Source organism: Treponema sp. OMZ 790, from assembly GCF_024181285.1.
Lineage (GTDB): Bacteria > Spirochaetota > Spirochaetia > Treponematales > Treponemataceae > Treponema_B.
Genome location: NZ_CP051201.1, coordinates 1,440,418 through 1,498,088 on the forward strand (window position 1 = coordinate 1,440,418; position 57,671 = coordinate 1,498,088).

Here is a 57,671-nt window from a genome sequence, read left to right on the forward strand (position 1 = left end):
GAGAGGATATGATAAACAGTTCGGCAGAAATTCACCCTCACTATTTATCTATATTTATAGGATATTAATATGGAAAAATTACAAAAAGAACCGGTCCCGGTAAATCAAAAAATAATTAAAGAAAAAATTTACACTATACGAGGACAAAAGGTGATGCTTGATCTCCACCTTGCTGAAATATATGGCTATGAAACAAAGAGGTTTAATGAACAAGTAAAAAGAAATATAGAGAAATTCGAAGATGACTTTATGTTCCAATTAACCGATGAAGAAGTGCAAATACTTTCAAGGTCGCATTTTGCGACCTTGAACAAAATAACGGGAAGAGGAAGCAATATCAAATACAAACCTTATGCCTTTACGGAACAAGGCATCTATATGCTTATGACAGTATTGAAGGGAGACCTTGCAATAAAACAAAGTAAGGCTTTAATAAGAATGTTTAAGCAAATGAAAGACTATCTAATCGAAAACCAAGATTTTATAAGCTCTAAAGAGCTGGCACAGATAGCAATACAAACAAACCAAAACACTAAAAATATATCGGAAATAAAATTACAAATGGCTACAAAAGAAGAATTAAAAAAGGTCATGGATAATTTTATTGATCCCGATACATATAAACACTTTTTGATTATGGACGGAAAGAAAATAGAAGCTGACATAGCCTATCAAAAGATATATAAATCTGCTAAGCATACTATTTATGTAGTAGATAACTACATAGGATTAAAAACGTTAGAATTATTAAGAGAAGCAAAGGAAAATATCACTATCAAAATTTTTACTGATAATATTAAACATCGTACTATGTTGACCGCTTCAATTTTAAAAGATTTTAAGATTGAGTATTCCAATATTTCTCTTTCCTTTCAAAAGACAAAAGGTAAATACCATGATAGATATATTGCAATAGATTATAACACAAAAAATGAAGCAATATATCATTGCGGAGGTTCTTCAAAAGATGCAGGTAATAAAATTACAAGTATTTTGAAGATTGATGATACGGTTCTTTATCATCCGATGTTTGATGAGTTATTATTAAATCCGGCATTAAAAATATAGGCAATATTTAAGCTTGGTTATAATTTTCTAAAAGAGGATATTATGTTAAAAACAGGTATTAAGGGAAAAGAAGAAATTATCGTAAATGAAAATCATTCAGCTGAAAGTTTGGAAAGCGGAACACTGAAAGTATTCGGCAGTCCTGCGATGATTGCATTAATGGAAAAAACTGCATGGAAAAGCGTGCAGGATTATTTGGAAGAAGGACAAGGATCTGTCGGCACCTCATTGGAAATAAAACATGTTTCCGCAACGCCGCTCGGCATGAAAGTTTATTGCGAAAGCGAACTTACCGGCATAGACGGAAAAAAGCTTATCTTTTCGGTAAAGGCCTATGACGAAACAGGTTTGATCGGAGAAGGAACACACGAACGCTTTATCGTCAACAATAAAAAATTTCAAAAAAAGACAAATGAAAAGATGAAGTAAATATTGAGGAGATATGATAAATACTTCGGCAGAAATTCAGCCTCACTATTTATCGATATTTTATGTAGTTTTGCAAAATGCAAAACTACTTGAAAAAACTTTTTTCGGAAGCTGAAACTTCCTGCAAAAAGTTTTTATAGGAGAAACATTTGGATATAAGAAAATTTTGGAATGCTATTGCAAAACAAGATGCCGAAATGATACGCACTTTTTTTAATAAAAAGGCAATCATAAGATGGCATAATACAAATGAGCAATTTACCTTAGAAGAATTTATCAGAGCGAACTGTGAATATCCGGGTAAATGGGAAGCGGAAATTGAAAGGATAGAAAAAACGGATAATCTATTCATTACGGCAGTAAAAGTATTCAATAAAGATGCATCTTTTCATGCTGTATCTTTTATAAAAATTGAAGATGATAAAATTGTTTTAATAGATGAATATTGGGGAGATGATGGTGCACCTCCGCAATGGAGAATTGATATGAAAATAGGAACTAAGATTATATAAATGATGATAATTTATGAAGGAGAAAATAAATGAAAAAAACGGCTTTATTAATTTATGAAACCTATTGTAACTTTGAGATTAGTGTTGCTCTTGAAGGTTTAGCTTTAAAAAATAAAGAGGTAGTAGTATTTGCCAAATATAAAGATTTAATTAAAAGTGAAGAAGGTTTAACTGTATTACCAGATAGATCAATTGATGAAATAATTATTGATGAATATGATAGCCTTCTATTGCCTGGTGCAGCCGATATTAGATCTGCAATAGAAGATAAAGATATTTTAAATTTTATAAAAAAATTTAAAGATAAAATAATTGGCGCAATATCAATTGCTCCTATCTTACTAGTAAAAACCGAAATGCTTAATGGAAAACCGTTTATGGCAGGAGTAAATAAAGAAGATTTATTTGAAGAAGGATTTACAAACGAAGATCTTGATAAAATGAAAGGATGGGACGATTGTATAAAAAATCCTATAGAAGATGGATATATTGTAACAGATAAGATAGTTACATCTATTGCATTTAATTTTGCAAAGTTTGGACTTCAATTTTGTAAAATGCTTGGCCTTGACATACCACCCAAAATCTTTGGGCTGTAGTAAATCTTTTATATATCAATTGATCTTAACTCAATCATCTAATGCCCTAAGATATAGTATAAAACAACACAGCAACATTCTTTATTCCTTTACCTGAATAGCTGTATAAAATTTTTAGGCGAACATACGCGTAATTGAGCCGCTTTATATTCGGTAGTATTTCTCGTTATAATGTATGCTCGTATCTATAAAAATTTTTTTTTCATACATACTTATCCGATAAGGCTTCAGTTAAAAGCTCATTATAGGGCTTTCCATTATCGGTGAACATACCGGATAATGACTCAGTCAAGGGAGCATTTAAGCTATTACCTGTAAGAAAAGTTTTTTTTGCACCGGAAATATGTTCTAGATACTCACTTACAAGTTTGGAAATACTGCGGTTTTCTTTTTTTGCGTATCGTTTTGCACTTTCCACTATATCCTTATCTATCGTCAGTGTCAATTTTGTAAGCATTAAAAACCTCCACATATGTAGTATATACCAAAAAACACATATCCGTCAAGATTTCCGATTAATTACTTTTTTTTGAGTAAAATATTTTCTCCTACTCCATCGAAATTTTCCATTCTTTCGATTTATTTTGCAGCTGCCAGAGCCGTGCATACAAGCCTTGTTTTTCCAGCAATTCGGAGTGAGAGCCTTCTTCAACAATCCGCCCCTTATCCAAAACAATGATGTTGTCGGCGTTCTTTATTGTCTTTAACCGATGAGCAATCATAATAACGGTTTTGTCTTTAACCAAATGGGATATGGCTTTTTGAACCGCCACTTCATTTTTTGCGTCCAAGCTCGATGTCGGCTCGTCAAGTAATAAAATCGGTGCGTCTTTTAAAATAGCTCTGGCAATCGAAATGCGCTGTTTTTCACCGCCCGACAAAGTGGAGCCTCCTTCTCCGACAAGGGTGTTGTATCCTTCGGGGAGTTTTTCGATAAATTCGTGACAGCCCGCCAGCTTTGAAGCGCGGATCATATCTTCTTCCCTTGCATTTTTGTTTCCGAACATAATGTTTTCTCTTACGGTGTCATGGAAGAGGTACACATCCTGCAACACCATCGAAATATGTTTAAGCCAGTTGTCGGGATTTATTTCATTGAGCGAAACACCGCCGATTTTTATACTTCCCGCATCTACGTCCCAAAAGCGCGCGATAAGTTTTAATATGGTGGACTTTCCTCCTCCGCTCGGCCCCACAATGGCAGTAAGCGTATTTTTCTTAAAGGTGCAGGATATATCATCAATAACCTTTTTCCCCTTTACATACGAAAAGCCTGCATGTTCAAACGCAATGCCGCCTACATCTTTTACCTCTATTGTTTTTTCTCCGCCTAATTCTTTTTCGCTCATAACGGTATCGATTCTTGTTGCACTGACATAGTACATTCTAAGAGCGGCGATGTATCGAATCCATGTAAGAAGCGGACTTATTATTTTAGTGCCGATGATAAGGATACTTAAAAATTCGGTTAAGCCTATTTCTCCGCCGAAAATAAGATAGGTTCCCGTAAAGCACATAAGCGGAAGTCCTGCACGCGCAAAGGTTAAGGCAAAGCCTAAAAGTGCACCGCCGACAGTTTCACTTTTTATACTGATTGCTTTAAGATGCTTGTATGCGTTTTCAAGTTTGGAAAAACCTTCTCCGATCTGGTTATAACTTCTCAATATTTTCATACCGGAAAGGTATTCGTTTAACGCCTCCGCAGTGTCGTCTTTAGCCGCTCTTGAGCTTACAACAATCTTTCCCGTTATTTTCAACGAAACAAAAATGATACTTGCCGAAATCGGGAGTGTAATATAAAAGGCCAGCGCCATTTTCCAATTAAACCAAAACATAAAAAACGACGTTGCAACACAGGAAAAAACAACACCGAAAAGACCGGTAAGAGCGCCGACCATACTCCGCTCAATCGCCAAAAAGTCTCCGGTAAACGTATTTATAAGTTCCCCCGAACGGGTTTTGGAAAAAAAGCCGAGCGGCAATTTTTTTATTTTTTGAATAAAGTCTTTTTTATTCCGTGCCGAATTGCACGCACCGGGAAGAAAGGTCCTTAAAAAAGCAGCCGTACTGACCGTCAGCTGTAAAAGAAAAAAGCTTGCCAGACACAGTGCAATAGTCCAATATCCTTTATCAAAGATAACGGCGGGAGTATTAAAATATTCGATAAATAAATTGATTGCAAAATACACCGCCACCGCAGGAAAGGTTATCGCAAAGCCTTCCAAAAAATACCATATCACCGGTTCCGTCATTTGTTCGGGATGCCCCATTGTAAATTTTCTTATCAGTTCTTTCATTTTTCTTCACCTCTCCTTGCCTGCTATTTCCCATGTTTCCGCTTCAAACTGTAAGTCCCACAGCGTTTTATATGCTCCGTCTTTTTCAATTAAACTTCCGTGTGTGCCTTCTTCGATAATTTTCCCCTCTTTCAATACAATAATCTTATCCGCATCCATAATGCTTTTAAGCCGGTGCGCAATAACAATGACCGTCTTATCTTTAATGAGGTTTCTAATCGCTTCCTGTATTAAGTTTTCATTTTCCGCATCGGTATAAGCCAAAGCCTCGTCCAAAATAACAATGTGAGAATCTTTTAAAAAAGCCCGTGCAATGGAAAGTCTTTGTGCTTCTCCGCCCGATAATTTTATATTTCCCGAACCGATGTGGGTATCGTACCCTTTCGGAAGATTCATAATAAAATCGTGGCAGCGCGCCTTTTTTGCCGCTTCGATAATTTCCGCATCGGAGCGATTTTTATTCATCGCGATATTGGCCCGCACCGTATCCGAAAAAATATGGGTGTCTTGAAATACAAAGGCGATTTTTTCCATTAAGTCCTTTGTATCAATGTTCTTTATATCCTTACCGCCTATTTTTATGCTGCCGGTCTGTACATCCCAAAACCGTACAAGGAGCTGCCCGATGGTGGATTTTCCGCTTCCCGATTCTCCGACCAGGGCGGTCATTTCATTTTCGTTACAGGTAAACGAAACGCCGCTCAGTGCCTCCCTCTTAAGTGGATCCGCCTCGCTTTGATACGAAAATGAAACCGAATCAAAGACAACCGTATTACCGCTTTCTTTTTCCGCAGTGTTTTTTGTCTTAAAAACGCTCTCATTTAAAATGGTATCAATCTGAGTCAATCCTGCCTTTGTGAAATTAAGCTGCGTTGCATAATCGATACAGGTTAAAAGCGGGTCGTACAATGCGGGAACGATAATCAATGCCGTGACAACCGCCAAGACCGTATCGCCTGAAGGATTTTGTAAAATCAAAAAACCGCCGGCCGGAATAACAAAGGCAAGGAGGGAGAGGCTTATCGTTTTATACATACTCATAAAAAAAGCGGAATTTCTGTAATTGGTTATCTCCCAATCAAGGCATTTATCAAGACTGTGTTCCAGGTTTTTTGATATGCCGCCTGCCCGTCCGAACAGTTTTACCTCCGCCATTCCTTTTACATACTCGGAAAAATTGCCGGTAATATCGGCTGAGCGCTTCATATAATCCGAATACCTTTCTTTCGCTTTTTCTCCGCCGAAAATCAAAGCCTGAAAGCTAAAGGCAATAACGACCGCAAGGAAAACGGTACATGCCATAATCCAATTAAGATAGACAATTCCCGAAAAGAATAAGATCAGCACAATCAATGAGCCGATTAAATCGGGCAGCATGTGGGCGATGACACCTTCCATGTTTTCGATATTTTCGTCCATGATTTTTTGAATGGAGCCGCTTGTGTTTTTTGAAAAAAAGCCGAGCGGTAATGAGCCCAAATGCTCCATCAGTTTTATTCTATAGGTATACAAAATCTTAAATGCCGCAGTATGACAGCCGACGCTACCTAAAAACGAAAAAATCAAATTGCATAACACAGCGCATCCTGCGGTAATTATCCAAAAGAAAACACCGGTTTTTTCTCCCGCCGTTAAAAATATCCTCGCTATAAAATATACCGATACATACGGAATAACATTGCACACCATTCCCAGTGTGGACAAAAAAATACTTGCGGTAAGAAAAACTTTTCCCTTATTTGAATAATGGAAAATATAGTCCATTATCCCCTTTGATTTTTTATTCACAAAATGCTCCTATAAGTATTTGGATTAGTCTTAGCTAACTTGTCTTATTGTATCCGTACCGGATATTTTTGTCAACACATCAATTCTTCAAATCAGAAAGAAAATATATAAATACTTGCAATTTTAAGTCTAATATGTTATTCTAATCTTCAAATAGAACAGAAAAAACTTTAAAAAGGACAGATATATGAGAACGCTTGAAGACTATTGGAAGGATTTTGAAGATTTCGGTTTTGTCAAACATTTAAAAGACGGAAGAATAGATTATATATTGGGAAAAACAAAGGGCTCAGGCGGTTTTTCCGTTTTGGGAGATACCGGAACGGCTATGGCGGTTATTTCCGATTGCACACTGTATCAGCCTTTTATTATTAAAGAGTATATAGATGAGTGGATTATTGAAGCGGGGCAATACTACACAGGAGCCGCATCTTATTATCAACAGCAGGATGACAGTACCGAATTTGAATATGGATTGAATGCCTATGTCAATTATGATTACTTTTACGGATATAAAAGAATTGAGCCGAATGTACGGCTGGTAAATATAGGCTTTGCTTTTCGTAAAACTTTTTTTTCTTCTTTGCCTATAACATTGGAGGATGATTTTTTTGAAAGAGCGGCAAGTGTACTTAATCCCGAGCCGATTGTCATTCCGAAAATAACCGCAATTTGCGACAGCCTTAAAGAATGTACATTGGAAGGAGCTGCATTAAAGCTTTATATTCAAGGTAAATGCTTGGAGGTTTTTTCACTTCTTTACGATTATGTTTATAAGGCACAACCGAAAACAAATGTGCACCTTTCCCAAAAAGACAAGGCTGTTCTTAAAAATGTAAAAACTTTTATAGAAGAACACTTTGCAGATCATTTTACCATTGCGGAACTCACTAAAAAATTTTCTATCAATCAGCAAAAATTGGTAACGGGTTTTAAAGATTGTTTTAACACGACAATAAATGAATACACTCAAAAGGTTAGAATGGCAAGGGCGCTTGAATTGCTTTATAATGATGAATTATCCATTGTAGAAATAGCACAGGCGGTCGGCTACTACGGGGACGGCTATTTTCAAAAAGCGTTTAAAGAAACCTACGGAATCAGCCCGGCCCGGATGCGGAAAGATTTGTAAGACACCTTTTAAAAATCTATACCTAATTTTTTAGAAGGGACTTTATATATTTAGCCCCCATAAGCGGAATATTTTTTTAAGCCTTTTTTCCATACTATTGCACAAAAAACACTTAATACCGCTATCCAAGAAACGGCTTTAAGTAAATGAAGGAAAGCTCCATAAAGCGATTCGTTGTCAAGCAAAAAACTTACGGGGATATGGGAAATAAAGGCAAAGGGTAAGTTTTTTAAAACCTTAAATACCGATTCGGGCAAAAAGACAAGAGGAAAAATAATACCGGCAGAAATATTTTTAAGTACCCTTATCGAAGTGTAAAGTGAAGAAACACGCGAAAAGTAAAAGCTGTATAGAGCTATCAAAAAATCGATTAAAAAATTGATAAGATAACCTGCAAATAAAAAGAGCGTAAAAAACACAATCTTCCATGTAAAAAAATTAAACACAAAATAAGGCGACAGTAAAAAATATAAAATCAAAATAGGAAGAGCATTCATCGTAATAAAAACAAAACGATGCGGTAAATCGGAAGCAAGTTGGTAAATTGCATAATTGTATGGTTTTATAAGATAGGTATTTAAGGTACCGAGCCTTATGTCATCCGAAACTTTAAATATAGAAACGGTTGAGGTGATATTGTATGTTATTAAGGTTAAAAAATAATAAGAAACAATTCCGCCTGCTTCAAGAGGCATATCCGTACTTTGATAACTGACGGCAAGCCATAAAAGCACATTAACGGTAAAAGGAAAAAGCGAAAATAAAAATCCCGAAATAAAATTAACCCTGTACTCCAATTGATTAGCTAAACTTGTCTTAAAAATTTTATAATAGATATTCATAATCTTTCCCTTAAAATAATTAAATAAAAAATCAGCCGGCCGCCGTATATAATTTTCTGATAACATCTTCCATCGATATATTTTCAATGGTAATATCGCTTAACTCTTCGATAAAATCATTGGAAATACTTTTTAATATACCCAAGCTATCTGAAGCATCGGCAGAAATTTTAACGGTATCTTCTCCTCTTTTTTCTGCAAAAAGCCCTTCCCTTTCGTGCAAGATTTTTATAATTTTTTCAGCGTTTGGGAATTTTAGTTTTAGTATAAAGTATTTTTTATTTAAAAACTCGTTTTTAAAATGAACAAAGGAATCGGAATATATTTTTTCACCGTTGTTTATTAAAATCAATTCGTTGCAAAGAGAAACAATGTCGTTAAAATTATGACTTGTCAATATAAGCGTGGAATGATATGTACTGCAATACTGTTTTAAAAAATCCCGTATAGCATATTGTGTAATAATGTCGAGTCCTATTGTCGGCTCATCAAGAAAAATAAGTTTCGGTTTATGAATGAGGGCTGCTATCAATTCCATCTTCATCCGTTCTCCCAAAGAAAGCCGCCTCACTTGAACATTCAGCTGTTTTTCGACACCGAGTATTTCGATCATCGTGTTAAGCGTTTTTTTATAATCGCCATCTTCAAGTTCGTAAATAGTTTTATTCAATTCAAAAGAATCCACAGCCGGCAAGTCCCACCAAAGCTGACTCTTATTTCCCATCACCATTGAAATTTGACGCAAATATTCTTTTTTCTTTTCAAAAGGATTGAAATTCAATGCGGAAATCTTTCCTTCCGTCGGAAATATTAAACCCGACAGCATTTTAAGCGTCGTAGTTTTTCCTGCACCGTTTAAACCGATTAAACCCGTTATCGAACCTTGATGAATTTGAAAAGAAAGATTTTTAACGGCAGACTTATAAAGTTTTTCCCGCTTAAATATATTTTTAATGCTTCCTTTAAGACCTGCTTCCTTTTTATAATAAGCATAAGTCTTGCAAATATTTTCTGCAACAATACTGTTTGTGTTATTAACTGCCTGATCCGACATAGTGCTTTACTCCCTTTTTAAAAATGAAATTTGATAATATAAAAAAGAAAAAACTCGAAACAAAAGAAACCCCGATGTAGTACCTCGGTAATTTTTCTACGACAAATAAAATCGGAAAATTAAAACAAATAAAAAGCGGAACAACAAATATGAGTATTTTTTGAATCAAGCCGGGATATATCTGCATGGGTTTATTTCCGATTGTAATGAGTTCCGAGCCTATTCCCATAACAATATCCATTCTCATAAACCAAAAAGCTAAGCTCATCAATATAAACATAATCGAATAAATTAAAAAAAAGCCGTTAAGCGAAAGCAAAATATAAAGCGATAATTTTAATGGCGTCATTTCTATGTCGAGTTTGATAAAACAATAAATTAAACCTGCAATATTTATGAAGATATTTTTTATTTGAGGAATATCGAATTCGTTAAACGAAATAGTAAAACGCGGCGGCAATGGCTTTAGTAAGATAAAATCCAAGGTGCCGGTATTTATCATTTCGGGTAATCTTTTTAATCCCGGCACAATCAAAAAAGTAAAAACGGAATCCATAAGTCCGCCTTGAAAGGTAAGCATCAGCATTCGGTACTTATCCCAACCGTTCACCGTTTTTGTGTGAATAAAAATAGTGTTTATAAAAATAAGATACATCAGCATCCATACAAGTTCAAAGGTTCCGCCGCTTATAAAATTGAATTTATATTCCATTAAATTCATAAGGGAACCTTTAAAATATGCTTTCGATATTAAAAAATATTTTTTCATCGCACTCTACTCGTCTAAAATTTATAACGAATACTATCACAAGAGAGCGACAGCTATATGTCGTAATTGGATAAAAAATAAAGAAAAAAGCCGGCTTTTTATAAAATTTTATTATCTTATGAAAGGTTTTACCATATTTTTATACAACTTATACGTCATAAGGTAATACAGAAAAAAAACTGCAAGGTATAAAACTACTTGCGGAACAAGCGTTTGAGCGATAAATACATAATAATTGCCGTAATAGTAAGTATTGTTTATTATAAGCATATTTATTCCTATCCCTGCCGGTAATGCAAGGCTTACGGGAAACACAAAGAAAAAATATATTTGCTTTTTTATTAAAGTGCCTATATCTTTTTGCTCCATTCCCAGTTTGCTTAGCACCCCGCAGCGGTATGTATTAATCCCGGCTTCCGCCATCGCCGAACTTGCCAAAACGGAACCGGTCGCAGTTAAAAGAATAATGCCTATATAAAACGAAACCATTATAAAAGCGGCCGCCGTTACTTTATACTGCCGTATACTTTGATACCTTGTTGTAAATTCTTTGTCGGGAACTTCGATAATCCGTCCGTTTTTTTCGATTCTGTGTACCGGCCGTCCCAGTTCGCGGCATATTTCGACCAAGGTATTTTGCAGCGCATCTTCGCTGTCGGAAGGTTTTAAATTCCAGAAGTGTTTTCTTTGCTTAGGGATTACATTCGGTATTTCGCTGTCGGCAACGACAATACAAAGGCGTGAATCCATTGCCCGTATGGGAAGCACGATCACTTCCTTAGGTCTGTACAATTTATCAAAAATGGGATAGGACTTATCTTCAAGATGAGGCTTTTCATCGTATGTAAGCATATCGACATTTAAAATAAATTGCTCCGGCTCAAGACTCACCGCATCCATACCGTGCATACGGCGTACTTGATTATATACGGATAAGGAGGTAACTCTCTGCGGTATAGGAGATTCTTCACCCGTAAAGGCATACCATATTTCGGTGTGTGTATCGTAATATTCGGAAATAACGGCTTCACTTACAATGCCTATTTTTGCATCCAAAAGAGCGCTTACTCCTTTATCAAAATCGACTACATCTTTTGAATCGGGGGAATCCTGAGCATGTAAAAGCGTCAAATCGTATAGTACCTTGCCTTCTCTGTCGAGATTATAAAAACCTACCGACATAAAGCCCATATTAAACGCAACCAAACCGACAAGGGCAAGAAGCGTAATTAAGCCGAGTTTTGCCGCAAAAGAAGTCAGTTTGGTATTTGAAAAAATTGCCGCCAAATTCTTTTGCTCATACGAATTGCTTCCCCGTGTTTTTAATTTAAATATAAAGGCGGGAAAAAAATATGCAATACCGAACAAACCGATAAGCATACCGAAAAACGAAAGGGTATATAAATTACCCGGGTTTTCTTTTGTTACCCCATGGAGAATATAAGCGTACGAAGCAAGCAACAAAAATAAAAAAACAAACAGGGGCATAGTAAATCTTTTTACTTTTATTTTTTCGTTTTCGGCCGCTTGCTTAAGTAAATCTATTATCTTTATATGTTTAAATTTTAGCGACCCCTTAAAAATATAAAACGCATATATACAAAATACAACCAAAACCGTTTTTACAACCTCGGACGCGGGCAAAAAAAGTGTTGTCTTATACTCCAAATCCAAAAAAGACATAACAATTTTGGGAAGTACCGTATACAAAAGTGAACCGAACACAAGTCCCAATACGCAGGAAAAAAGCCCCAAGATAGCTTGTTCAATCCCGTATAGTAAATTGATGTTTTTATTTTCAACTCCCAAAAGCATATACGAAGCGAATTCTTTCAGGCGCAAGTTAAAAATATATTTTCCCATATAGCGTATAAACCAAAACAAAACAAAAATTATCGCAACCTTGGCACAGGAAAACAAGGCTTTAAATGTTTCCATATTACGCAGACGGGGGTTATTTATTTGCTCATCTTGACTGACCGTAAAAATCGTGCACAAAAAAGCAATACATAACGCAACCGTTATTATGTATATTGAATAGTCTTTAAAAGATTTTTTTGCGTTTATTACACTTAACTTAAACATATCACTCCCCCAAGGCGATTGCCGCTTTAAAAATCTCTTCATAAAATGCACGGTGCGAATTATGTACGTTTTTTAATTCCGAAAACAATTTTCCGTCTTTTAAAAAAAGCACCCTGCCGGAATACGAAGCGCAAAAAGCGTCGTGCGTTACCATTATAATGGTTGTACCCAGTTTTTTATTTATTTCGCTAAAGGTTTCCATTAAAACTTTTGTCGAATGCGAATCCAATGCCCCGCTCGGTTCATCCGCCATAAGAATCTTAGGTTTATGGATTACCGCCCGTGCGCACGCTGTCCTTTGCTTTTCACCGCCCGATATTTCGTACGGATATTTATCGAGTAAGGAGTCTATCCCTAAAAGAGAAGCGATATTATTAACTTCTTCTGCAATTTTTTCTTTACGTTCACGGTTAAGCATTAAGCTCAACGCAATATTTTCTTTTACCCGAAGCGCATCTATTAAATTATATTCCTGAAAAATAAAGCCCAAATTTTCTCTTCGGAACCGGGCGGTTTCTTTAGGCTTAAGAGACTGTAATTCCTTGCCGTTGATTAAAATACTTCCGCTTGTAGGAGAATCGATAGTAGAAATACAATTGAGCAACGTGGATTTACCGCTTCCCGAAGGCCCCATTACCGAAAGAAATTCTCCTTCTGCAAGATCAAAAGAAAAACCGTCGACAACATTTACGGCATTTTCACCCTTTCCGTAGGTTTTAACCAGATTCCGTGTTTGTAAAATCATATTTATCTCCTCTATCTATTTTAAACACTCCATCGGCTATGTTGTCATAGGAAGAGCGGTGTGTTATCATTAAAATAAGTTTTTGCGTTTTAAGGCGGGATAAAAGAGAGTGTAATGCGAGGTTTGTTTCAGAATCGAGGGCATTTTCAACCTCATCGAATAAGATAACCTCGCCGTTTTGCAAAAGACAGCGGCTTAAGGCAAGACGCTGAATTTGCCCTTGCGAAAGTATATGTTCTTTTCCGCCCAATTGTGTATCAAGCCCCTTATCCAAAGAATCGATAACCTTATTTAATTTTGTTTTTGCCAACACATCGTTTATTGTAAGCGTATCGGCTTTTTTACCGAATAATAGATTTTCTTTTATAGTACCGGAAAAAATAAAAGGATTTTGACTTATATACGAAAGCCTTGAAGCAAGATTACAAAAAATAATCTTACCTTCTAATACCGATTCATTTTTAAGACTAATATTTCCCGAAATAATATTAAAAAGGCTTGTTTTACCTGAACCGTTCTCTCCCTTAATAAGATAAAGACCGGGGAATTTAAACTCGGTATTTAGATTTTTAAAAAGAAAATTATTTTTTTTATAAGCAAACTTTAAATTTTCTATTTTGATTTTTTTTATATTTGAAGTATCTTTTTCTTCTTTTATGAGCGAAAAAAAATTTTGTCTTTCATCAAAAATACTTTTTAAGCGCTCTACCGAAACAAAGGAAACTATAATTCCCTTATAAGTTTCGGCACATGAAGAAACAAGGCTTCTAAATTTTTGAGAATACATGAGGGCTGCGGTAATAGTGCCGACGGTGTTTTTTCCTTCAAGAACGGTTAAACCGATAATGGCAAATAAAGAAATATTTATGGTAAAATTAGTAAAAAAAGAAGCAGAGGAAGACTGCATTCCGATAATTGTAGATTCTTTTACGTGAATAAAAATATATTTTAAAATATGCGTAAACTTATAAATAAAAAACTTTTGCGAAGAATGATTTTTTATCTCCTGTAAACCCCGTATCGTTTCGCTAATATAGGCAGTATACTCATCCTGCCTTTTACGCTGAGCTTCATTTACCGCAGCCTGCTTTGTTCCAAAATATTTTGCCAAAAAAACGGGAATAACCGAAACTATGAGCGTAAGACAAAAAATAAAAATATCTATTTTAAAGAGCCTAAAACCTATTATACCCATCATAATAATGGAGGTAATTATCGAAGGAATTTGAGAAGTATAGATACCCGTCATTATGCCTAAATCTGATAAAAAAAGATTTAAAAGTTTACCCGAATCCTGCTCGGAACTTCCCTTAGGCGGTAAATGTAAGAGGTTTAAATAAAGGCGGCTTTCGGTATAAACGGTCATTTTACGCTGAAGCAAAAACCGGAACCAAGAACTTAAAAGCGAAAAAGCAAGCCCTGCAATTTGGAAAAGAATAATGATTTTTAAAAAGGAAAAAAAAGCAGTCCTATCCTTTAAGGTTAAAGCATCGATTATCTTCCCCGTAAATAGAGGTTCAAAGGTGGATGCATAATTACCGATAAGAGAAAAACAAAGGAGAAAAAACAAGGCCGAAAAAAACGGCTTTATAAATGAGGCAGCCCAGCGGTTTAGCTTTGCATTCATCGCACGCCGGCAATCCTATATCTTTTCCTCAATGCGGTTAAAGATTTCGTAAAGCTCTTCAAAATATTTTTGTATAAGTTTATAATCCGAAGAATTTATTTGCGATTTTATTTCGGAAAGCCACGCAGCCGTTTGCTTGTCGTTTTCTTTTTGCTGTTTTGTACGCTCTTCGTTTGCAATTTCATTAAGAGTTTCTTCTATTGTACAAGCAACAATTCCGTATTGCAATACAAGAATTTGATACATACCCTTATTGCCGTCAAAGCCGTATTTTTCAAAAATGCGTTTTATTTTTTTTGAAGGCTTTACTTTTAAAACTCTGTCAAAAGTTTCCCGTACACTTTCTTCTTTTTCGTTATAAATAAGTTTGCCTGCATTTTCTGATTTTAAATCGGCAAAAAGATATTTATAACCTTTAATAAACTCTTGTACCGACTGTTCGCTTAATACGCTTTCTCTTTCAAAATTATTTTGTGAAAAAACAAAAGCACTGCAAAATAAAACCGATAAAACAATACAAATAATCTTTTTCATATCATTACTCCTCTCATAAAATATTTTAAGTTATTCTTCTTTTTTCAAAATAATAACGGGGACATTTTATATCCGCCGTAAGAGTATCGCCTGTGTGCTCATAAATAAAACGCAAACAACGGCTGTACACCTTATGACATTCATTATAGTATTCTTCCGGGCAGGTTTTGCACGGTGAGTTTTCGGCAAAAATATTCCGCTCGGGCGGATTAAGCCATTTTTGCATAAGTTCCCCGTTCCAACATTCTGCAAGGCTTTGCGTTTTTAAATCTCCCAGTACATACCGCTTATCGTAAGGAAGCTGTTCGCAAATAAAAACTTCACCGTTCGGCATTAGGGTTAAAGAAAAACGCCCTGCATTGCAAATAGCTCTTTTTTCAAAGATATTTTCTTTTGTAACCTCCTCGACTATTACAGGCTCATCATAAGCTTTTTCAAATCCGCCTGCCGTAAGCTCCACATCCGTATGTGCTTCTTTAAATTCTTTAACAACACCGCTTGCTCTTTTCATTTGCTCATCACTCGGATAAAGATCATCGGTATGACGCGTACCGCTTCTTCCGTATTGAACAACCTGCATCCGTTTAATTCCCAAATCGTTAAGAAGGTTTAAGTAATCGGCTAAGCCGTCTGCATTATACGAAGTTAAAACAGCCTTTACACGCACTTCAATACCGTGTTTTTGTAAGTTTTTTATCATTTGAATTGCTTTTGAAAAATACTCATCATCGGTGATACCTAAAACATTTTTAACTATTTTACCGTCGGCGGCATCAAGGCTTATCTGCATTCCCCTTAAGCCCGCCCTTTCATGTAATTTTTTTATTCTGTCTTCACTTATAATCGATTTAGTTGAAAGAGAATATAAAAGCCCGTGCTCGTATAAACTTTGCATAAGCTCATCAATGTCGGGGCGGAGCATGGGGTCTCCGCCTGTAAGCATAAAACTTTCGCATCCGGTTTCTTTTAGTTCTTTAAAAATAATATTTAAACGTTCAAGGGGAATTAATTCTTTTACGGGTACAAGAGGATGGTAGCAGTACTTGCACTTAAAACCGCAAGAAGTCATTACATTATAATTTACCGAAAGAGGAGCTGAAAGCCGTAAATCACGCGAATCAAAAATAATTTTTTCTTTAGGAATTATAAAGGCGGACGGATCGGGATAACGGTTTTGAGTTTGTTTTAAAATAGCAGGTTTTACTTCGGAAATATCCATAACCAAGGGCTGAATATTGGTGCGTTTTTCGAGAGCTTCAAGCGAATTAAAAAGCACTTTTTTATAATCAACATCATCATTTGATTCCATTCCAAAAACATAAGCCATGTTATTTGCAACTTCGCCGAAGGTATGTTCACCGTCAAAGAGTAAGAGCATAATAACTTCTTGCGGAAGTAAAATACTTACCTTATCGGGAGAATAAAAAAAGTCATCTATTGTATATGCAACACAGCGGTGTTCTTCTTTTCTAAACCGAAGTTCGGGATTGTAGATTAGTTTTTGATTTGGAGTGAATTGTTGCATAAAAAGTCTCCTTAATTTAAGTAGTCATAATATTAAATAATCACTACTTACATAGATATTAAGTAACTTGATTAGAGTGAAATATTTACATATAACACCCTAATCAAGTTTTAAATAAGTAATAGACTACTTATTAGTGTCATTGTTAACACAGCTTTTCGAGCATCCGTTGTAACAACTTGCATAGCAACCGCTACCGCAGCTGAACCATCCGCATAAAGGAACGACCACATCATGATTAGGATCATTAGCCTTTAGTCCAGCATCCCCAATCTGTTTTTTTAATTCTTTTAGTTCCATAAATACCCTCCTTAAGATATATGCGAACTAAACCATGGCTTCACATAGGTGAAGTCCCAAAAAACTGATGACAAACTCATCAGTCATATCTAATATTAGATATAAAATTTTTCACACTGAAAAAATATATCTAAATTATTTTTATTTCGGTGCGCCCCCATTTGAACAACCGGCATAGCAGCTATATCGGCATGAAAATCTCGAAAAACCATCATACAAAATTGAAGATAGAGATAAGGTATAATTTTCAAAAAACAGATCCGAAAAACAATTAAAAAGATTTGTTTTATATTCGGAAACATTTAATTCACCTTTTTCAATCATTTTTTTCAGATCCTCTAAATTTTGCATATTTTACCTCCATTACATTATTTCTAAAATTATGTTTAAAGTTTATTTTATCGGTAACTTTTTTATTCCTATTCTTTAGTCTTGTCAACACAATTATTTACACAGGATACCGAGCAAATAAAGTCGCAAGTTTTTCCGTAATCATTGTTTGGTATAAACCAATCAAAAAATGAAAATTGTTTGGATAAGGCAAAACAAAAACATAATTTAAATTGCTCCATAAGACATTTATTTGTTTCTTCGATATTTAGACTTGCCCTTTCTATATCATTTTTTAATGCATCAAGGTTCATATTTTCATCCTCTAAAAACCTCAAAGTAAAACGTTATAACTTCAATGGAGTAGCACCGGTTCCTGACAGTGTACAGGCATTTACGCAAGATACTGAACACGTTCCGAATGTACAACCCGCTAAACATTCCTTTGAGCAAGAAGTTCCGCAATTACTTATCGTTCCTTCCATCATGCAACCCGTTTGACACCGCAACACACAGGACGAATCAGAACCGCATGACATAACAGACTCATCATTTTCCGGTGAAAATACTAACTTATTTTCATTTATGCTATTTTTAAGTTTTTCAATATCCATAAATTCCTCCAAATAAATTTAAATAAAATTCAGGTATTTGATCCTTGAATCGAGCAGCCTTTAGGACAAGATTCGGCACACGCTTTAGAACATCCTTCATTACAAGTGTCATTACATATCCAGAAAAAACACGTTGGAGCAATGACCTGATTCTTTGAATCCCATTCATAACCGAAAGGTAGTCCATTAATCTTTATTTTATCTTTTAATTTATCTAAATTCATATTTTCCTCCTATTAAATGCTTAACCTACTATAATTGTCTCATACATTTTTAATTTTGTCAACATAAAAATTGCAAAAAACGAGCTTTTTTTATTTATTTTCGTCTAATAGAACCTCCTTAAAATAAACCTATGGTTTTTCCGTTAGAGCAGCCGTAAAAACATTTCAATGCACAAGATGAAGCAGCACAGCCTTCCGCACATGAGGATGCTATACCGCAGGGTTTGTTGTCTTTTACTGTACTGCTGACAGAACATCCCGGCTGACATTTTAGGGAACAATAACTAAAAACAAAGAATTTCAAAATTGAATCCATAGCCGTATCTTCAGGTTTATAATCAAGTTCACCGTTTTTTATTTTTTGTTTCAGATCCGATAAATTCATAATCACCTCCGGTGTTTTATAGATTATTTTCTAGCTGATTAAAAATTTCATATAATTCAGCAGAATATTTTTTTATTAATTCATAATCATCGGAATTTATTTGAGATTTTATTTCGTTAAGCCAGCCTACGGTTTGCTTATCGTTTTCTTTTTGCTCTTGGGTACGTTCTTCATTTGAAATTTCTGCAAGAGTTTTTTCGATTGTATCGGCAACTATTCCATATTGTAAAGCGGCAAGCTGTAAATGCCCCAGTTTAGGATTGAGACCGTTTTGCTTAAAAATCTTTTGTATTTTTTTGGGAGGCGTTTTTTTACATATAGACTTAAAAAGATCAGACATACTTATTTCGTTGTCAATGCTATCCAAGCCTTTATATCGGCTGCCGTTATTTCGGCAAAAAGCCTTTCATGATTTTCAATAAAACTTTTTACATTGTCTTCGCTTAAAACGGCTTTATCATAATTAGTTACCGTACACGACAAAATAAGGATATGCAGAATAAAAAAGAAGAAGCTGCAATCAATAATTTTTTTCAATTTATTTTCCTCCAAAGTATTTATTTTAAATAAATTTTATTTAACCTAAAGCCATACTTATGGGGCAGGATAAAGTACATGTCGCACAAGAAACAACCGCACAAGACGGGGCACAGGAAACACCGCAATTTTTAAAGTCAGACAACCTAATCGTTCCGTTTATTGTATTTGATGAACAGCCGTTGCTGCAAGATTTTCTGTTTTAGTTTAGATAACTGCATTTACACCTCCATTACTTAGCACACAAAAATTATATTTATAAAACCGTTTGTTTACTACTCGCACAGCAATCCATACAACCATGAGAACAGCCTTCCATACAGCTGGGTATACACTTGTCCCCAAGTCTTAAAGTTTCAAATATCGATAAAAAACAATACCTAGCATTGTAGAATCCAAGTTTTCCATATAAAATATCAATATTTTTAATATCGGATAAATCAAGCGAGCCCGATTTGATATCTTTTCTTAGTTTATCCAAATTCATAGCTTCCTCCACTTACATAGTAGACCACATTTTTACCTTTGTCAAGGGTAAATTTATGAAAAAAAGCATTTTTTTCAAATTTTTAAACTTTTTCTCATCTTTACGCATTTACTAATATCAATTGTCAGGATTATGAGGGCTATAATAAAAACTATAAAATAAATAACTATTAAAAAATAAAAATATACATACCGAAATAAAAATATAAAAAAATTATTAATTGAATGAATAAGAATAGGAACATAGATATTATTGGTTTTTTCATAACAATAAGCCAATAAAATGCCGTCAAGCACAAGAGAAAACATTTTTATATTAAATCCATAACCCGGTATATGTAAAAAAGCAAAAAACATTGAAGAAATAAATACAGCAATGAAGTCATTGCTTATTTCTTTTAATTTATTATACATAAGTCCTCTATAAAATATTTCTTCAAAAACAGGGCCAATGATTACGGTACTTATAAGCATAAAAGGTTCAAAACGAGGTCTTTGTAATTTTTCTAAAATCAAAATATCATATACAGTAATATTTTTTTTACCCGTTAAAATATCATTAAAATATTTAAAAAAATTAAAAAGAAAAGAATTATCAAAGATAAAGGATATTATATAATATATCATCGTGATTGATGACAGATAAATCAAACCTTTTACAATAACAGATAAATTTAATTTTTTATAAGTAAATATTATCTTTAAATCTTTTGAATAAAATAAATAGAAAATAATTATAAATAGTAAAAATAATAAACTACCGAAAATTCCATTATATTTAACGAATAAGATATAATAGTAATTATAAAAATTTTTGAAAAGAAATTTACCGGTGTAAGAAATTATCAAAAAAGCAAGAATATACAATATAAAAAGAATGCACAGATCTTTTATTACTTTTTTATTCATATAATTATTCCATAAGTTTATATTTTCTTTCGTTGTCTACTTTAAATCTATCGTAATTAGATAAAAAACTTTTTGCTGTTTTTATAAGTTCTTCTCGGTAAGCTTTTGGAGAGACACGTCTGAAGTTTTTCACTATGAAACTAAAGGTCATAAGAAAAAGCCAATTAGAGTTTTATAAGGAGCTCTATATTTTATTCTTTAGCTGCATCTAAGATTTGTTCAATCTTATAATAATTTTTTTCTACTAATCTAAAATCCTGTATACTTATTGCTTTTCTTATTTCGGAGATTATTGAAGGTTGATCGGTTTCTTTTATTTTATCTCCAAACATTTTCTCACATTTTAGTACAAAAAAACAATATTGTAATACAGCCAATTGTAAAGCTGTCTTTTTTACATCAAGGTTTAATTCCGAAAAAACAGATGTAACCTCAGCCGGAAGCGAATCATTTTCCAATGTCCACAAAATATCTTCAATTTTCTTATTTTTAAAAAATAAAGACCAGTCGGTTTTATTCAATTTTGAAGTTAATTCATGGTAATTTTTTAGAATATTATTAATACTACCCAAAGATAATTTCATATTTTTTTGAGCTTCTGCCTCGCTAACGGCTTTTGCAAATTCTTGTTCTGCACGTTTTTTTTCTGCCTCTGCTTTTTTAAATTCTTGCTCGGCGCGTTGTTTCTCCGACTTTGCTTTACTCAATTCACGCTCTGCACGTTTCTTTTCTGCCTCCGCTTTCTCAAATTCCGTTTTTGCTTTCATATACGGTTCTAACCAGTTTTCAGTAATATCTTTATACAAATTCTCATATAAATTAAATAAATTGACATCACTAGAATCATGATACAGTACAAGAGATTGTTCTTCAGCATTCAAATTTACACAAAAAGATGTAAAGAATAAAATTATTACAAATATTAGTGTTATATTTTTTTTCATATTTTCCTCCCATAAAAAATAAAAAATGTAGTTTTTACGGTAAGTCTCTACCATAAAATAAAAGAATTAAGTATTTTCACTTATTATAATTATCTCATGGTTTCCGACGCATGTCAAGATAAATTTGTAAAAAAATACTTTTTTTTTATTTTCATTAAATCAAATGCTTCCAAGAAGGTTTTTGTCGTAATTAGATAAAAAAGTTTTTGCTGTTTTTATAAGTTCTTCTTGGTAATTTTTTGGAGAGATAACCTTTACCTTATCCCCGAAGCTGAGAAGAAGAGCCTTCCATAAGCGTTCCCTTGCAGGAACACGAATATGGGTTTTGTATTTTTGAAAAGATTTTTTCTCGATTACGGAATCGGGGAAGTATTCTTCGATAAGAGGAATTTCTTTTTTGTCAAAGGCGATTTCTATATCGATGCAGGTTTTATAATAGGCAAGCTCGGCTTCTTTCATTTTTTGTTGTATGTCGCCGTGTTTTATAAAAGACCTTTCTTTTGAGAGGATAATGTTTTGCATCCGCGCAACCTTAAAGGTTCTATATTCTTTTTTTTCTTTGATGTATGAAAATAAATACCATGCATACCATTTATAATGAATGGCAAGAGGCTCAGCGCAAACATGGGAGCTTTTCCCCTCGGAATTACGGTAATCGAAAACTATATAGTTTTTTCCGCTGATAGCCTCTTCTAAAAGCATATTGGAACCCTGCACTTTTTTATTTTCTTTTGTAACGCTAAAATCCCAAAATACTTTTTGCCCACCTTCTTTTTCGATAATTGCATTGTATTTTTGAATTAAAGAATTTAGCTTATCGTTTGTGTATGAGGTCGCAAGACTTTCCAAAGCGTTTATAATAATCTGCTGTTCGCTGTTTTTGATGTTGATGTTTTTTATTTTATAATTTTCCAAGACGGCATAGCCGCCGTATCTTCCGCCCAGCGTATACACAGGGATTCCGGCTTCTGCTATGCTTGCCATATCCCTCTGAATAGTACGCACCGACACATTAAAATATTCAGCTAAATATTTTGCAGAAACCTTTTCGTGGTTTAGTAAGTATATAATTATTTCGAGAATGCGTTCAAGTTTCATTTTTTTAATATTCGGCAGTTTAAGCCATCTAGTTTAATTATCGTAATAACCGGACCTCTTCCCCTAATCGTTTAGTTATGATAAAATAAGCAGACGATAAATATTTATTTATTGGAGGGAAGAATGCCGTATATTTTGGGAACAGCGGGACATGTGGATCATGGAAAGACAGCCTTGGTAAAAAGGCTTACAGGAATCGAAACGAGTCACTTACCTGAAGAAAAAAAGCGGGGGATGACGATAGAACTCGGCTTTGCTTCGCTTGAAGATCCCGTTCACGGCACTGTAGGCATAGTCGATGTTCCCGGCCATGAACGCTTTATCCGCAACATGGTTGCAGGTACTTGGGGTCTGGATGCGGCTCTTTTAATAATGGCCGCAGATGACGGCTGGATGCAGATGTCCTCCGATCATTTGCGTGTACTAAAAGCCATGAAGATAGACTCCATCCTTCTTGTAATCACAAAATCTGACCTTGCCGAAAAGGACATGCTTGAGCTTCTTATCGAAGATGCCAATACCCAATGCGAAAAAATAATCGGAAAGAAACTGCCTGCCGTTGTAGTATCTTCCCTTACAGGAAGCGGAATCGAGGAACTCAAGACCGAAATTACAAAACTTCTTTCTTCATCAAAAAAACAAAGTCCCCCTACTCCCTTTTTATATGTTGACAGGGTCTTCGTCCTCAAAGGCATAGGAACCACAGTCACTGGAACATTGAGGGGAAAGGGATTGCATACCGGAGACAGTTTACAAATCTATCCTTCAAACGAAGAGTGCAGAATTAAATCGATTCAAAACCATCATAAGGATGTCGAAAAAATAGAGCCCGGCACAAGGACGGCCCTCAACTTAAAGCTGGGCGAAAAAACAAACCTTGAAAGAGGAATGCTCTTAGCCGAAAAAGATTCAAACTTTATTTTAAGCGGAAAGGAACTTTTGGTGCGCATCGATGAGGTCTTTACAAATAAGGAGGGAGGCTTAAAAAATCACGCCGAAATCGAGATAGCCCTCGGAAGTGCCCATGCAATAGGCAGCATTCACTTAAACCAATTCGACAGAAGCTTGGGACGCCTTTCGCTGGATGAACCTATTGCCTCTGCTTGGAATCAAAGAGCGGTTTTAATCAGGCACGGCGGAAGCGAAATTATTGCTTCGGCCAGGGTGCTCGCAAGTTTTCCGTCATATAAAAGAATGCAGTTTAAGGAAGCCTTTGAAGTTTACAGAGATAAAGAGCTTCCTTCGATACACAGCTATCAGTTTAATATCGAGGGCTTTGTCGAAGATTCTAAAATCAAAACCGAGGAACTCACCTCGGATAAAAGCGAGGTCGCAGAATACGGCTCTTGGCGCTTTTTAAAAAAACGGCTTGAGTTTTGGGAAAAGAAAATTTTAAAAACTGCCCAAGAAAGTCAGGCTGGCTTTACACTCGAAGAAGTAGATTTACCCATTCCTCAAAAGGTAAAAACAATAGTCTTTAAAAAACTCTGCGATGAAAAGAAAATCGAAAAAGAAGCCCATATTTATAAATTAAGCGGAAGAACGGGCGATGATATTTCTAAAAATGCAAAGGCCCTTTTGGATGCAGCCTTTAAAGCCGGCTTTGAGGGCATCGAAATAGACAAGATAAAAATTCCTCAAGCCCGAAAAGAAGCCCGCGATCTTATAAAGCTGGGTAAACTCATCTGCCTCGAAAACTTTTTACACTACCATACCGATTTTTACAAAAAGGCAGTAAACTCTCTACTCGCAAAATACAAGCCGGGCGATAAATTTTCGATAGCCGATGCACGGGAAGTAACCGGGCTTTCACGCAAATACATTCTTCCGATTCTTAACCTTCTCGAAAAAGAAGGCAAGTTAAAAAGACAGGAAAACGACAGAATCGTATTGTAAGGCGCTTCAAAAAAAGCTCGGCCCGGTTTAAAAGCCTATTCGGTCTCGGCAAGGGCGCGCGAAATACTAAAGGCAAAGTCTCCGATTTTTTCAAGATTACGGACCATATCGATATACAAAAGCTCGGCCTTTACGTTTGCTCCCTTTTCCAATCGGGTACGGGCAAGATGCTTTAGGTTTTGCCTCATGGCATCTATCGATTCTTCCATCTCGTGAGCCATGGCCAGCTGTTCTGCAGCAAGGGGTTTATTTAAATGCTCGTGAACGAAGTGAATAAACTGATTTACAATTCCCATATAGGGCAAAAGCTTATCCATATCGTCTTGATTTATAGGCATCTTTAATTCTATACTTCGGTTGATAAAAAGACCTAACTCAAAAATCTGATCGGTCATGTTTTCTATATCGTCTACAATGCCGAGCATGAGGCGGACATTTTTCTTGTTCTTTTCGGAAAGAGAAAGCTGAGAGGTTTTTATAAGATATAGAGAAAGTTCTTCCTGCATCTGATCGGTATAATCTTCTTTTTCGGTCAACTGTCTTATGACAAACTCTCTTGAAACATCTTCTTCCTTACTCAAAATAGAACGCAGGAGGCTGAACATTTCCCGAACTATATTGGACATCTTTAGAATCTCAACCTCGGCACGCAAAACATAAGCTTCGGTGTTTTCTTTCATACCGGGTGCTTGAAAATTAAGCACATATCGTGAAGGCTCTTCATCTTCTCTCGGTTTAATAAGCCGGCACACAAACCTTGCGATTTGGTTTACAAAGGGCAAGGCAATAAGGGTGTTGATTACGTTAAAAAGAGTGTGGAATACGGCAATTTTAGTCATAAGAGAGCTTGAAGGACATATCAAATCTACTAAAGATAAAAATGGCGTAAAAAGAATCAAGGTAAAAATACTACCCGCAACATTGAAAAGAACGTGAACCGCAGCAGCCCGCCTTGCATTGAGCTTTGTTCCGATTGAGGCCAATACTGCATCTACTGTAGAACCTACATTACTTCCCAAAACTACAGCCGCAGAAAATTCCCAGCCGACAACCCCTGTATGAGCCATAGTTAAAAGAACGGCAGTCGTAGCACTCGATGAATGGAGAAATACCGTAAGCACCAAACCAAGGAGGATACCTACTATTATACTTTGAATACCGGTCTGCTTAAAAATCGAAAGAAGGGCAATCTGCTCTCCCGAAATACTCGGAACCGCGGAAGCCAAAAAATCCAAACCCGTAAAAAGAAGGCCGAAGCCCATTATAGCTTCGCCCAGATTGTCTTTTTTAAGCTTTTTAAAAAATGTTAAAAAATAGCCTATTCCGAAGGCGGGAATAGCAATACTCGCTATCGAAAATTTAAAACCGATGAGCGAAACTATCCATGCCGTAACGGTAGTACCTATGTTTGCACCGAAGATTACGCCGATAGCCTGTTGAAGACTCAACATTCCTGCATTGACAAAAGAAACGGTCATAACGGTGGTCGCACCGGAGGATTGAACAATTCCGGTAACTACAATACCGGTTAAAACGGCCAAAAATCTGTTGCCCGTCATAAAATTGAGCGTACGGTGTAAGCTTTCGCCGGCACTTTTTTGGATACCGTCGCTCATCATTTTCATTCCGTATAAGATTAAACCTAAACTTCCAAGCATCTGGAATACGAGAGAAACTACAGACATAGAATGATTATATCAAAAAAGCCAAGAATTTTCAATCCATGCTTGACAAATAGGGGAATTTAAAAATAAGAAATCAAAACTGCAATTAGATCAAGGCGGATTGAAGTCAAGATGCTACACCTGTTCTTTCATTGGAGGTTCAAAAGTCCTATCCGAAAATGCTTTTCCCAACAAAATAGGCACAATCATGGAGGAAACGATAATCAGCAAAATGACCGGTGCAAAGTATTCGGCTTTAACCATCCCTACCGCAAGTCCCTTTTGAGCTACGATGAGGGCTACTTCACCGCGCACCATCATTCCCAGCCCTATCTGGAGCGATTCCTTCCGCTTAAAGCCCAACGTCAATGCTGAACCGCCGCAGCCGATTATTTTGCTGATACAACCGACAAGCACAAAGGCTATCGAAAACCATAGTAAGCTCATATTCAGTCCGCTAAAGTCCGTTTTAAGTCCGATAGAGGTAAAAAAGATAGGACTAAAAAACATATACGAATTAATGTCTATTTTCTTTTCCATATAGGAAGCATCATGCAAGTTGCATAATACAACCCCTGCAACATAGGCACCGGTAATATCGGCAATACCGAAAAATCGTTCGGTACAATAGGCAAAAATCAACGCAACCCCTAGCCCGTAAATCGAAATACGGTGAGTATGAGGATGCCTTTTATCATACCATTTGAAGATTCGGTAAATCACATAGCCTACTACCAACGAAGCGGCAAAGAACGCTGCCGTTTTTATAATAAGTGCGAGGTAGTCGCCCTTACCGGAACTTGCACCGAGTACAACCGTTAATGCAATAATGCCTAAGACATCATCGATGATTGCAGCACTGATAATTGTTTGCCCGACTTCCGAATTTATCTTTCCCAGCTCTTTCAATGCGGCAACGGTAATGCTCACCGAAGTCGCCGTTAAAATAGTCCCGATAAATAGGGCTTGATAAAATACGGGCGTTCCAAAACCGTCGAAACCCCAAAAGCCTAAGGCCATAGCCGTACCTAAAACCAATGGAACGATAACGCCGCAAGCAGCGATCACTGTGGATTTGATACCGGATGCAACAAGTGATTTTAAATTAGTACCCAATCCGGCAGAGAACATAATCAGGATAACGCCGATTTCCGACATATATCCGATAAACTGATTGGTTTCGGCATAGATAATGTTCGGTTCGACTCCGCCGAAATTACGAAAAAAAGGCAGGTAGCGTAATAAAAGCCCTGCAACAATTTCACCGGCAACTTGCGGAATATTCAGTTTTTTTGCAAGAAGGCCGAGGTACTTTGCAACAATAACGATAATTCCAACGGAAAGGACAATTTGCAAAGCAATTTCGCCAATAGGTATTTTACCAGCAGACATAAACAGCTCCCATTTTTAGTCCATTATATCACAGTATCATTTATTCGTATAGTGCCGGATTTGCCTCACCTTAAATCTAATATAAAATAGACACTGTGAGATTTTACGTCCACGCTTGACAAATAGGGGGTATTTTTAATAGACTATAATTATAGGAGAATTTTAGGCATTATGAAACTTTATAGTAGAAGACAGACCCTCGTATTTTCGCTCATTGCAGCGGTTATTTTTGCAAGTGCAGGTTTTTTTGCCGGTATAAAATATAGTACAGGAAACGCCGGCTTAAGTGAAATTCAAAGCGGAACCTCAAGCAACCCTGCCGATTTTGAAGAAAGTGCAGAAAACGGATTTGTTCAGACGGAAAATTCGCACAATTTAAATATGCAGCAACATGGAAATACGGCAGCTTTAAATACAGCAAATGAAAAAGGATACATGGGCTATAGTCCTGCCGAAACACAAAACATTCACGTATATGAAACAACCAATGAAGGTGTTGTAAACATCACAACCGAAACCATGGGCGTCAACTGGTTTTTTGAACCCGTTCCAGTCGAAGGCGGTTCAGGTTCAGGCTCCATAATCGATGAAAGCGGCTTAGTGCTGACCAACACACACGTAATTGCAGAAGCTTCAAAGATTTTTATTTCGCTCCATGACGGAAGTCAATATGAAGCCAGAGTTGTAGGAATGGATCCCGAAAACGATTTGGCCGTTTTAAAATTCGATCCGCCAAAAAACGTAAAACTTACGGTTATAAAATTCGGAGATTCTGCCGGCTTAAAAGTCGGCCAAAGAGTTTTAGCCATAGGCAATCCCTTCGGCTTGGAAAGAACTCTTACCGACGGAATAGTCTCGGCCCTGAAACGCCCTATTCAAAACGATAAAAACATCATAATCAAAAATATGATTCAAACCGATACGGCCATAAACCCCGGAAATTCGGGCGGCCCTCTTTTGGATACAATGGGAAAAATGATAGGCATCAATACCATGATTTATTCCACATCCGGAAGCTCGGCAGGTGTCGGCTTTGCAGTTCCCGTAAATACGGCTAAAAGAGTTGTTGCAGACATTTTAAAATACGGGAAGGTCATCCGCGGTTCTATAGATGCCGAATTGGTTCAAGTTTCAGGACGCCTTGCCTCTTACGCAAAGCTGCCTGTTTCTTACGGGCTTCTTGTTTCCGAAGTCAAAAGAGGAAGCAATGCTGCAAAGGCCGATCTTCGAGGAGGAAATGAAGCTGTCCGCTCAGGCATAGGAAGATACAGCTCGGTATTTTACATAGGCGGAGATATAATCGTCGAAATAGCAGGGCAAAAGATAAACAATATAACCGATTATTATTCGGTGCTGGAGGATAAAAAGCCGGGAGAAACGGTAACGGTAAAAGTTATTAGAGGAAAAAAACTTATTGATTTACGCGTAACTTTATCGGAACGAAATTAAGAGCCGATGATCGATTTAAAAAAAATTTTTAAAAAAATTTCATGGAAGATTAAAGGTATCTCGGTTTATGCCCTCGTCGGTGAAAGCGGAACGGGAAAGAGCTTTAGGGCAAAGCTGCTTGCCGAAAAATACGGCATAAAGCTCATCATCGATGACGGGCTTTTAATCTGTAACGATAAGATAATTGCAGGCCAGTCTGCAAAAAGAGAAAAAACTTTTTTGGCTGCCGTCAAGGTAGCTTTGTTTGACGACAAAAAACATAGGGATGGGGCTGCCAAGGCTTTACAATCCCATAGCTTTAAAAAGATTTTAATATTGGGCACTTCGGAAAAAATGGTAAATAAGATTGCAGCCCGCCTTCAAATTCCTCAACCTCAAAAAATAATTAAGATAGAAGATATTGCAAGCAGAGAAGAAATCGAAACGGCAATGAGATCGAGGCGGGTTGAAGGTAAACATGTTATACCTGTTCCCTCAATCGAAGTACAGCGCACCTACCCCCAAATCTTTTACGACAAGATTCGCCTCTTTTTTAAAAACAAAAAAACACCCTTTGTAGGAACGGAACAATCAAAGCTCTTTGAAAAGTCCGTAGTCCGTCCGGAATTCTCAAAGGTTGGTACGGTTGAAATATCCGAATCTGCTTTAAGCCAGATGGTATTTCATTGCCTTGAAGAGTATGACAAGGAAATCGTCATAAAAAAACTAAGCATAAAAAAAGAAGAAGACGGATACCGTTTGGACTTAACCGTAGATATCCCCTTCGGCACCCAGCTGACGGGAAAGATCCACCAGCTGCAAAAATATATAATCGAACATATAGAGCGGTACACAGGTATATTAATCTTGCAGATAAATATTATTATCGACAAGATAAGGGAGCCTAGCCCTTAAAATCCAAACCTATCAAGTAAGTTTCAAAACTTGAACTGCGGCAGGCCTCGGGCTTAAAGGCCCTAGCTGTCTTAAAACATTTCCGCAAGTTGTTTAAGTGGATTTGCTGATCCCCTCCTTGTAATATCTTTACCACAAAGGCTCCACCTTGTTTAAGCTGTTCTTGGGCATAATAAATTGCGAGCTCTACCAGGCCCGAAGATCGGGCAGTATCGACGGTCTTGTTGCCTGTAGTTGCGGGGGCTGCATCGCAGATGACAGCATTATAGGGCCCAAGCTCTTTTACCGATTTTATAATCCCCTTATCGAACATATCGCCTTGAAAAAAACTAAGACGCTCATCATAGACCGAAGAATCCAAGGGCTTTAAATCGACGGCAGTTACCCTTCCCTCTCTATTTAAAAAGCGCAAAACATAGACAGTCCAGCTTCCGGGAGCAGCACCCAAATCCAAGACCTTATCGCCGGGCGAAAAAAGATTGAATTTTTTATTCATCTCTTCAAGCTTGTACACGGAGCGTGCAGGATAGTTTTCTGAAAAAGCCTTTTTTGACCAATAGTCCGGTTCGCTGTATTTATTTTTTGCCATTCGATTTTTCCTTTTTGGATTGAGCTTCTTTTTCTTCCAACATCTGGGCCGTATCTTCTGCAATTTCGGCTGCATATTCATCGAGCTTTCGATGGAGGGTTCTGCGTCCTATCCCCAAGATATCGGCAGTCTTGGACTTATTGTTGTTTTGGTTTGCAAGTGTCTGCAAAATAATTTGCTTTTCGGCTTCGGCCATATTTACACCCATGGGAATGCGGATTGAAGAAGCCTCGGCCTTTTCGCGTAAGGCGGCAGGGAGGTCATCAAAATGAATTACATTATCCGAGCTCATTACGACGGCACTTTGAATACAGTTTTGAAGCTGCCTTATATTTCCCGGCCACTCATAATTGTAAATTGCAGTTCTTGCACGAGGCTCCATAGAATCTATTTTTTTATCGTTCTCTTCGGCGAATTCCTTGATAAAGGCGGCAGCCAAAAGAGGAATGTCTTCTTTGCGCTCACGCAAGGGCGGAACATGAATATGCACAACATTCAATCTAAAATAAAGGTCTTCCCTGAAATTTCCTTTTTTTATTTCTTCGATCAGGTCCCTGTTGGTGGCGGCAATTATCCTTGTATCGACACTAAGAGTTTCGGTTCCGCCTACCCTTTCAAACTTTTTTTCTTGGAGAACGCGCAAGAGTTTTACCTGTATCATTTGGTTGACCTCGCCTATCTCATCCAAAAAAAGAGTTCCGCCGTTTGCAATTTCAAAACGGCCTCTGGTACGCTGAACTGCTCCCGTAAAGGCTCCTTTTTCGTGACCGAAAAGTTCCGACTCCAAGAGGCTTTCGGCAAAGGAAGCACAGTGAACCTGTACAAAGGGCTTATCCTTCCGGTTAGAAAGATTATGAATGGCACGAGCTATCAATTCTTTTCCGACTCCGGTTTCTCCGGTAATTAAAACGCTGGCCTTTGTGGGAGCAACTTTTTTTATATCCTCAAAAACCTTTTCCATAAGGGGACTCTTCCCTATGATATTTTCAAAGCTTTGTTTTGTTTCGATGTCGTGTAAAAGAGCACGGTTTTGAAGAACAAGGGCGCGGTTTTGTAAGGCTCTTTTTACCAAGAGGAAGAGACGCTCCAAATCCAAAGGCTTGGTTAAAAAATCGTAGGCTCCCATCCTCATGGCTTCAACAGCCGTCTCTACCGTGCCGTGACCGGTTAACACAATTACGGGAACTCCGGGAGTTTTTGAAATAACTTCACGGAGAACATCTTCGCCGCTAAGTTCGGGCATTCTTAAATCGGTAATTACAAGATCGACTTCTTCTTTTAAGGCAATATCCAAGCCCGTTTTTCCGTTGTCGGCCGTGATTACTCCGTAACCTTCATCTTCCAAGGCCATCGCAAGGCCTTCGCGGATATTTTTTTCGTCATCTATAACCAAAACAGTAAATTTCATTTTATATCCTTTACCGAATCAAAGTCGGAAGTTTTATCGGAGAGTAAAAGCGTTGCCCCCTTGCGTTCTATCGGAAGCGAAAATTTAAAACTTGTTCCCATGCCGTAATCGGAATAAACGTTTATGTCGCCCCCATGTTCCTTGATAACCTTATAGGTCATGGTAAGGCCTAATCCCGTTCCGTCATGCTTTGTAGTAAAATAGGGCTCAAAGATTTTGTGAAGGTCTTCAGGCAAGATACCCTGTCCCGAATCCGAGATAGATACAAAAATAAAATCGTTTTCGCTCTTTGTCGAAATATCCAAAAAGCCTCCGTCCGGCATTGCGGACTTTGCATTCGTCAATACGTTCATAAAGGCCTGCCGTAAAAACCTTTCATCGCCTTGAATTTTAGGAAGCTCCTTTGAAAAGTTAAGCGAAATGGTTATACCCTTATCGTTAAACTCGTCAAAAAAGGTATCGTATAAATTCTTTAATAGAACATTTATATCTACCGGAACAAATTCGAACTTTAAAGGACGCACGGCAAACAAAAAATCCACTACAATTTTATTTAGCCTTTCAATTTCTTCTTCGATAACGTTAATATGTTTTTGAGCCTTTTGGTTTATGGATAAATTACAGGCAGTAAAATTTTTCTTTAAAAGCTGTAAGTGGATGCTGATCGCTGCAAGCGGGTTTTTAATTTCGTGGGCAACGGCGGCTGCAACATTTGTAAGGCTTGCAAGATTTTCAAGGCGGCGGTTTTTAATTTCTTCACTTCTTTTTTCGGTAATGTCCGCAATCATAATTATCGTGCCTTGGATTTTTTTTTCTTTTACCAAGGGAAGAACCGAAACTTCAATGTACTTATTTTTACCTTCGGGCAAGCCGGCTTTAAGGTTAAACTCTTTTGAAGTTTGTCCGCTTTCATTTTCAATTACGTAAGAAACAAAGTCCGCAATATCCTGAATCTTTATATGCTCCCATACGTTTTTTTCATGGCTCTCGCCAAGCGGAGTGCCTAAAATTCTTTCGGCAGCTCTATTCGATTTTATAATTTTATTTTCTGAATTTGCAACTATAACGCCGTCGTTTAAAGAATCCATTACGGAGTCCAAAAGAGAATACTCGTTTGCAAGCAGCTTTACAAAGGTGCGGAGCTGGGCCTCATTCATGCTCGGGGACTTTTGTATTCCCCTTCTCATAAACTCTCTCATATAAGCTTTTCCTTAATGCCTTCCGCCAAGTTTTCTAGGGCGGCCTGAGGAGAGATATTAAAAATATCTACAGCGGCTTCGGCATTTTTTATCAAGGCCGTTATCTTAAAATAGGACTCAAGTTCCAAGGCGGAACATTCTTCATTTTTTAGGCCTTTCTGCAAAAAAAACAAAAGGCTGTTTAAAAACAAAACATAAATCGTATGCGGCTTACATTTATTTAAAAGGTTTACAATATTCGACACCGTGCAATTTGAATTGTCGTAATGATTTTCGTTTTTGTAATCAGTGACCGAATTATAAAGAGCAGAGGGAAGAATTTTATTTTGCCTGTCTATGAGTAAAAAAATATACTCGTAAAATAATGAAGCAGCATTTTGAATTGTCCTAAAACTTACGGGTAAAAAACCGTAAAGGTAAGAGCTTAAAAGATTAAATTTTCCGAAAGGTTCATGGGAAACTTCTCCTTTAAAAACCCTTCTTATAACTTCTTCTTGAGATTTTTCATCACGCTCTTTAAAATTATAGGGCCTTACCCTCGATAAGATGGTAGGCATAATCGCTCCTCGATGGGCGGTAGTCAAAATAAATATTGCATAGGAAGGCGGCTCTTCCAAAATTTTTAAAAAAGCATTTCTCGCTCCTTCCTGCATCTTATCGGCATTTTCGACTATCAAAACTTTTTTTATTCCCGAAGGCATCAGGCGCACCCATGATGAGGCCTTTCTAACCTGATTGATGGGAATCGTATCGTACATACACTCGTCTTGAAGCTTTGTGCTTTTTAAAACAAGGCTTTCCGCAATTTTACTCAAAGTTTTTTCATCCATGGTTTCTATAGGAACCGAACATAGATCGGCTAAGAGTTCTTCAATCTCCGCAATGACGGGAGCAGCTTTAACAAAACGGGTTTCATCCGTATCCCAAAGACGGGGATCGAATCGGGAGGTAAGTTTTCTGACACTACGCAAAAACAAGTATCTGGAAGAAATAGTTTTTGTCTTTAACAAGGTTTCGCAGGCAGCCTTGATTTCGGGGCTGTGATCTCGTGCACCCAAAATAAGAACATCCGGAGAAATCATCTCTTTTTGCCTCAAGCATGAAGAGCAGCTACATGTCCACTGTCCCGATTCGGTACATGAAACGGAGCGGGCAAGCTCAAGGGCAGCAGTCAGCTTCCCCGAACATTCGGGCCCCGAAAACAAAATCGAAGGCGGAAGTTTTTTTTGTTCTATATCCCGAATAAGCCTAAGCCCTGCTTCCTGATCTATCAGATTTTCAAACATCAATAACTCCTATAAAAACTTTTTGCAGGAAGCCTAAGCTTCCGAAAAAAGTTTTTTCAAGTAGTTTTGCTTTTGCAAAACTACATATAATAACACGATGTTTTGTGCAAAGCACAAAACTCGAAGATAAACAGTGAGGCAGATGTGCCGAGCTGTTTATCGTAACTCCTGATCTATAACTGCTTAGTTATATCTAAAATAAACGGAGAAAGTATTTTAGCAAAAATACTTTCGCTTAATATCTTATCAAACGAAATAAAGGTTTGAATATTGATGAGCATTAGGATAACGCCTATCACAATCAATCCCTCGACAAGGCCTAAAAAAAAGCCCAATGACCTGTCCAAATTTTTTAATGACTCGTTTGAAAAAAGGGAGCCTAAAAAAACTTGCACAAGTTTTATAATCAAATAGACAGACAAAAATAAAATTAAAAAGGCTATCACGGCCGATAAGGATTTTTCTCCAAGAAGCTCGGTAATTACGGGAGTAAGCAATTTATAAAACAAAAATGCTATAAGCCCTCCGACTATTACGGCGGCCTTTGAAAAAAACTCGTCTATAAAACCCGTTACCGTAACCTTGACGGCAAAAAAAGTTAATATAATCAAAAAAACTATATCGGCACTACCTATCTGCATTTAATTATTCTCCATTCTTACACTTATATAATTTTGCTTCAATTAATTCAAAATATCTTGTCGGTGTAAAAATTATCGGTTTATCAATTTTTACGTCTTCAAAATCTTTATCTCCCGTAATCAAAATATCCGAATCAGATAAAATTGAGGACACAAGAACAGGTAAATCTTTTATATCTCGAACCTTAGGATATTTATTTTTATCGATTCTGTCAGGAGTCTTAAATTCTTCAAAGCTGATTCCGTCAAAAAAAATATCCAACAACTTCTTTTTTAGCGGAAATTTATTTGCAAAAACTTCTTTGCATTCTTCCTTTGTATATGAAGAAATTATTACCGTATGCTTTTCAAGTAAATGGGAAAAAACTTTAGCGGTTTTACCCTTAGGAAAAAGTATTGCAGAAATAATGATATTTGTATCTACGAAAACCCTCAACGCTCTTTCCTTAATTCTTTGATATAAGCAATAACATCATCTTCTGTTTGAAAGCCTGCTTTTTCAGATTCTCTTTGCATTTCGGCTTGAACTTTTGATAAAGTCATTTGAGAAGAGTTTGTAATATACACTTTTCCTCTGCTTTCCTCAAAGAAAACCTTATCGCCGGTTTTTAATTTGAGCAGATTTCTTATTGTAAGAGGAATTGTAATCTGACCTTTCGATGTTACTTTTGCAAGTTCCATAAAACACCTCCTTACTTTCCTTACCTTATAATATATACTAATTAGACCTTTTCTGTCAATGCTATAATTTAGCTCTCAGAAAATCTATAAAGCTTTTTAAAAAATCGGCAATTACAAGAACAGGTTTTTCGCCTGCAAGAGCTGCCGAGGCCTTAGCCATGCTTTTAAGCCTATCGTTTCCGCTTCCGTTTTCTTCAAAACCAAACTCCCGTAAAAGGCTTATAAAAACATCGGGTCTTACGTCCTCTCCCAAAAGAACTTCTGCGGCTCCCTTTTTCTTAAAGAAGTCTGCATTCTCTATTTGGTCTCCTCTTGAACTTCCCTTTTCGAGAGGAACCAGGATCATAGGCTTGCCTGCAGCGGCCGACTCCCAAACAGTATTGGCACCGGCCCGCGACACCACAATCGAAGAAAGGCTTAAAACATCGGCCATCTCTTTTTTTATAAAGGGATAGGGCTTATAGTTTTCAGCAAATTTGGGAGAGGCGTTTAAAAGAGCTTCTTTAATTTTTTGCCCCTGCTCCATGTTGGCTTCCCCAATCTGATGAACTACAACAAAATGTTTTACAAGGTACTCGATTGAATCTGAAATCAAATCGTTTAGCTGCCTTGCACCGAGGCTTCCGCCCAATACAAAGAGAACGGGTAAGTCCTGCTGTATATTTAAAAAGGCCCGCCCCTTTTCAGGGCTACCCGAATAAAAACTTAAGCGGACAGGGTTCCCCGTACAGATAACTTTTGAGCGGATAGAAAGCGGAAAAAGATCAGCCGTTTCTTGATATGAAACCAAGATGTGATTTGCAAATTTTGAATTAATCCTTGTTGCAAGACCCGGGGAAAAATCGCACTCGTGGGTGATAACCGGAATTTTCAAGACCTTCGCTGCAGCACAGGGAGGAACCGAAACAAAGCCGCCCTTAGAAAAAACAAAAATAGGTTTTAATCTTAAAAGTATAAAAAAAGATTTTATAAAACCTGCGGCGACCTTAAAAACATCTATAAAATTTTGAAAGCTAAAATACCGCCTTAGTTTTCCGGCAGGGATCCCTTTAAATTCGAGAACTGAAGGAGATGCCGAATGAAGCTCCGAAGATTCGACTATTTTGCGGTCAACGCCCTTAGAAGAACCTACCCAAACTATTTTACATTCCAAAGAAGAACTTAAAGCCTCGGCAACGGCCAGCCCCGGGAAGATATGCCCCCCTGTTCCGCCTCCGGTAAAAACAACACATTTCATAGCCGTAAGTGTATCACAATGACACAATTTTGAAAAGAGCTCATTAAAAATAATTTGTGTCTCCAGCATAAATTTGAAAGATTACTTTATGGAATCGACTGAAATCCAAACTAGTTTATATTTTTCTATATAATTCTTCTCAGGCAATGCTAGTTTTCTATCCGTAATGATATAATTAAAATCTTTCAAATCACAAATTTTATATAATTTTGATTTTTCGAATTTACTGCTATCTGCCAATAAAAATCTTTGTTGTGATTTTTCGATATACGTTCTTTTTAATTCAACTTTCGCGATATTCGGAGTCCGAATTTCAAATTTATCACTAATAGATTGAGTTCCTACAAAGCATGCATCTATTTCAAAATCTTTAAGCATAGAAACAGCCATAGAACCACAAGTCAGGATGTTTTCATTTTCAATAATTCCGCCAAGCATTATAACCTGAAAAAATTTTTTTTCGGCTAAAATACATGCTATCTTTAAATCATTTGTTATAATAATTAAATCCTTAATTGAACTTTCAACCAAAAATCTAGCAAGCTCATAATTTGTAGTGCCTGCATCGAGAAGGATTGTCATACCGTTTTTGACGAATAACAGAGCCTCCGCAGCAATTTTTTTCTTTATCGACAAATTTTCTTTTTTTCTTGTTGAATATAATTTATCATGCGACAGAGATTCTTTTGAGAGTGCTCCGCCGTAACTTTTTAAGAGAACACCTTTCTCTTCAAGAATACTCAAATCTCTTCTAATAGTCATCGGTGTTACCTTAAACTTTTCTGCCAGTTCTTTTACATTTAATTTTCCATATCTGTTTAAATCTCTTAAAATTAAATCTAACCTTTCTTCCACATACATAAACAATTCCTGTTCAATATTTCCCATTAAATTATATCATATTTTCTTTAATTAGAGAATATCAAACAGGGAATCATGGACAAAAAACACTTCAATTATCTTACAAGTCTTTTAGTTCAAAAAGTTGATGCTAATCTGAGTACTCCAAATTCTTTATGTTTCAAAGCCTCTGCTTTTGTTATTTTTCCGTTGCATACTTGTAAGATTTCTTCAAACAACCTCTTACCGGCATCATTTATAGATTCGTTACCGAGAATAATATCGGAAACATCAAAATCTATATTATCCTGCATAGCTTCAAAAGTATGCTTATTACCGGTAAGTTTAATGACTGGAGCAATAGGATTTCCGGTTGGACTACCTCGGCCGGTGGTAAAAATAATAACTTGAGCTCCCCCTGCTACCATACCCGTAATCGATTCAATATCTTGACCCGGCGTATCCATTATAAATAATCCATGCGAGGAGGGAATGTCAGCATAATCCAATACTCCTTGAAATTCTTTTGTTCCTGATTTATGAATACAACCTAAAGATTTTTCTTCAATTGTAGTAATTCCTCCTACAATATTTCCGGGTGTAGGCTGACTACCACGAATATCAACTCCAAGACTCATTGCTTTTTTTTCACAATTCCGTACCAATTCCAAAATTTTTCTAGATACTTCTTCTGTTTTTCCTCTCTTAGCAACAACATGTTCTGCTCCAATAAATTCCGTTGTTTCCGATAATATACTTGTTCCGCCTAGTTCAACCATTTTATCGGAACAAATACCGCAAGTAGGATTAGACGCCAAACCTGATGTAGTATCGGAGCCTCCGCATTCCATACCCAGAATTATTTCGGAAATATCACAAATCTCTTTTTGTATAGATGAAATTTCCTGAACAAATTTTCTGGCAATTGATACGCCCTTTGCATAAGCATTCAAAGTTCCCCTTTCTCCTTGAATGGTCAACATTTCAACAGGTTTTCCGGAATCCTTGATACTCTCATATATATCTAAAGGTTCAAGCCCTTCACAACCTAAACCTACAACCAAAACGGCCCCGACATTGGGATGTAAACATGTATTAATAATTGTTTTTCTTGTCAAAGAAAAATCAACACCAAGCTGGCAACACCCATAAGTATTGTTGATAAAGGTGGAGCCTTCAACAGCTCTTGAAATATCTTCAGCAACTTTATTAGCACAGACACTTGTTGCCAAAACCAACACATGATTTCTAATACCCACTTTACCGTCTTTTCTTCTATATCCCATGAATTTCATTTTAAATCTCCTCTTCCTCTTTTACTTTCTAAATTTTGAATATGAACATGCTCCCCTGTTAAAATATCTTTAGTGGCTCTGCCTATACTTTCTCCATATTTAATTACATCATTTTTACATGCAATATCCCTTATAGCAGCCTTATGTCCAAACGGAATATCATTCTTTAAAACAAATTCTTTCAAAGTTTTTCCATCAAATAAATATCTTACGGTTTCACCTTTTTTTAGATCGGTTATAGCCGTAACAACATCATCAGTTTCAGTAATAATAATCGCATTTATGGTTTTACTCTCTTTCATACTTACATACTCCTATTTTATTATATAAATTTTTTTGATATTCTCAAAGCATAAAACAGGTCATCTTCTTTTGCAATTCCTTTTCCTGCAATATCAAATGCAGTTCCATGGTCTACGGAAGTTCTAACAATCGGCAAACCTAAGGTAATATTTACTCCATTACCAAAAGCCAATAGTTTTAACGGAATGTGTCCTTGATCATGGTACATTGCAACAACAATATCATAATAACCTTTATATGCTTTTAAAAATACAACATCAGGAGAGATGGGGCCTTCTACATTCCAGCCTTTCTTTTTCGCTTCGTTTATTGCAGGTATAATTTGATCGATCTCTTCTCTCCCAAAAAGCCCCGACTCACCACTGTGAGGATTGAGACCTGCAACGGCAATTCTTGGAGTTTGGACACCCATCTTCCGTAAACCTTTTTGTGCCAACTCGATTGTATCAAAAACTCTTTCTTTTGCAGCTCTCTCACAAGCATTTTTTAATGAGCAATGTGTTGATACATGAATTACGGACAACTTTTCACTCCAAAGCATCATTGCATATTTTTTAGTATTTGTTAGTTTTGCAAATATTTCAGTATGACCTTCATAAGCATACCCTCCTTTGTTTAACGCTTCTTTATTCAGCGGAGCAGTTACCACAGCTTTTATTTTACCTTCCAATGCATCGTGAATAGCTTTTTCTACATACAAATAAGAAGCTTTTCCGCATATTCCCGAAACATTTCCTATGGACATACTGCTCATATCCAAATCAACAACATCTATGATATTGATTTTTCCTTTTTGAAATTCATGCGGTGTTGTTATCAAAGATAAATCAGAGGTAATATTTAACATGTTTTTATAATAATCAAGTATTGATACACTCCCATAAAGAATAACTGAATTTTTATATTCTTCATACTTATCTAATACCTTCAAAGAAATCTCAGGTCCTATTCCTGCCGGATCACCTATTGTAATTCCTAAATAATTCAAATAATCACCTCTCTCATTTTAAAAATACACCTATCAATAATATCTTCCTCACCAAAAGAACCTGCTTTTGTCATTATTACAAGCCCTTTGTATAATCCATTCAATAATCTTGAAACAATAACACCCGGTGAAACTTCATATAAAATTTCAACACCTTGTGCATTTAAATTATTCATAATGGATATTGCAGTATCGCCCCCGGTTAAAAAAAGCCCGCCAACTTCGACATTAGCAAGTATTTTTTTTGTAATCTCACCCAATATGTTTTTAACAATACTTGCTATCTCTTGCTTATTAATACCTCTTTCTATTCCATAATTAATATCCTCGTTAAAAGATTGTTCAGAAAAACAAGATGTAATAATTAAATCCCGGTTTTTCCGTAATATGGAAACAGCTTTTTCACATATTGAATCATACATATTTGATTCCAAAATTTTTGGAATATCAATTTCCAATATATACCGTCCCTGTTTCTTTGCATAATTTAGCTGCTCGATGCTTTTTTGGCTGGTACTGCCGACAATTGCCAATGAAGGCTTTTGCGGATGTAAAACATTAAAAATCCCTTCAGCTAAACCTGCTGAACCGATCCATAATATTTTTTTTATATTTGATAATCCGATTTTTGCTATTAGCTCCATATCTTTAACAGTTTGTGCATCAAATGTATAATACGAGCAATCATTATTTATAACAGGATCTTTTGAATACAATTCAGATAAATTTATATGATACACACCACTTCTCGAAATTGTTTTCAATATATCAACTATGTTATCTGATTTTATGGGATTTATAGGATCTCGAACAAACTCAGTTTCCATAAGCCGTGTCCCATATATTTTTTGAATTCCATTTTGAGTAGTTCTACCCAATCTTGGGAGAGCCGGCGCAAATAAAACTACCTCAGGATTATATACTTCCGATATAGCTAAAACTTCATCTATAATATTACCGCGTAATGCCGAATCTACTTTCTTATAAACTATATCGAATTCATATTTAGTAACTAATTCTGAAATATCGGATTTGAGTTTTTCATAAGCATCTTTTTTAGGTATAGCTCTAGTTTCAGTATCAAACACCAGACACTTATCGTTGTCATCAATGGAAGATGAAGAAAAAACAACTTTGGTTGCAAAGCCTTTTTTTCTCAACTGAACACCCGTATCATTTGCACCAGTAAAATCATCAGCAATGATTAAATATTTGCTATTCTTGTTTTTCATAATTATTTTTTTCTCGTTTTGCCAGGATAGAAACTAACAATGGACATAAAATAGCCGTTACAATAATAGCAGCAGCAATCTGTGCCGTGGAAACTTCAACATACGGCAATAAATTAGAATCGGCTAAGGCTAAAACAGCAGGAGTTCCAACGGCGTTTCCAGCAGTAGTTCCTATTGAAGCTGAAACAGCTGTTCGTTTTCCTTTGTTGTAAACTGCAGAAATAAAATAACCTCCTAAACCAGTCAACAATGTACAAACGAGGCCAAGAAAAATTCCGGGAAGCCCGGCGTCTAAAATAGATCTAAGGTCCAAACCGGCTCCTAAAGGAAATGCAAAAAACGGTATCAATACAACTGTTCCTTTAGCCAAAAATTTTCGCATATCTTCATCTAAATTTCCTAAAATAAACCCCAAAACAATAGGAACCAGAACAGATACAAAGGCAATAAACGGAATATTGGCTATTCCGGTTATCCCAAAAGCCAACATAGTAAAAAAAGGACCATCGTTCAGAGACAAAACACTTACAGCACCTACATCGGACGAATCTCCATATTCACCGGCGAGAGCAGCATACAGACCTCCATTTGAATTTGTAAGAGCTGCAACGATAGCAAGCGGAGTAATCCCCAAAATTCCGGCCATACCAAAAACTTTATTAATAGCCCAACCTAGAAGGGCTCCCAAGAAAAATTTAACAGATGTCAACACAACCCCTTTTATCAGGGGTCTTCCTACTTGCTTTACATTGATTTGAGCACCATTACACAGAACAAAGAGAGCTATTAATGCTATAGCTCCTTTTTTAAACAATGCAGTCGTGAACCCTCCTATTTCAAGGGCTCCGGGAACAAAAGTATTCATAACAGCCCCTATAAGTAAAGGAACAACCATTAAACCGCCGGGAATTTTTTGAATTGACGATAAAATTTTCATATTAACCTCCAAAATTTCACAAAAAAAGACACTTGTGTTTTTATGTTCTTTTATGTGTTTTTATGTTCTTTAATTTATGCTAACATAGCTTTTTAAATCTGTCAAGTAAAATTTTAAAAATAATTTAACTTACCGTCAAATAAGTGAAAATTATTGCTCTAAAGCCTGTTTTAAAAATTCCGATAATTTATTTAGGAGGAAATATATGGTTTCAAACAGTTCGCCGCTTCAAGCTCTTTCTCAAATTGCGATGCCTAAGATCTCGGCAGGCGGAAGAGCCTTTGTGCCTGTAAAGCCAAGCCAAGTCCTCTACTCTCATTTTAAATACGTTTCAGGCTTTGCCCAATCCCAAGGCCAATCGGGCATGAGTATCGATAAGCTCAGAATCTTAAACTCAATAATCGATCAGCTTGTATCCATGAAAACCAACGAGATTCAAAAAGCAAGGCTTACGGAATCGGCAGCCGCTCAGCTGGAATCGGAAATAACCGAAAACCAAATAGACGGTCTTTTGGATTACTACCACAATCAAATAAAAAACACCATGATACAAACGGAAAACATCGGCTACGGCGGTAACCCCCTTCCTGCTGCCGTAGTAGACTTGACAGCCTAAGTTTTTTTACGCATAATTGCATAGTATGCAGAACAAACCAAAGAACATCTTTTTTATTCTCTTATTTTTAAGCGGTGCACTCATACACCTAAATGCTCAAGATCTTTTTGTTCAAAAAACAAAGTATTTCGATATAATTTACTCCTCAGCCTCCGAAAAGACGGCAGCCTTAATTTCGGAACATGCAGACAATTATGCCGAAGAGATTTCTCAAAAACTAAACCGCAAAATTCCGAAAAGAATGCCCATTTACATTGAGGGCGGAAAGGAGGCCTTAAACGGCTATTATACCTTTTTCCCTTATCGCCGAATAGTTCTTTTTGATACAATACCGGAAGAAGGGCAATTAAGCAATTTAAACGATGTTATTTTAAAGGTCTTTTACCATGAGTTAACCCATGCAATTTCTCTCACGTATTTTTTTCCCCTTCTTCCCATGTCATTTACCGAGGGAGTTGCCGTTTCTTATGAAAGCCTTGACGGAGAACAAGGCAGACTCAACGATCCCTTAATCATGCACAGCTTAATGCAGGCGAGGCTTGAAAATGCAAGTCCTTCATGGAAAGAGGCTGCGGGAGCGCGGGATGTTTACCCCGGAGGACTTTGGCCTTATATCTACGGCGGAGCCTTTGCCGAATACCTTCAAAAAATTTACGGTATGGAAACTTATGCAAAGTACTGGGCCAATCCTCTTTCATTTTTTCCGAAAGGAAAAACAAAAAAGATTTTTAATAAGGAGCTCGATAAACTTTGGAACAGTTTTTTGGAATCTATTTACTTTCCCGAAAAAGCCGTTACACCGCAAAATCCTATTAAGCAAAAAGGCGGATTCTCTTTTACTGCAAACTCAAAGGAAGGCTTTGCCTATTTTGATTTTACGACAAAGAATGTAATATTTTTTCCCGATTCGGGAAAAGAAGAAAAACTATTCACGGCAGAACCGAGCCTTTCTTTTTTAAGTTTTTCGCAAGACGGAAAATTTCTTTTGGTAAGCGATTTAGTGAACAGCCCTCTCGGCGAACACAATAGAGCAATCATCTTTGATATGCAGAAAAAAAAGTTTTTAAATAAAGAATACAGCTCTTTAAGATATGCATCCTTTTGCGGAGAAACTCTTTGCGGAGTAGAAATAAAAAGTCAGTTTTCGGAGCTTGTTTTAATCGACCAAGAATCTTTTGAAAAAAAAGGAACTCTGTTAAAGGCAGGCCCCGGTCAAGCCTATTCGGCTATTTACAATCCCGTATTTGCAGGCAAAAACAAAATCGCCTTCATTGCCGCGAACGGCATAAAACGGGATATACTGATAATTGACATAACTTCAAAAGAAATAAAAAAAATAGAATTTGAGCAGCCTCTTTCCGCAATAAGGTACTTACAAAGCAATAATTCGGAAGAAGAACCTGTTTTAAGTTTTTCGTGGGCTGACAAAAACACGCTTTACCGATCGGCTTTTTTAAATTTAAAAACAAACGAATTAAAAGTTTTAGAAAAAGATATTTCGGGCGGCACATTTTTTCCGATTGTAAAACAAAAAAAAGAAACTAAAGAATATGAAGTTATCTACACCGGAGTTTTTACAAAATACAATTCGATTTATAAAATAGATTCTTCTTTTTTTACGGAAAGAAAGGCATCTTTAAAATCGATTGATATTTCAAATCAAGAAATAAAAACAAAAATTCCGAATACAGATATCTTAACAAAGGATAAGTATAATTATTTTTCATGGATGCATAAACCCTTTCCCCTGCCCTTCATCGATTTTTCGGGACTTTTGGGAGAAAGGAAAGATGTACCGATAGGTATAAAATTATATTGGAATGATCCTACAAATCTTTTATATTTTGAAACCCTTTCTCTTTTTTATTTTAAGCCGTTTTTTTATGAAACATCTATTTTATTAAAGGCAGAAACAAGGCCTGCAAATATTAAGATAAAATTTTACGATGAAAATAAATTTTTTAAATTCAGAAAAATCGGAAGCACTATAGAAAGCGATTTCTTTTTGCCCTTAAATTCCTTTTATCACAATGTATCGGGAAGAGCAGGTTTATCGATTGAAGGTTTTAGTTTTTTTGGTTCTTCCTATAAAAAAGCTAAAACACTCTACGGGCAAAAATTGGGAAATCCGGTTTTATCCGAAGAAATATCGGCCGTTTATACTTATCAAAAATCATCTCAAAAATTAAATACAAATTTTTTTACAAAAGATTTCACAATGTTCAGGGCAGCCGCCGGATTAAAACACGGCTTCCATTTTCCTTCAAAAACAAATGCTGTTGCACTACAGACTTTCGCTGCTTTTAGACCGCCTGTTGTTCCGATTAAATTTAATTTAAGTTCATACTTGGGATACAATGCCTTTGCTCTTCCTCATACAGGCGACTACGGATTTTTTAACAGCCGTGCACTTATGGGTATGGCATCTTATCTTCCCGATATGAGTGAGTATGAAAACGTAAAAAAAATTATCCGCCCGGGAAAGATAAATTACGGATTCGGCTTTGAAACCGAAATAAATATTTTAAGTTATGATATTCAAACAGGAAGTTCATGGCTTCCCATATTCTTTAACAGAGTCAATATGACCGCAGGATACAGAGTAATCTTCAATTTTTTAAACGGAGGAAAAAACAAAGCCGATATTTATCAATCGATATACGGCAAATTTTACCTTACCATGAACTCGGTTGCAAATATCGGCATAGAATATGCTCATCCTCTCGAAAAAGTAAAAATCGGAAAATTTAAGGCTATTGTCGAGATAAAATTTTAAGTTCTCTTACTTAACTTGATCGGCACAAGCCTTATGCGCGCCATTTTTCAAGCTGAGCCTGTATTAGAGCTTTACCTTCTTCAAGAATCTTGATTTGTTCTTCCTTTGTCTGAGGGGCGTCATAAATTTTTAAAAGCTTAATCCTGTATGAGCCGCCTTTTAAGTTTTTTATGAACTTTGTTAAAGACGAAATTTTCCACCCCCCGTCAACGGCACAGACAGCTACAGGCATCGGAGCCGTATTTAAAAGACGGCGAAAACCTGCTGCATGAAAAATTTTTAATTCACCGTCTTTTGAACGGGAACCTTCGGGGAAAATAACCGGAATTAGATTATTTTTCACAACATGATCTGCAAATTTATCTACAGCCTTCATTGCCTGAGTCGGACTTCCCGTCCTTTTTACCAAACAATGTTTTCCGCTTTTGAGCATGGGAGACACCAAAGGAACATTGTGCCCCAACTCTTCCTTTGCAACAAATCGGAGACGTGTTCCGTTATAATAGTTCATGTGTACCACTATATCTAAAAGACTTTGATGATTGGATATAACCAAATATTGTTCAGGAAGCTGATCCGTAAGACTGTAATCTCCTTCAAATTTAAAACCGATATATTGTTTAAAAACGGCAAACAATAACCGCGGAGCAGTTCTTACAATTACTTCGCTATTAACCCAATCGCATCCCTTTCTGTAAACGGAATGAAATACACCGATGAGCATAGCCCTCCAAGATAACAGCACAAGACAACACAAAACCGTAATAACAGCGCCCATTTCCTTCTCCCATAAAAACTTTTGATTAATTATACAAAAAATCTTCTATTTTGTTCAATACGGTCTTTGTTTCCGAAAAACATTGAATCGTCGGCGGAATACTTTGAATAAATATCGGGCCGTAACGTTTAACTAAAATTCTTTTATCCAAGACGGTAACTATGCCTCTGTCGGTATTCGATCTCATAAGACGGCCGAAGCCCTGTCTGAATTGTACAACGGCTTCGGGAACGCTCAACTGCATAAAAGAATTTCCGCCCGATTTTTCGATTAAGTCTGCACGGGCCTTAAATATGGGCTCCGTCGGAACCGCAAAGGGGAGTTTTACCAAGATTACATGGGATAGGGACTCTCCCGGAACATCGACTCCTGCCCAAAAGGAAGAAGTTGCAAAGAGGCAGCTTGAAACGTCGTCTTTAAATTCGTATAAGAGCTGCATTCTGTCAGCCTCGCCCTGTTTTAAAATTTTTATCTCTTCAGCAATATGCTCCCTTACATACTCGCAAGTTTTTTGAAGAGAATCGTAAGAGGTAAACAAAATAAGGGTCTTGCCTTGGGTTATTTCCAACAAAGCGAGGACGGTCTCGTTTACCGCATCTTGAAAATTATTTTCATCCGGCATCGGGATGTCCGTCGGAATATTAAAGACAACATTTTTTTCGTACGGAAATGGAGAAGGGAAAAAGTCTTTGATGATTCTTTTTTCGGTAAAATTATAAAGGCCGTTTCTGTTAAGCCAAAAGTTAAAATCTTCTCCTATTTTTAAGGTGGCGGAAACACAGATTACGGTTGCCATGGGCATAAAAACGGAACGGCGCATTATCGGGGCAAGATTTAGCGGAGTTTGAATAAAGCGGACAGCCTCCCCTTGCGAAGTTTTTATTTTTTCAAACCAAAAAACATCATTCGGGAATTCGCTCCTCGCTAAAAAGTTTTCCATTACGGAAGCCATTTTTTTTAAGCGGCGCAGGATTACAAGGCCGTCCCTTATAAAGCCTTCTTCGTCTTCCTCCCCATCGGCTGCGTTTATAAGGTTTTCAAGTTTTATGTTAAGGCTGTTTATGTTTTTAAAAAAATTATCTACACAAGATAAGAGTTTTTCCGTTTCATCGCCTGAAGTTTGAGCGAGGCTCTTTGACTGATAGGTTTGAAGAATCTGCAAGGCTTGTTCTTCGAGAACATTAAAGGAAGCAGAGCAAACTTCAAGGAGGTTTATGATTTCGGTAAAGAGTTCCGCCTTTTTGGATATTGAAACTATGCCGCTTAAAATACCCGACTGCTTGCCGCGCCTAAAGCGGTAAAGTAAATTGATTTGCTTGTGCAAGGCAAAGCGGGAAATCTCGCTTGAAAAAAAACTTTGAGCGGCATCTTCGATTCCATGGGCTTCGTCTATTATTATGTTGTCGTAAGAAGGAAGAACAGCAGTTCCCTGATAGCCGAAGCCTTCAGCCCTCACTGAAAGGTCGGCGAATAAAATATGGTGATTTGCAACCAGAATAGATGAGTTTTCGGCTTCGCGTTTTAACTTCATCACAAAGCAGCCCGAAAAATAAGGGCACTTATTCATCGGGCAATTATCGGGTTCGGAACAAACCGTAGACCAAACCTTTTCCGACGGCATAAAATCAAGATCCGAGCGGCTTCCGTCCTTTGTTTCCGTTGCCCATTCTTTTATCTTTTCAAGTTCTTCCTGTCCTTCAGTAAAAAAATCGTTTTCCCTCAATGCCTGACTCATCCGCCTCAGGCACAAAAAATTATGCCTCCCCTTTACAAGGGTTGCCTTCATATCCTGAAAGCCCTTTCCCAAAATTTTTTTTGCAGTAAGGACATCTTTTTCGATGAGCTGCTGCTGCAAATTGATAGTTCCTGTAGAAATTACAACGCGTTTTTTATTTTGTTTTGCCCACATCATTGCAGGCAAAAGATAGGCAAGACTCTTCCCAACTCCCGTTCCTGCTTCAAAAACGCCTATAGCCTCTTCATTAAAGCAGCGGCAAATAGATTGGGTCAAAGCAAGCTGCGGCCGGCGAGCCTCATACTTCTCAAAAAAAGAAGCAAGAGGCCCGTCCTCATCCAAAAGAGAAGAAACCTTTTTAGGGTCGAGGGGCTTTATCTCATCAAAATAATCATCGTCAAAGTATTCCATTCTTTAAAAGACCTATCAGTCACGGCTGTATTAAGAATCAAAGCGTTATTGTATCGGCCTTTTACTTACTTCTCTATCAACTTTGCCAAGTTTTCAGCCGTGAAGCCTAGGTGTTCTGCAACCTTTCCGCCGGGGGCTGAGGTGCCGAAGCGGTCAATCGAAAAATTGTCGCACTTGCAGCCTGTCCAGCCTTCCCAGCCTTGGGCAACCCCTGCTTCGGCGGTAACAACGCGGATATGCTTTTTACATCCGCCCAAAACGGAATGTTTAAAGTCCTTAGGCGAGTTTTCAAATCTTTCTTTCGACATAACCGAGACAACTCTCACCTTTTTATCTTTCACAAGGCTTGCAGCCTTTACAGCCATACTTACCTCGGAACCCGTAGCCAAAACCGTTACGTCGGGAGTCCTGTCAGGTTTTCCGAGGGTACAGCCGCAAGCCGAAGCTTCAACATCCTTTAAAATGTAGGCACCGTTTTTAATCGACTCCCTCCAAAAAAGATCGGACTTTTCCAAGACAGGTAAATTTTGGCGGCTTAAGATGAGACATACGGGGCCGTCCTTGTGTAAGAGAGCCTCTTTCCATGCTTCTCCGGCTTCTTCCGCATCGGCGGGGCGTAAAACAAGCACATTCGGGATAGTCCTCAAGGAGGCTAAAAGCTCTATCGGCTGATGGGTAGGGCCGTCTTCGCCTACAAAGATTGAGTCATGGGTAAAAACATAGATTGAAGGAAGCTTCATCAAAGCTGCAAGACGGAGAGCAGGTCTTAAATAATCTGCAAAGACCAAGAAGGTTGCACAAAAGGCTCTAAACCCGCCGTGAAGCTGGATTCCGTTTGTAATTGTACCCATTGCGAATTCCCTGATACCGAAATAAAGGTAGCGTCCCGAAGGATTTTCGGGCGAAAAGGCAGAAATGCCTTCCAAGCCTACCGCATTGGGGCCTTCCAAGTCGGCAGAACCGCCTACAAGGTTGGGAAGAGCCTTTGCAAACTCGTTTAAGGCCTTTTTTGAAGCGGCACGGGTTGCAATCGTCTCATCCTTTTTAAATTCGGGGAGCTTAACGGAGTTTACAAGGGCTTCGTCGGCTCCGCCTTGGGCAAAGGAAAGATTCCATTCTTTTCGTTTTTCAGGATTGGCCTTTGACCAAGCCTCAAAGGTCTTGTTCCATTCGGCCTCGGTTTGAGCTAATTCCTCGTTTCTCTTTTTAAAGAAGGCATAGGCTTCTTCTGCAACATAAAAATCTCCCTTGCCTTCGAGGCCGAGATTTTTCTTGGCTTCGGCAAGACCGTTCTTTCCGAGAGGAGCGCCGTGGGCCTTGTTTTTGCCTGCAACAGTCGGAGCACCCTGCCCTATAACCGACTTTAAGATGATGAGGGCCGGCCTTTCATCCTTCTTGGCCTCAAGAGTAAGCCGCTCAATATCTTCAAAGGAGTACATTGAGCCCCGCAATACCTGCCAACCGTAGGCCTTGTATCTTTCTTCAATGTTTTCGGTAAAAGTTATATCGGTCGAGCCGTCAATAGTAATTTTATTTTCGTCGTAGTAAACGATGAGCTTTCCTAATTTTAGATGACCTGCCAAGCTGGAGCTTTCTGAAGACACGCCTTCCATCAAACAGCCTTCACCGACAAGGGCGTAGGTATAGTGATCCACTATCTTGTGTTCGTTTGTGTTAAAGCGGGCTGCAAGCATTTTTTCGGCGATGGCCATACCTACTGCCGTAGAAATACCTTGCCCCAAGGGGCCCGTAGTAGTTTCAACTCCCGGAGTGTCGCCGTATTCCGGATGCCCGGGACATTTGGAACCGAGTTGTCTAAAACTCTTTATATCGTCAATAGAAACATCATAGCCTGAAATATGCAAGGCTGAATACAAGAGCATCGAGCCGTGGCCCGCAGAAAGAACAAAGCGGTCCCTATCCTTCCAATCCGGATTTTTAGGATTGTGTTTTAATATCTTGGCATAAAGAGCGGCTCCCAACTCGGCAGCTCCCAGAGGAAGCCCGGGATGGCCGGAATTTGCCTTTTCGATTGCGTCCATCGAAAGACTTCTGATTGAAAGAGCTATAGCATCAAGTGCATTGTTCATAAAACCTCCAAATTATTTTTAAGTGAGAGCCGATATTTTATTTCTTATTTCGACCTTCACGTCAGCATATACATAAGACAAATTTTCAAGAGACATGGACATAACTTCAATAAAATCGGAATCTTCAAATTCAATAGAAGAAACAAATTCGCACCATTGAAAAATTTTATCAAAAATCTGATAAATCATTAAAGGCGACTGACCGTCAAAATCCGATGTTCTTAATTTACGTTCATCAATCTCGTTAAAAAATACAATAAGGTCTTTATAAAAATTAACCAAGGCAGAACGCAAATCTTTTGCGGTATCTTCTTTAAAAGGATTATATAAATTGACCATGTAGTCATAGTGTTTTTCAAGATAACTTCTGCACTCTGAAGATTTCTTTTTGCGGCCGGCTGTAAATTCGGGAATAAATAAAGCTACAGTTTTATCGATAAAATTTTCCCGTATCTCTTCATCGAAACGGGCCATATAATGAGACGATAAAAAGTCCAGTACAAAACAGTCTATAAGAGCCTGAGTGACAGGTCTGTTGATGGAGTCAAAAAAAGCATCTTCTTTTCCTCCGGAATACAGGCATTCGAACCAGTTTTGCGGATTCATGATCGGCTCATCCAAAAGCCAGAATTTCTCGTCTATACCGTAAGGCACAATGCCGAATACATCCTTCCTTTCAAAAAACAACTCCATAGGAGCAGCGTTCTCATCAAAAAGAGCATTTTCTCCCAAAAAGTAAGCAAAGGAGAGAATTTCTTGCGTGACGGAATTCATTGGAAGAACCTGCAATGCAGAGCGGACGGCCGTTTCAAACAGGTTAAACCAAAAAGAAATATCCTCTTCCGAAATTTTATGTTTTTCTTTTAAAATTTCAAATTCCGCATTGGACCAGTCTTTAATATTCACAAGACAACGAATGGGATAATCAAAACTGCATTCATCAAAAACAGCCGAAAAATCCCATGCACTTACGGCAAAGCGGGATTCGGGAGTAAAACCTTCATGCAAGCGCGAAAAGGTTTCCAAATTTTCTTCATAATCTTCACATAAAACATTCGAAATATCGCTTTCCGTATACAAAAAATAAAAGGAAGAAATTCTTTCAAAACTTAAATAAACCTTTTTCTTGGGAATTTCTTTTCCTTCGTAAAATAGTTTTACCTCATGAGCATATTTATCGGCAGGCAAAAACGGCAAAAATCGGGAACCCGGAATAAAAATTCCTTTTTCATTTTCAGTATCCGAAATTTGAACGGCAAATTCCTTTCCCGAAAAAAAACCGTGCTTACTAACCCATACTCCTTTTTTCATATCAAGGTCGGGCAAAAAATAAGCAAGGGAAGCCGAAATCAAAAAGGTTCCTAAAAGTTCGTCATCTACTTCTTTTAGACCGATAGAATTTTTAAGCTCTTGCAGAGTAAAATACTCCCCAGCATCTTTCAAAAATCGGCTAATTTCCGGCAACAAGGTTTCCAATCGGTCAAACATGGAAGATATTTTAACATATTAATGTTTTTTTTTCAAGATCGGGGAGAAAGCGCAAATCGGCAGCAGCACCCTATTTTTGAGGCAATTCCCTTCCCTTGACTTTTTTCGATAATCAGTTAAAATACTATTATGAGAGATATTAAAAGTTTTGAGTGGGAAGACTCGTTGAGCGTAGGTTATAACACCATCGATTTACATCATAAAAAACTCTTGTCCATCATGGGGCAATTTAAAAATTTGTTTGAATTACCGCAAGAAGAATACAAACTGAAAATCGGCAAGATAATAAAAAATTTATCCGACTATACCTATTATCACTTTGAAGAAGAAGAAAAGGTAATGAAGGAATATGATTACCCCGATTTAAAAGAACATGCGCAAATCCATAATTCTTTTATAAAAAAAATAAGAGAGGCGATTGTGCCTTTAGCATCAGGTAATATCGAAACGGGACTTCAATTTTATGATTTTCTGGGTCAATGGCTTGTTGAACACATAGCCGGTGCCGATCATGCCTGGGCCGAATACATTCATACAAATCACCCCCAAGCCCAATTTTAATCACTTGAAATTTGCTGCATTTTAGTTTATACTTAAAAGCGTTGAAATTTAAGGAAAGTAAATGCTTGAAAATATATCGGTAAAAAACATAGCTTTAATAGACAGTCTCTTTGTAGAATTTGAAAACGGCTTAAACGTTTTAAGCGGGGAAACGGGTGCAGGAAAGTCAATATTGATCGGAGCCTTAACCCTTTTGCTTGGAGGAAAAACAACGGCAGATTTAATCCGTTCAGGTACCGATGAAGCCGCAGTCTCAGGAAGTTTTTTTATCGGAAACGGGCATAGCGAAGCCCTAAAATGGCTTTCGGAACACGGAATTGAACCTGAAGATAACCGAATTCTCATACGCCGAAATCTAAAGCAAAACGGAAGATCAAACGCATGGATCCAAAGCACACCGGTAACAAGAAACGAACTTGAAGACTTCACCTCTCTTTTGGTAGATATACACGGTCAGCATGACCATCAATCTCTTTTTAGAATTGCAGAACACCGCCGTTTTTTGGACAGTTTTGCAGGCATAAACAATGAAGTTAAACTCTTTACCTCTCTTTATGCCGAACTTGCCGAAAAAAGAACGGAATTGGAAGGCCTTAACCTTTCAGAAAAAGAACTGGCTGAAAAACAAGAACTTTTACAGTTTGCTATAGACGAAATAAATAAGGCAAAGCTGAAAGAAGACGAAAAGGAAGAACTGGAAGCGGAAGAAAAAAGATTAAGCCAATTTGAAAAATTATTCGAATCCCTAAATACGGCTTCTCAGCTTTTTTCCGATGATTCGGGCATAATAAGCCTTACAAAAAAGGCAATGCACCATCTTGAGTCTGCCAAAAACTGCGATGACGGACTTGAAGACCTTTCAAAAAGGCTGGAAACAGGCTATTACGAATTGGACGATATAAGCTCTTCAATAGACTCATATCTTTCAAAACTGACCTTTAATCCTGAAAGAGTGGAACAAGTCCAAGAAAGACTTTCTTTAATATATAAATTGACAAAAAAATACGGTGCAAGCATAAAAGAAGTGCTGGACTATGCACAAAATGCCGAAGAACAGCTTGAAAACCTTTCCAAAAGAGATGCCGGAAAAGCCGAACTTGAAAACGCCATAGGCATTTTGGAATCCAAAATATTAAAACTGGGAAGAAGCCTCTCCGAAAAAAGAAAGCAAGCTTCCGTTAAACTTCAAAAAGAAGTTGAAGAAGTTCTTTCAAATTTGGGTATGCAGAAAACTAAATTTCAAGTGAGGGTTGATACGAGGCTTCCGGAAGGAAACAGACTGTCGGTAAACCCATACGGTTTTGACGATATCGAATTTATGATAAGCCCCAATGCAGGCGAACCCTTGCGCCCCCTTGCAAAAATTGCATCGGGCGGAGAGCTTTCCCGTGTTATGCTGGCCTTAAAAACCGTACTGGCGGCAGGTGACGAAGCTGATACCCTGATATTCGACGAAATCGACACAGGTATAGGAGGTGAAGTAGCCGTAAATGTTGCTTCGCACATGAAAAAACTGTCGAAAAAAAAGCAAATTCTTTGCATTACACACCTTGCGGTAATCGCCTCCCATGCCGATAATCACATAAAGATAGAAAAAAATACGATAGGGCAGACTACCAAAACCTCGGCGGCAGCTGTTTCAGGCAAAACAAGACTCGAAGAAATAGCAAGAATGCTGGCGGGAGATGAATTAAGTGAAGCATCTCTCAGACATGCTGAAGAGCTTCTTTTAAAATATGTCCGATAGAGGAGCTTATTGTGGAAGGGGAAAAAACCGGAAACAGAGAACTTTATACAAAACGGGTTTATGAATACGACCAAGCGATAAACCAAGTTTTAAAACATGAAGAAAACATTCTCTCGCTTATAAAAAAAGACACCTTCGGTGCAGCCTATAAAAGACTTGTACTCGCAGATGATATGATTTATCTTGCAACCCTCTATTTGGCAAAATTCAGACTGTCTGTTGCCCTCCTCGGCGGGAAAAACGAGAATATTTTAAATGAAGCACGCAAAACGCTATATAAGCCCATAATCTACCTTGAAGAAATTGTCACCGATCTGATAGATGCTCCGTTTTCGGAGTATGAAGAAGGCGTTGCTCAAATTTCAAAAATTACCGAAAAGCAAAGATATTACCTTATACGAAAACTCGGCCTTGTAATAAATCTTGTAATAGACGCTTACGGCGAAAATACCAAATGGCGCTGGTCCTTTATCGACATAGAAGCCCGTTTTGCAGTTGTTGCAAAAAACATAATGGACTTAAAAGAAATAAGCAAAACCGGCTTAAACCCTCATGCCGACGATTACGACACGGTTATCTATCATTTACGATTGGTAAAAAAACTGTTTACAAAGGCGGCCGATAAATACCGCGAAAAATATGAAATCGTTACAAACAACATAAGCGACTTCCGCACTGCAATCCTCTTTTTGGAAGGTTTAAGAAGAGTACACATGGTTTTAAACGAACACAGAGAAGTTGAAGAAGTAAAGCGAAAACTCGATATATGGAAAGACAAAATGGAAAAAGACTTAAAACAAAAGGATAAACAAAAAAAATGATTTTTACAACAAAAACCGTTTTAAAATTATTTGAAGCTTTCTCCATCCAACGCTGGAACGATCTTATCCGTCCTTTCGAAATAGTCGAAATGGATAAAACGGCCGAAAAAACGTTTTTGGCCTACATAATCGGAAAATACGAAGAAAAAAAAGGAAAAAAAATCGATTGGCAAAAAATTATCGACGGCTCAGTATTCGATATTTTAAGAAAAATAGCCCTTTGCGACATCAAGGCTCCTGTTCAAAGAAGAATCAGAAAAGAATACCCTGAAGAATATAAAAAAATTAACGAATGGATATTCGAAAAATATAACGACCTTTTTCCGGACGGAGAATTTAAAGCCAAATTTCATTCTTACCTTTTTGATGAACCTGATGATGACGACATAACGTGGAAGATTTCAAGAGCAGCTCATAAATATTCTACAATAAGAGAATTTGAAATGTTAAAGCCGGTAAACGAAGAGTTCCGTTTAACCGAAATTGAAGGCTTTTTAAAAGAAGAAATATGCGAGTTTATGGATTTAACCGGGATTCAGCTTTTACTTGCAAACCAAAATCCTCATAAACTTATAACCGAAATAGAAAAATTAAGATTTCAAATCAGATGGAATCAAACACCGAGAGTTCCCGCAACGACGGTATTGGGTCATTCTTTTTATGTAGCCGCCCTAACCCTCTTAATGTGTTACGACTTAAACATAAACAATGAAAGAAGATACAACAATTTTTTTTCGGCTCTTTTTCATGATTTGCCTGAAGCTGTTACAAGAGACATTATCTCGCCTGTAAAGCAGGCAACCGACCACCTGCCTGCAGTAGTAAAAGAAATTGAAGAGCGCATAGTCAAGGATGAACTATTACCCTTGATGGATGAATATTTTATCGACGAGGTTATGTATTATATATCCGACGAATTCGAAAACAGGGTAATTGTAGACAAAAAAACAAAATTCGTAAGTTTTGAAGAATTATCTCAAAAATATGCCGATAAGAAATTTAAGGCAGTTGACGGACGATTGGTAAGAGTTGCCGACCAAATATCAGCCTTTGTTGAAGCTGAAAGCTCAATCAAATATGGGATTACTTCCAAGCATTTGGAAGAAGGCCGCAAAAATATATTGGGTGCCTACCCCGTAGGTACAAGAATAAACAATTTAAGCACGGATGTATTTTTTAACGCATACCGTTAGGAGTAGATAGGGAGTAGAAATGAACAAGGTAGAAATGGATAAGGAGATTTTTTTTCAGGAAATAAAAAGGGCTGCTATTTTTTCGTGTATTGAAGATGCAGATTTAATGAAAATAATAGATTTTTCCGAAATTCTCTCTTATGAACGAGGCGAAAACATCATCACGGAAGGCACCGAGAATAAAGGATTTTTTGTATTATTGAGCGGAAAACTCGAAATAGTAAAAAACGGAAAATGGGGAGATGTCAGAATAGGCATTTTACAAAACAATGCAAGTTTCGGTGAAACTTCCCTTTTTAAAGATCAGCCTGCCACAGCTACCGTAAATGCCTTAGATCCATCGACAATCTTACTCATATCCAAGGAACAATTTACGGCCTATATAAATGCCCATCCAAAAGCAGGAAACGTTATCTTAACCTACATAGTATTTAGTTTATTGCAAAAACTAAATACTACAAATGAAGAAAGAGTACAAGAAAAAAACATCGAATTCTCTCCGGAAGATTTAGCCTTTATGGTAGATATGTTCAATCCTCAAAATACGGAATCTTAAAACATTAAGGGTAGCAAAGCGGCTTAATGTATAAAAAACACATCTTACGGCTTTTATTTTTTATCTTTTTCTCATTTTTCTGCTTTGCAGAAGATCTTATACACGTAATCGAAAAAGGCGATACCTTATACGCTT

The 57,671-nt window shown here is 37.1% G+C and carries 58 protein-coding genes (1 of these 58 running past the window's edge); 16 read left to right on the forward strand and 42 right to left on the reverse strand.

Annotation, left to right across the window (positions count from 1 at the left end; all coding sequences use genetic code 11):
* Positions 1-69: 69 nt before the first annotated feature.
* From E4O01_RS06995 to E4O01_RS07010, 4 genes are all read left to right on the forward strand, one after another.
* Positions 70-1,068, forward strand: a complete 999-nt coding sequence (locus tag E4O01_RS06995) for an ORF6N domain-containing protein (RefSeq protein ID WP_253695059.1) — start codon at positions 70-72, stop codon at positions 1,066-1,068.
* Between the two features lie 42 nt (positions 1,069-1,110).
* Positions 1,111-1,497: a thioesterase family protein gene (locus E4O01_RS07000; protein WP_253695060.1), complete on the forward strand. Its 387-nt coding sequence runs from the start codon at positions 1,111-1,113 to the stop codon at positions 1,495-1,497.
* Between the two features lie 197 nt (positions 1,498-1,694).
* Positions 1,695-2,009, forward strand: coding sequence for a nuclear transport factor 2 family protein (locus E4O01_RS07005; protein WP_371819642.1), 315 nt, complete (start codon positions 1,695-1,697; stop codon positions 2,007-2,009).
* Positions 2,010-2,038: 29 nt separating this feature from the next.
* On the forward strand, positions 2,039-2,608 hold the full coding sequence (locus tag E4O01_RS07010) for a DJ-1/PfpI family protein (protein ID WP_253695062.1): 570 nt from the start codon (positions 2,039-2,041) through the stop codon (positions 2,606-2,608).
* A gap of 202 nt (positions 2,609-2,810) precedes the next feature.
* Here the strand turns inward: E4O01_RS07010 and E4O01_RS07015 are convergent, their stop codons facing one another.
* The 3 genes from E4O01_RS07015 to E4O01_RS07025 all read right to left on the reverse strand — a co-directional run bounded on the left by E4O01_RS07015 (position 2,811) and on the right by E4O01_RS07025 (position 6,693).
* Complete coding sequence (locus E4O01_RS07015; protein WP_253695063.1) at positions 2,811-3,065, reverse strand: DUF6364 family protein; 255 nt, start codon at positions 3,063-3,065, stop codon at positions 2,811-2,813.
* Positions 3,066-3,156: 91 nt separating this feature from the next.
* Positions 3,157-4,905, reverse strand: a complete 1,749-nt coding sequence (locus E4O01_RS07020) for an ABC transporter ATP-binding protein (RefSeq protein WP_253695064.1) — start codon at positions 4,903-4,905, stop codon at positions 3,157-3,159.
* Between the two features lie 6 nt (positions 4,906-4,911).
* Positions 4,912-6,693, reverse strand: a complete 1,782-nt coding sequence (locus E4O01_RS07025) for an ABC transporter ATP-binding protein (RefSeq protein ID WP_253695065.1) — start codon at positions 6,691-6,693, stop codon at positions 4,912-4,914.
* Positions 6,694-6,880: 187 nt separating this feature from the next.
* On the opposite strand from E4O01_RS07025, the gene E4O01_RS07030 reads away from it, so the two are divergent.
* Positions 6,881-7,825: a helix-turn-helix domain-containing protein gene (locus E4O01_RS07030; RefSeq protein WP_253695066.1), complete on the forward strand. Its 945-nt coding sequence runs from the start codon at positions 6,881-6,883 to the stop codon at positions 7,823-7,825.
* Between the two features lie 50 nt (positions 7,826-7,875).
* Here E4O01_RS07030 and E4O01_RS07035 read toward each other — a convergent pair whose 3' ends face one another.
* The 19 genes from E4O01_RS07035 to E4O01_RS07125 form a co-directional block, all read right to left on the reverse strand.
* Positions 7,876-8,667 carry an ABC transporter permease gene (locus E4O01_RS07035; protein WP_253695067.1) on the reverse strand — a complete coding sequence of 264 codons (792 nt, stop codon included), beginning with the start codon at positions 8,665-8,667 and terminating at the stop codon, positions 7,876-7,878.
* Between the two features lie 31 nt (positions 8,668-8,698).
* A complete protein-coding gene (locus tag E4O01_RS07040) occupies positions 8,699-9,721 on the reverse strand; it encodes an ABC transporter ATP-binding protein (RefSeq protein WP_253695068.1) in 1,023 nt (340 codons plus the stop codon).
* Positions 9,702-10,490 (reverse strand): ABC transporter permease, encoded by a 789-nt coding sequence (locus tag E4O01_RS07045; protein ID WP_253695069.1) that lies wholly within the window; start codon positions 10,488-10,490, stop codon positions 9,702-9,704. Before E4O01_RS07045 ends, E4O01_RS07040 begins: the two co-directional genes overlap by 20 nt.
* 111 nt (positions 10,491-10,601) lie before the next feature.
* Positions 10,602-12,575, reverse strand: coding sequence for an FtsX-like permease family protein (locus E4O01_RS07050; protein ID WP_253695070.1), 1,974 nt, complete (start codon positions 12,573-12,575; stop codon positions 10,602-10,604).
* 1 nt (position 12,576) lies between these two features.
* On the reverse strand, positions 12,577-13,326 hold the full coding sequence (locus E4O01_RS07055) for an ABC transporter ATP-binding protein (RefSeq protein WP_371819643.1): 750 nt from the start codon (positions 13,324-13,326) through the stop codon (positions 12,577-12,579).
* Positions 13,292-14,947, reverse strand: a complete 1,656-nt coding sequence (locus E4O01_RS07060) for an ABC transporter transmembrane domain-containing protein (RefSeq protein ID WP_253695072.1) — start codon at positions 14,945-14,947, stop codon at positions 13,292-13,294. Before E4O01_RS07060 ends, E4O01_RS07055 begins: the two co-directional genes overlap by 35 nt.
* Positions 14,948-14,962: 15 nt before the next feature.
* Positions 14,963-15,481 (reverse strand): hypothetical protein, encoded by a 519-nt coding sequence (locus E4O01_RS07065; protein WP_253695073.1) that lies wholly within the window; start codon positions 15,479-15,481, stop codon positions 14,963-14,965.
* Between the two features lie 25 nt (positions 15,482-15,506).
* Positions 15,507-17,006: a radical SAM protein gene (locus E4O01_RS07070; RefSeq protein WP_253695074.1), complete on the reverse strand. Its 1,500-nt coding sequence runs from the start codon at positions 17,004-17,006 to the stop codon at positions 15,507-15,509.
* A gap of 126 nt (positions 17,007-17,132) precedes the next feature.
* On the reverse strand, positions 17,133-17,306 hold the full coding sequence (locus tag E4O01_RS07075; RefSeq protein WP_253695075.1) for a hypothetical protein: 174 nt from the start codon (positions 17,304-17,306) through the stop codon (positions 17,133-17,135).
* Positions 17,307-17,447: 141 nt separating this feature from the next.
* A complete protein-coding gene (locus tag E4O01_RS07080) occupies positions 17,448-17,657 on the reverse strand; it encodes a hypothetical protein (protein WP_253695076.1) in 210 nt (69 codons plus the stop codon).
* A 68-nt stretch (positions 17,658-17,725) separates the two neighbouring features.
* Positions 17,726-17,950, reverse strand: a complete 225-nt coding sequence (locus E4O01_RS07085) for a hypothetical protein (protein WP_253695077.1) — start codon at positions 17,948-17,950, stop codon at positions 17,726-17,728.
* 329 nt (positions 17,951-18,279) lie between these two features.
* A complete protein-coding gene (locus E4O01_RS07090; RefSeq protein WP_253695078.1) occupies positions 18,280-18,474 on the reverse strand; it encodes a hypothetical protein in 195 nt (64 codons plus the stop codon).
* Between the two features lie 118 nt (positions 18,475-18,592).
* The gene (locus tag E4O01_RS07095; RefSeq protein WP_253695079.1) at positions 18,593-18,859 is read right to left on the reverse strand and encodes a hypothetical protein; all 267 of its coding nucleotides are present in this window, start codon (positions 18,857-18,859) and stop codon (positions 18,593-18,595) included.
* 16 nt (positions 18,860-18,875) lie between these two features.
* Complete coding sequence (locus E4O01_RS07100) at positions 18,876-19,199, reverse strand: hypothetical protein (protein WP_253695080.1); 324 nt, start codon at positions 19,197-19,199, stop codon at positions 18,876-18,878.
* A gap of 2 nt (positions 19,200-19,201) precedes the next feature.
* The gene (locus tag E4O01_RS07105) at positions 19,202-19,396 is read right to left on the reverse strand and encodes a hypothetical protein (protein ID WP_253695081.1); all 195 of its coding nucleotides are present in this window, start codon (positions 19,394-19,396) and stop codon (positions 19,202-19,204) included.
* Positions 19,397-19,652: 256 nt separating this feature from the next.
* Positions 19,653-19,883, reverse strand: a complete 231-nt coding sequence (locus E4O01_RS07110; protein WP_253688085.1) for a hypothetical protein — start codon at positions 19,881-19,883, stop codon at positions 19,653-19,655.
* A 74-nt stretch (positions 19,884-19,957) separates the two neighbouring features.
* The gene (locus E4O01_RS07115; protein ID WP_253695082.1) at positions 19,958-20,791 is read right to left on the reverse strand and encodes a CPBP family intramembrane glutamic endopeptidase; all 834 of its coding nucleotides are present in this window, start codon (positions 20,789-20,791) and stop codon (positions 19,958-19,960) included.
* A gap of 191 nt (positions 20,792-20,982) precedes the next feature.
* Complete coding sequence (locus tag E4O01_RS07120) at positions 20,983-21,735, reverse strand: hypothetical protein (RefSeq protein ID WP_253695083.1); 753 nt, start codon at positions 21,733-21,735, stop codon at positions 20,983-20,985.
* A gap of 159 nt (positions 21,736-21,894) precedes the next feature.
* Positions 21,895-22,833: a helix-turn-helix transcriptional regulator gene (locus tag E4O01_RS07125; protein WP_253695084.1), complete on the reverse strand. Its 939-nt coding sequence runs from the start codon at positions 22,831-22,833 to the stop codon at positions 21,895-21,897.
* Positions 22,834-22,956: 123 nt separating this feature from the next.
* On the opposite strand from E4O01_RS07125, the gene selB reads away from it, so the two are divergent.
* Entirely contained in the window at positions 22,957-24,729 is a 1,773-nt protein-coding gene (selB, locus tag E4O01_RS07130) for a selenocysteine-specific translation elongation factor (protein WP_253695085.1), read from the forward strand.
* Positions 24,730-24,764: 35 nt separating this feature from the next.
* On the opposite strand, the gene E4O01_RS07135 is transcribed toward selB, so the two are convergent.
* A complete protein-coding gene (locus E4O01_RS07135; RefSeq protein WP_253695086.1) occupies positions 24,765-26,414 on the reverse strand; it encodes a Na/Pi cotransporter family protein in 1,650 nt (549 codons plus the stop codon).
* A 114-nt stretch (positions 26,415-26,528) separates the two neighbouring features.
* Positions 26,529-27,785 carry a cation:proton antiporter gene (locus E4O01_RS07140; protein WP_253695087.1) on the reverse strand — a complete coding sequence of 419 codons (1,257 nt, stop codon included), beginning with the start codon at positions 27,783-27,785 and terminating at the stop codon, positions 26,529-26,531.
* 171 nt (positions 27,786-27,956) lie between these two features.
* Here E4O01_RS07140 and E4O01_RS07145 point away from each other — a divergent pair, with 171 nt between their 5' ends.
* Together E4O01_RS07145 and E4O01_RS07150 are read left to right on the forward strand one after the other, a co-directional pair.
* The gene (locus E4O01_RS07145; protein WP_253695088.1) at positions 27,957-29,234 is read left to right on the forward strand and encodes a S1C family serine protease; all 1,278 of its coding nucleotides are present in this window, start codon (positions 27,957-27,959) and stop codon (positions 29,232-29,234) included.
* A 6-nt stretch (positions 29,235-29,240) separates the two neighbouring features.
* Complete coding sequence (locus E4O01_RS07150; RefSeq protein WP_253695089.1) at positions 29,241-30,128, forward strand: hypothetical protein; 888 nt, start codon at positions 29,241-29,243, stop codon at positions 30,126-30,128.
* On the opposite strand, the gene E4O01_RS07155 is transcribed toward E4O01_RS07150, so the two are convergent.
* The 14 genes from E4O01_RS07155 to E4O01_RS07220 all read right to left on the reverse strand — a co-directional run bounded on the left by E4O01_RS07155 (position 30,118) and on the right by E4O01_RS07220 (position 42,764).
* Positions 30,118-30,717, reverse strand: a complete 600-nt coding sequence (locus E4O01_RS07155) for an RlmE family RNA methyltransferase (protein ID WP_253695090.1) — start codon at positions 30,715-30,717, stop codon at positions 30,118-30,120. The two genes, E4O01_RS07150 and E4O01_RS07155, sit on opposite strands and share 11 nt — an antisense overlap.
* Positions 30,704-32,125 (reverse strand): sigma-54-dependent transcriptional regulator, encoded by a 1,422-nt coding sequence (locus E4O01_RS07160; protein WP_253695091.1) that lies wholly within the window; start codon positions 32,123-32,125, stop codon positions 30,704-30,706. Before E4O01_RS07160 ends, E4O01_RS07155 begins: the two co-directional genes overlap by 14 nt.
* Positions 32,122-33,324 carry a two-component system sensor histidine kinase NtrB gene (locus E4O01_RS07165; RefSeq protein ID WP_253695092.1) on the reverse strand — a complete coding sequence of 401 codons (1,203 nt, stop codon included), beginning with the start codon at positions 33,322-33,324 and terminating at the stop codon, positions 32,122-32,124. Before E4O01_RS07165 ends, E4O01_RS07160 begins: the two co-directional genes overlap by 4 nt.
* On the reverse strand, positions 33,321-34,610 hold the full coding sequence (locus E4O01_RS07170; protein WP_253695093.1) for a hypothetical protein: 1,290 nt from the start codon (positions 34,608-34,610) through the stop codon (positions 33,321-33,323). Before E4O01_RS07170 ends, E4O01_RS07165 begins: the two co-directional genes overlap by 4 nt.
* Positions 34,611-34,783: 173 nt before the next feature.
* Positions 34,784-35,251: a CvpA family protein gene (locus E4O01_RS07175; RefSeq protein WP_253695094.1), complete on the reverse strand. Its 468-nt coding sequence runs from the start codon at positions 35,249-35,251 to the stop codon at positions 34,784-34,786.
* Between the two features lie 4 nt (positions 35,252-35,255).
* Positions 35,256-35,687, reverse strand: coding sequence for a putative toxin-antitoxin system toxin component, PIN family (locus E4O01_RS07180; protein ID WP_253695095.1), 432 nt, complete (start codon positions 35,685-35,687; stop codon positions 35,256-35,258).
* The gene (locus tag E4O01_RS07185) at positions 35,684-35,932 is read right to left on the reverse strand and encodes an AbrB/MazE/SpoVT family DNA-binding domain-containing protein (RefSeq protein ID WP_253695096.1); all 249 of its coding nucleotides are present in this window, start codon (positions 35,930-35,932) and stop codon (positions 35,684-35,686) included. Before E4O01_RS07185 ends, E4O01_RS07180 begins: the two co-directional genes overlap by 4 nt.
* Before the next feature lie 61 nt (positions 35,933-35,993).
* Positions 35,994-37,169 (reverse strand): undecaprenyldiphospho-muramoylpentapeptide beta-N-acetylglucosaminyltransferase, encoded by a 1,176-nt coding sequence (gene murG / locus E4O01_RS07190; protein ID WP_253695097.1) that lies wholly within the window; start codon positions 37,167-37,169, stop codon positions 35,994-35,996.
* Positions 37,170-37,250: 81 nt separating this feature from the next.
* Positions 37,251-38,057, reverse strand: a complete 807-nt coding sequence (locus E4O01_RS07195) for a DeoR/GlpR family DNA-binding transcription regulator (RefSeq protein WP_253695098.1) — start codon at positions 38,055-38,057, stop codon at positions 37,251-37,253.
* A gap of 89 nt (positions 38,058-38,146) precedes the next feature.
* Positions 38,147-39,304 carry a UxaA family hydrolase gene (locus E4O01_RS07200; protein ID WP_253695099.1) on the reverse strand — a complete coding sequence of 386 codons (1,158 nt, stop codon included), beginning with the start codon at positions 39,302-39,304 and terminating at the stop codon, positions 38,147-38,149.
* Entirely contained in the window at positions 39,301-39,606 is a 306-nt protein-coding gene (locus E4O01_RS07205) for a UxaA family hydrolase (protein WP_253695100.1), read from the reverse strand. Before E4O01_RS07205 ends, E4O01_RS07200 begins: the two co-directional genes overlap by 4 nt.
* 20 nt (positions 39,607-39,626) lie before the next feature.
* Positions 39,627-40,595, reverse strand: coding sequence for a 4-hydroxythreonine-4-phosphate dehydrogenase PdxA (gene pdxA, locus E4O01_RS07210; RefSeq protein ID WP_253695101.1), 969 nt, complete (start codon positions 40,593-40,595; stop codon positions 39,627-39,629).
* Complete coding sequence (locus tag E4O01_RS07215; protein WP_253695102.1) at positions 40,592-41,827, reverse strand: four-carbon acid sugar kinase family protein; 1,236 nt, start codon at positions 41,825-41,827, stop codon at positions 40,592-40,594. Before E4O01_RS07215 ends, pdxA begins: the two co-directional genes overlap by 4 nt.
* Complete coding sequence (locus E4O01_RS07220; protein WP_253695103.1) at positions 41,811-42,764, reverse strand: 2-keto-3-deoxygluconate permease; 954 nt, start codon at positions 42,762-42,764, stop codon at positions 41,811-41,813. Before E4O01_RS07220 ends, E4O01_RS07215 begins: the two co-directional genes overlap by 17 nt.
* Before the next feature lie 205 nt (positions 42,765-42,969).
* On the opposite strand from E4O01_RS07220, the gene E4O01_RS07225 reads away from it, so the two are divergent.
* On the forward strand, positions 42,970-43,380 hold the full coding sequence (locus E4O01_RS07225; protein WP_253695104.1) for a hypothetical protein: 411 nt from the start codon (positions 42,970-42,972) through the stop codon (positions 43,378-43,380).
* A 25-nt stretch (positions 43,381-43,405) separates the two neighbouring features.
* Positions 43,406-46,156 carry a hypothetical protein gene (locus E4O01_RS07230; RefSeq protein WP_253695105.1) on the forward strand — a complete coding sequence of 917 codons (2,751 nt, stop codon included), beginning with the start codon at positions 43,406-43,408 and terminating at the stop codon, positions 46,154-46,156.
* Between the two features lie 31 nt (positions 46,157-46,187).
* Here E4O01_RS07230 and E4O01_RS07235 read toward each other — a convergent pair whose 3' ends face one another.
* The 4 genes from E4O01_RS07235 to E4O01_RS07250 form a co-directional block, all read right to left on the reverse strand.
* Complete coding sequence (locus tag E4O01_RS07235) at positions 46,188-46,934, reverse strand: lysophospholipid acyltransferase family protein (protein ID WP_253695106.1); 747 nt, start codon at positions 46,932-46,934, stop codon at positions 46,188-46,190.
* 25 nt (positions 46,935-46,959) lie between these two features.
* A complete protein-coding gene (locus tag E4O01_RS07240) occupies positions 46,960-49,080 on the reverse strand; it encodes an ATP-dependent DNA helicase (protein WP_253695107.1) in 2,121 nt (706 codons plus the stop codon).
* 65 nt (positions 49,081-49,145) lie between these two features.
* On the reverse strand, positions 49,146-51,170 hold the full coding sequence (gene tkt, locus E4O01_RS07245) for a transketolase (RefSeq protein WP_253695108.1): 2,025 nt from the start codon (positions 51,168-51,170) through the stop codon (positions 49,146-49,148).
* Between the two features lie 18 nt (positions 51,171-51,188).
* Complete coding sequence (locus E4O01_RS07250) at positions 51,189-52,658, reverse strand: hypothetical protein (protein WP_371819624.1); 1,470 nt, start codon at positions 52,656-52,658, stop codon at positions 51,189-51,191.
* Between the two features lie 129 nt (positions 52,659-52,787).
* Here E4O01_RS07250 and E4O01_RS07255 point away from each other — a divergent pair, with 129 nt between their 5' ends.
* The 6 genes from E4O01_RS07255 to E4O01_RS07280 all read left to right on the forward strand — a co-directional run.
* Positions 52,788-53,219 (forward strand): bacteriohemerythrin, encoded by a 432-nt coding sequence (locus E4O01_RS07255; RefSeq protein ID WP_253695110.1) that lies wholly within the window; start codon positions 52,788-52,790, stop codon positions 53,217-53,219.
* Positions 53,220-53,280: 61 nt separating this feature from the next.
* On the forward strand, positions 53,281-54,966 hold the full coding sequence (gene recN / locus E4O01_RS07260) for a DNA repair protein RecN (protein ID WP_253695111.1): 1,686 nt from the start codon (positions 53,281-53,283) through the stop codon (positions 54,964-54,966).
* An 11-nt stretch (positions 54,967-54,977) separates the two neighbouring features.
* Positions 54,978-55,787 (forward strand): hypothetical protein, encoded by an 810-nt coding sequence (locus E4O01_RS07265; protein WP_253695112.1) that lies wholly within the window; start codon positions 54,978-54,980, stop codon positions 55,785-55,787.
* The gene (locus E4O01_RS07270; protein WP_253695113.1) at positions 55,784-56,980 is read left to right on the forward strand and encodes an HD domain-containing protein; all 1,197 of its coding nucleotides are present in this window, start codon (positions 55,784-55,786) and stop codon (positions 56,978-56,980) included. The genes E4O01_RS07265 and E4O01_RS07270 overlap by 4 nt, the downstream gene beginning before the upstream one ends.
* Positions 56,981-56,999: 19 nt before the next feature.
* Complete coding sequence (locus E4O01_RS07275) at positions 57,000-57,536, forward strand: cyclic nucleotide-binding domain-containing protein (protein WP_253695114.1); 537 nt, start codon at positions 57,000-57,002, stop codon at positions 57,534-57,536.
* A gap of 26 nt (positions 57,537-57,562) precedes the next feature.
* On the forward strand, positions 57,563-57,671 hold the start of the coding sequence (locus tag E4O01_RS07280; protein ID WP_253695115.1) for a M23 family metallopeptidase. 707 nt of this gene lie beyond the right edge of the window; only the first 109 of its 816 coding nucleotides appear in the window; its start codon is at positions 57,563-57,565; the stop codon falls past the right edge of the window.

Excerpts from the sequence above, each read along its gene's own strand:
- E4O01_RS06995 (WP_253695059.1), top strand. The coding sequence starts at position 70 with ATGGAAAAATTACAAAAAGAACCGGTCCCGGTAAATCAAAAAATAATT.
- E4O01_RS07000 (WP_253695060.1), top strand. The coding sequence starts at position 1,111 with ATGTTAAAAACAGGTATTAAGGGAAAAGAAGAAATTATCGTAAATGAA.
- E4O01_RS07005 (WP_371819642.1), top strand. The coding sequence starts at position 1,695 with ATGATACGCACTTTTTTTAATAAAAAGGCAATCATAAGATGGCATAAT.
- E4O01_RS07010 (WP_253695062.1), top strand. The coding sequence starts at position 2,039 with ATGAAAAAAACGGCTTTATTAATTTATGAAACCTATTGTAACTTTGAG.
- E4O01_RS07015 (WP_253695063.1), bottom strand. The coding sequence starts at position 3,065 with ATGCTTACAAAATTGACACTGACGATAGATAAGGATATAGTGGAAAGT.
- E4O01_RS07020 (WP_253695064.1), bottom strand. The coding sequence starts at position 4,905 with ATGAAAGAACTGATAAGAAAATTTACAATGGGGCATCCCGAACAAATG.
- E4O01_RS07030 (WP_253695066.1), top strand. The coding sequence starts at position 6,881 with ATGAGAACGCTTGAAGACTATTGGAAGGATTTTGAAGATTTCGGTTTT.
- E4O01_RS07035 (WP_253695067.1), bottom strand. The coding sequence starts at position 8,667 with ATGAATATCTATTATAAAATTTTTAAGACAAGTTTAGCTAATCAATTG.
- E4O01_RS07040 (WP_253695068.1), bottom strand. The coding sequence starts at position 9,721 with ATGTCGGATCAGGCAGTTAATAACACAAACAGTATTGTTGCAGAAAAT.
- E4O01_RS07045 (WP_253695069.1), bottom strand. The coding sequence starts at position 10,490 with ATGAAAAAATATTTTTTAATATCGAAAGCATATTTTAAAGGTTCCCTT.
- E4O01_RS07050 (WP_253695070.1), bottom strand. The coding sequence starts at position 12,575 with ATGTTTAAGTTAAGTGTAATAAACGCAAAAAAATCTTTTAAAGACTAT.
- E4O01_RS07060 (WP_253695072.1), bottom strand. The coding sequence starts at position 14,947 with ATGAATGCAAAGCTAAACCGCTGGGCTGCCTCATTTATAAAGCCGTTT.
- E4O01_RS07065 (WP_253695073.1), bottom strand. The coding sequence starts at position 15,481 with ATGAAAAAGATTATTTGTATTGTTTTATCGGTTTTATTTTGCAGTGCT.
- E4O01_RS07070 (WP_253695074.1), bottom strand. The coding sequence starts at position 17,006 with ATGCAACAATTCACTCCAAATCAAAAACTAATCTACAATCCCGAACTT.
- E4O01_RS07075 (WP_253695075.1), bottom strand. The coding sequence starts at position 17,306 with ATGGAACTAAAAGAATTAAAAAAACAGATTGGGGATGCTGGACTAAAG.
- E4O01_RS07080 (WP_253695076.1), bottom strand. The coding sequence starts at position 17,657 with ATGCAAAATTTAGAGGATCTGAAAAAAATGATTGAAAAAGGTGAATTA.
- E4O01_RS07085 (WP_253695077.1), bottom strand. The coding sequence starts at position 17,950 with ATGAACCTTGATGCATTAAAAAATGATATAGAAAGGGCAAGTCTAAAT.
- E4O01_RS07090 (WP_253695078.1), bottom strand. The coding sequence starts at position 18,474 with ATGAATTTAGATAAATTAAAAGATAAAATAAAGATTAATGGACTACCT.
- E4O01_RS07095 (WP_253695079.1), bottom strand. The coding sequence starts at position 18,859 with ATGAATTTATCGGATCTGAAACAAAAAATAAAAAACGGTGAACTTGAT.
- E4O01_RS07100 (WP_253695080.1), bottom strand. The coding sequence starts at position 19,199 with ATGTCTGATCTTTTTAAGTCTATATGTAAAAAAACGCCTCCCAAAAAA.
- E4O01_RS07110 (WP_253688085.1), bottom strand. The coding sequence starts at position 19,883 with ATGAATTTGGATAAACTAAGAAAAGATATCAAATCGGGCTCGCTTGAT.
- E4O01_RS07115 (WP_253695082.1), bottom strand. The coding sequence starts at position 20,791 with ATGAATAAAAAAGTAATAAAAGATCTGTGCATTCTTTTTATATTGTAT.
- E4O01_RS07120 (WP_253695083.1), bottom strand. The coding sequence starts at position 21,735 with ATGAAAAAAAATATAACACTAATATTTGTAATAATTTTATTCTTTACA.
- E4O01_RS07125 (WP_253695084.1), bottom strand. The coding sequence starts at position 22,833 with ATGAAACTTGAACGCATTCTCGAAATAATTATATACTTACTAAACCAC.
- selB (WP_253695085.1), top strand. The coding sequence starts at position 22,957 with ATGCCGTATATTTTGGGAACAGCGGGACATGTGGATCATGGAAAGACA.
- E4O01_RS07135 (WP_253695086.1), bottom strand. The coding sequence starts at position 26,414 with ATGTCTGTAGTTTCTCTCGTATTCCAGATGCTTGGAAGTTTAGGTTTA.
- E4O01_RS07140 (WP_253695087.1), bottom strand. The coding sequence starts at position 27,785 with ATGTCTGCTGGTAAAATACCTATTGGCGAAATTGCTTTGCAAATTGTC.
- E4O01_RS07145 (WP_253695088.1), top strand. The coding sequence starts at position 27,957 with ATGAAACTTTATAGTAGAAGACAGACCCTCGTATTTTCGCTCATTGCA.
- E4O01_RS07150 (WP_253695089.1), top strand. The coding sequence starts at position 29,241 with ATGATCGATTTAAAAAAAATTTTTAAAAAAATTTCATGGAAGATTAAA.
- E4O01_RS07155 (WP_253695090.1), bottom strand. The coding sequence starts at position 30,717 with ATGGCAAAAAATAAATACAGCGAACCGGACTATTGGTCAAAAAAGGCT.
- E4O01_RS07160 (WP_253695091.1), bottom strand. The coding sequence starts at position 32,125 with ATGAAATTTACTGTTTTGGTTATAGATGACGAAAAAAATATCCGCGAA.
- E4O01_RS07165 (WP_253695092.1), bottom strand. The coding sequence starts at position 33,324 with ATGAGAGAGTTTATGAGAAGGGGAATACAAAAGTCCCCGAGCATGAAT.
- E4O01_RS07170 (WP_253695093.1), bottom strand. The coding sequence starts at position 34,610 with ATGTTTGAAAATCTGATAGATCAGGAAGCAGGGCTTAGGCTTATTCGG.
- E4O01_RS07175 (WP_253695094.1), bottom strand. The coding sequence starts at position 35,251 with ATGCAGATAGGTAGTGCCGATATAGTTTTTTTGATTATATTAACTTTT.
- E4O01_RS07185 (WP_253695096.1), bottom strand. The coding sequence starts at position 35,932 with ATGGAACTTGCAAAAGTAACATCGAAAGGTCAGATTACAATTCCTCTT.
- murG (WP_253695097.1), bottom strand. The coding sequence starts at position 37,169 with ATGAAATGTGTTGTTTTTACCGGAGGCGGAACAGGGGGGCATATCTTC.
- E4O01_RS07195 (WP_253695098.1), bottom strand. The coding sequence starts at position 38,057 with ATGGGAAATATTGAACAGGAATTGTTTATGTATGTGGAAGAAAGGTTA.
- E4O01_RS07200 (WP_253695099.1), bottom strand. The coding sequence starts at position 39,304 with ATGAAATTCATGGGATATAGAAGAAAAGACGGTAAAGTGGGTATTAGA.
- E4O01_RS07205 (WP_253695100.1), bottom strand. The coding sequence starts at position 39,606 with ATGAAAGAGAGTAAAACCATAAATGCGATTATTATTACTGAAACTGAT.
- E4O01_RS07215 (WP_253695102.1), bottom strand. The coding sequence starts at position 41,827 with ATGAAAAACAAGAATAGCAAATATTTAATCATTGCTGATGATTTTACT.
- E4O01_RS07220 (WP_253695103.1), bottom strand. The coding sequence starts at position 42,764 with ATGAAAATTTTATCGTCAATTCAAAAAATTCCCGGCGGTTTAATGGTT.
- E4O01_RS07225 (WP_253695104.1), top strand. The coding sequence starts at position 42,970 with ATGGTTTCAAACAGTTCGCCGCTTCAAGCTCTTTCTCAAATTGCGATG.
- E4O01_RS07230 (WP_253695105.1), top strand. The coding sequence starts at position 43,406 with ATGCAGAACAAACCAAAGAACATCTTTTTTATTCTCTTATTTTTAAGC.
- E4O01_RS07235 (WP_253695106.1), bottom strand. The coding sequence starts at position 46,934 with ATGGGCGCTGTTATTACGGTTTTGTGTTGTCTTGTGCTGTTATCTTGG.
- E4O01_RS07240 (WP_253695107.1), bottom strand. The coding sequence starts at position 49,080 with ATGGAATACTTTGACGATGATTATTTTGATGAGATAAAGCCCCTCGAC.
- tkt (WP_253695108.1), bottom strand. The coding sequence starts at position 51,170 with ATGAACAATGCACTTGATGCTATAGCTCTTTCAATCAGAAGTCTTTCG.
- E4O01_RS07250 (WP_371819624.1), bottom strand. The coding sequence starts at position 52,658 with ATGTTTGACCGATTGGAAACCTTGTTGCCGGAAATTAGCCGATTTTTG.
- E4O01_RS07255 (WP_253695110.1), top strand. The coding sequence starts at position 52,788 with ATGAGAGATATTAAAAGTTTTGAGTGGGAAGACTCGTTGAGCGTAGGT.
- recN (WP_253695111.1), top strand. The coding sequence starts at position 53,281 with ATGCTTGAAAATATATCGGTAAAAAACATAGCTTTAATAGACAGTCTC.
- E4O01_RS07270 (WP_253695113.1), top strand. The coding sequence starts at position 55,784 with ATGATTTTTACAACAAAAACCGTTTTAAAATTATTTGAAGCTTTCTCC.
- E4O01_RS07275 (WP_253695114.1), top strand. The coding sequence starts at position 57,000 with ATGAACAAGGTAGAAATGGATAAGGAGATTTTTTTTCAGGAAATAAAA.